Origin of the sequence: Citrobacter sp. Cpo221 (genome assembly GCF_030332345.1) — a bacterium.
Taxonomy (GTDB): domain Bacteria; phylum Pseudomonadota; class Gammaproteobacteria; order Enterobacterales; family Enterobacteriaceae; genus Citrobacter; species Citrobacter portucalensis.
In genome coordinates this window covers 1-53,844 of record NZ_JAOWIA010000047.1, presented here as the reverse complement: position 1 = coordinate 53,844, position 53,844 = coordinate 1, and the positions used below count along the sequence as shown (strand labels likewise).

The window sequence follows — 53,844 nt, the reverse complement described above, 5'->3', positions numbered from 1 at the left end:
TTGTCATGCAGCTCCACCGATTTTGAGAACGACAGCGACTTCCGTCCCAGCCGTGCCAGGTGCTGCCTCAGATTCAGGTTATGCCGCTCAATTCGCTGCGTATATCGCTTGCTGATTACGTGCAGCTTTCCCTTCAGGCGGGATTCATACAGCGGCCAGCCATCCGTCATCCATATCACCACGTCAAAGGGTGACAGCAGGCTCATAAGACGCCCCAGCGTCGCCATAGTGCGTTCACCGAATACGTGCGCAACAACCGTCTTCCGGAGCCTGTCATACGCGTAAAACAGCCAGCGCTGGCGCGATTTAGCCCCGACATAGCCCCACTGTTCGTCCATTTCCGCGCAGACGATGACGTCACTGCCCGGCTGTATGCGCGAGGTTACCGACTGCGGCCTGAGTTTTTTAAGTGACGTAAAATCGTGTTGAGGCCAACGCCCATAATGCGGGCGGTTGCCCGGCATCCAACGCCATTCATGGCCATATCAATGATTTTCTGGTGCGTACCGGGTTGAGAAGCGGTGTAAGTGAACTGCAGTTGCCATGTTTTACGGCAGTGAGAGCAGAGATAGCGCTGATGTCCGGCAGTGCTTTTGCCGTTACGCACCACCCCGTCAGTAGCTGAACAGGAGGGACAGCTGATAGAAACAGAAGCCACTGGAGCACCTCAAAAACACCATCATACACTAAATCAGTAAGTTGGCAGCATCACCCGACAGCTGTTAGGTGCGTTATCACAATCTTCACTCAGTAACGTCAACATCCGCTGCTGTTCGGGTATCAACAGGTTTACCGCGTGGGAAAAAACCTGTTCAACCCGTCCCGTTCCCCGGAAAGTGAGAAACGCGCCGTCTGCGGTTAGCGCCCGTACGCATCGCCGTAATGGCGTAGCGATAATGGCGCTCCTGTGTCAGGCTCCGGCCGCAATCAGCAGCTCGGCAATTTCGTGGTACCCTTTCTCTCGCGCCAGTTCCAGCGGGGTTTTACCGTATTTATCCGTCATGTGCGGGTTTGCGCCATGGTCGAGCAGCAGCTTAACGATCTCCTGCTGCTTCGCACCGCCGTCATTCAGCACAATGGCTTCCAGGAGCGGCGTCCAGCCAACAAAATTAGTATGGTTGACATTGATATCGGTACGCAGCAGCAGCTCACGCACGATCTCGACATGGCCTTTTTCGCTGGCTGGCGTAATACCGACGCCGCCAAAACGGCTCAGGCAATTGAGGTCGGGGTTAGCTGGTAATACCGTACGCAACAGCGTTAAATCATTCGTCAGGCAGCTAATCAGGAAGGGGTTAAAACAAGTTTGATCTTGTTTATTAATATCGGCACCCGCAGCAATCAATAAAGAAACACAGTCATAATGTTTATTCAGGCTGGCAATAATAATGGCAGTTCGCCCCTGGCGGTTGGTGGCGTTAATATCCACATTTTTTGCCAGACAGGATTTTAATCCATCGGCATTGCCCTGTTCTGCCGCCAGCAGAAATTCAGTAATGAGTTCTTTCTCTGACATAATCGCTCTCCTGCAGTTTTTTAGACTTTTTAAATATCCGATAACCTGAGAATAGCAACAGAGTGCAGAGAATAACATCCGCTTAAATTTCATTCATCGTTAGCGCATCGATTATTGAATCAATTTTAACAATGAGGACAAAACGTGCTGTAGTGCAATCTTTCCCTTATGGCTGTGGCCCTTTTAGCCACTAATCAGTAGTCCGGGAAATCAGGCGGTATGCTGCACGGATAGCGGCCTGCAATTAAAATACAGAAGTGTGATTGCCTTCAAACCAAATGTAAAACTAGTGTTAAATTCTGTTCAAAACTGATTGCTCTGTATAAGGATTACAAATACATTCAACAATCATCGTGTTGCGGATGCGCATTGTTGCCGGAGGGGAGAAAGATGAATTCAATATTTACCGAGGAAAACCTACTGGCATTTACGATGGCTGCCCGCTATAGCAGTTTCAGCAAGGCGGCGGAGGAGCTTGGCTTAACCACATCGGCAATTAGTTACACCATTAAGCGCATGGAAATGGGTCTCGACGTGGTGCTGTTTACCCGCAGTACTCGCAGCATTGAGCTGACCGAGTCCGGGCGTTACCTGTTTCGCAAGGCGACCGACCTGCTCAACGATTTCCACGCCATCAAGCGCAGCATTGATACCATCGCTCAGGGAATTGAGGCTCGGGTGCGCATCTGCATTAACCAGCTATTGTATACCCCTCAACATACGGCGCGGCTGCTGCAGGTACTCAAGAAACAGTTTCCAACCTGCCAGATAACCGTCACTACAGAGGTGTATAACGGCGTCTGGGATTCGATCATCAATAACCTGGCCAATATCGCCATTGGCGCGCCCGATACATTACTGGACGGCGGCGGAATTGATTACACCGAGATCGGCGCGATCCGTTGGTCATTTGCGATTGCCCCGGATCATCCGCTGGCGTTTATGCCTGAACCCATCTCTGAGAGCCAACTGCGCCTGTACCCGAACATCATGGTGGAAGACACCGCACACACCATCAACAAGAAGGTTGGTTGGCTGTTACACGGTCAAGAGTCGATTCTGGTTCCCGATTTTAATACCAAGTGCCAGTGCCAGATCCTGGGGGAGGGAATCGGTTTTCTGCCAGACTATATGGTGCGCGAGGCGATGGAAAAGTCGTTGCTGGTGACACGGCAGATCCACAACCCACGTCAGGATTCACGAATGCTTTTGGCAACCCAGCATTCGGCAACCGGTCGTGTCACTCAGTGGATTAAAAAAGAGTTTGGCCCACAAGGGATACTGACGGGGATTTATCAGGATTTACTGCATCGGGCGTGATGCACCGGATGGCTGTTATACCTTCCAGTGCATATAAGATAATCAGGCGCGGATATCGTCGTACTCGCGGGTTTTATCACATTCATGTTTGGCAAACGGGCACAGCGGAATAACTTTGCGGTTTTCAGCGCGCATCTTCTCTACCACTTTCGCCACCAGCTGTTTGCCGACGCCCTGACCTTTCAGGCTGGGATCGACATCGGTATGTTCAATGATGCTCAGATGCTCGCCCGTCGGCACGAAAACAATCTCGGCAACTTGGTTGCCCTCAGCATCATTGACATAAAACTTGTTATGGCCTGCAAGAATTTCCATGCTTCCCTCACTCATTTTTGGCGATATTTCAGCGCACCGCTCGGACAGGTATCGATGACCTTGATGACCGTGGCAACGTCCACTTCATCCGGAATAATCCACGGTTTACGTTTCAGGTTAAACAGCTTCGCGCTTCCCCGCACGCAATTGCCCGAATGCTGACACATCGCCGTGTTGAAGTAGACGTCAATCTTCTCGCCGGTATAGGCCCGGTAACCTGCATCCAGTAGTTCCTTATCCACGACATTGCCTCGCATTTTTTTATTGTCTGGGTCTAATCATAGACCTATGCGAGGCTGAAGGAAGTGGCTGAAAGCAGAAATATCATTCAGGCTTTTTCTGTATCGACGGCTGCGGCTCTGGCGGCAAATACTCCAGCATCGCAGGCGTCGGCGGCGGGAGGCGGTTATCGGCAATATCCCTGTCCACATCGATATGACTGATTTCGCCATTCTCATGATGGTGGACCGTCAGCACCCTCGCCTTGTTCAGTTCCGTAACCAGCTCCCGGGTAATACGCAAACTTTCTGCCAGCTCATGGTCTTCAAGCCCGGGTCTGCGACTGCGGCGTTCGACCCGAAAACGAAACTGGTTGTACTTCGCCCAGCCAATCAGCACCAGGCCGTTGACCAGGGCGACAAGGATATAAAACGTGACCGTATCCAGCGTGGTGAAAAAGGGTCGCACCCCCATATACGGTGAATGCGCCAGGGCTGTGATCAGCCCTTTATAGATCAAATAGATAAATCCAACCCATGCGATGGCCGTCAACAACACATCGATGATGCGCGGCAGCAAACGCCGCTCCGTGAAGATCAGTGGCTGGTTCATGATTCGATCCTCCCAATACCGCGGTCAGGACTCACCCAACGCGCTCTGCCGCGTTTGCGTTTGAGCATCACTTTCGGGAACGCGACCAGCGTGGTGAACAGGCTTAGCATCCAGTACACCACCGGGAACCAGATAATCCAGAACAACGAGGCGCCAATGCCTTTTTCATAGCGTCGTTCAATCATCAGGCTCACCGCAAACTGCAGCAAGCACACCACGCCGAGGATAAGTCCGGTAAAGGCTGGCGGGAACAGATGCTGTACATACAGCGAGTCCGGCATCGGGATCATCAGCCCTAACAGGAACAGCACGATACTGATCGCATAGGCAAACGACCAGGCGGTAGAAAAACAGAACTCAAGAAACAGCGGCCACATGCGGCGGAACTCCCACGACCACAGGCGACGCATGTTAACGATAAACACCTCTGCACCACCCTGCGCCCAGCGCAAACGCTGCTTCCATAGCCCTTTTAATGTTTCAGGCATCAGGATCCAGCACAGAGCGCGCGGCTCAAAGAATACCGACCAGTGGCGCAATTGCAGCTTCCAGCTGATATCGATATCTTCGGTGATCATGTCCGGGCTCCAGTAACCGACCTCGGCCAACGCGCGACGACGAAACGCCGCAACTACGCCGGAAACGGTAAAGATCTGCCCATAGACTCGCTGAGTACGCTTAATTAAGCCGATAATGGAAGAGAACTCACCGACCTGCACACGACCGATTAACGTAGAGCGGGTTCGAATACGCGGGTTCCCCGTCACCGCACCAACGCGCGGGAACTGGATCAGCGGAGCCACAATATAGGCAACGGCATCACGATCCAGTAACGCATCGCCATCAATACACACCAGGTAATCACTGCGCGCCGCGGCCGCACCGGTCTTGAGCGCCAGCGCTTTACCCTGGTTTTCAGCCAGATGAATCACCCGTAGGCTGGGGTATTCCACTGCCAGTTGTTCCAGCACGTCGTGAGTGTCATCCGTCGAACCATCGTTGATGGCGATCACTTCGATATTCCTATATCGCTGTGCCAGTGCTGCCTCAATGGTTTCACGCGCGTTGATCCCTTCGTTAAAACAGGGGATCAGAATGGAAACCAGTGGATTCCCCGGCAGAGTTGGTGGTGGCGTGTCATCTCCCCATTTCCAGTGACGTTCACGGTAAAACCAGAAATAGACCCCTCCGCTTATCCACAAAGCAGACATGAACAAAGGCCAGAAGAAGACGAAGTTCAACATCACTTCACCTGTAAAGATGACAGCCACGCCAAACGGCAGGCTGAACATCAGGCAAAGTATCAGGAAAGCAATAATGCGATCGGTCATTTTTGCGGATACCAGTATGAGGAGAACGTCGAGCGAATCTCTGACATCTCAGGTTTGTCGCTGATGAAATCATCCGGGTAATAGCCGTAGTTACCTGCACCGCTTAATTTCAGCTGGCGCATCCATTCGGCTATTTGTTTTCCGCTGATTTCAGCCTGATCCCCGGATTTACGCCAGTCTCGTGCCTGCAGTTCAAACACGGTTTTATCCAGCGCCCCAGGGGTTTGTGCAACGGCATTCACCAGTCGGTCAAGCCATGCGTTGGCATCATTGGCCGGGATTTGTTCCATGAATGGCATCGCCATCGGCGCCGTCCAGTCATAGGTATTGAGGAAATCATTCAGGTTTTGTGCAAACCAGGCTTCACTTTCAGGCTCCAGTACCGGCATGGCGTAAATATTGCGCGCAGTTTGCACCTGTGGACCGCGAATATTACGCACCGTCCGGGTCAGTTGTTTGGTGAAGTCAATAAGCATCTTACTTTTCAGGCGAGTCCAGCGCTCGAACGCCTGAGGATTATTACGTATTTGCTCGATACTGCCCGGAAGCCCTGCGGCACGGTAGGCGGCTAACGCCTCCGGTGACGCATCTTCAAAATCCGTCAGGAAAGCATCGTCATGGAACAAAATACCTTTGAAACTGGCGTGCTTCGCCAGGTCTTCATAGATTTCAGTGATGCGTTTGCGCGCTTCGCTGTCCCAGGGCGAGAGACGAACATAGTTCTCGTGATTGATAGCAGTGCGTCCCGTTTTCGGATCCCATGCGGTTACGCGCGGAATGGACGCATCGAGATCGAAAGCCAGAACCGGCATCCAGGCATACACCGTCACCCCTGCCCGCGTTTGTAACTGCCAGGAGATATAGTTAAAGAGATCGGCACGCATCGGCAGCCAGCGGTTGGGGAAATAGACCTCACGAATATTCCCGTCGCCCTGCGGATCGGCGTACGCCTGCAGGAAGACATGAGAAATACGCATGTCATAAACGCGCTGGATCAGCTTATCGATATTTCGCTTCTGCTGAGCAGGGTCTTTGTCATACACGTAATCCAGATCGACATGCATCACGCGCATCGTCTGTGGTTCACGGACCTGAGCGACCTGACTGGCAAAGCGCTTAAGGGATGGGTTATCAGAGATCAGCACGCGCGGAATATCGTCGAGAAACGCGGCATTCGCCAACCCCTCATTAAGCGTAAAGGCCATCTTATAGCCATGCTCTTTGGCCAAGTTTAACGTTGTACCGTTGGCTGCGCCGTAAGGCCATACCCACGCACGCGGCGATTTTCCGGTCACCGCTTTGATCTTGTTAGTGATCAGAGAGATATCCGTGTTAATACGTCGTGTGTACTGTTCGTCCGTTTCGTAAGTGCCAGTTTTCTTATCATACAGGCGGTTCGCCACAGCGGGCTCTTTACTCCCCTGCGGGTTGGCCTCAGCGCCAAAGTGCGAGTTCCAGGTGTGCGCACCGACTTCCACCAACGGCGATTTCCCCATTTCTTCGACCATTTTCCAGGTGGCGAATTTGTCTCGCGCGGTCATTAAGCCACCAAAATCGACTTTTTTGTTGGCTGGCGCATCAACCCAACTGCCTACTGGCGCCCAGAGCGCAGGCCAGTTGTAGGCTTTCAGCAATGGCCAGACGCGGGTATAAAAACTGCTATACCCGTCGTCAAAGGTGAGTAATACCGCTTTTTCCGGCAGTACAATTTTACCGTCATGGGCGTCCAGAATTTGCTGCACGCTGATCGGCTGATAGCCATTATCACGCAGCCAGGCCATTTGGTCGCTCAACGCGCTGGTACGCACAGAGAGGTAGCGCTGGTCGGCTGCACCATCCTCCACATCATGGTAGCCGAGCACCAGAAAGCTATTTTTCGGCCACGGATGATCCGCCGTCAGCGGTGTTCTCTCCCAGGGAGGAACATAGCGAGGCGTTGTATTGTGCGCGCTGCTGCACGCGGTAATCATCAACCAGCCAGCGATTAATGCGCTAAGCCACAGGCATCTTTTCAGCATGAACAATCCTTAAAACCTGACATTTAAATCGAAAGCGAGGGAGATATTCCGCTCACGTTTACCGTCATAGGGGCGTTTATCCCAAATCAGCATCACCCCGCCGTCTACGACGTTGTTCCATTTAAGCCGTTGCCCGTATCCCACCTGGACGATAGCGCCTGCATCTTCACCTTGCTGCCAGTAGCCACCTACGCCAGCCAGACCTTGCTGCGTCCAGACGGTATCATAGTGGCGGTAAAGAACCTGCTCTGCGCTCAGGCCAGGGACAACCGAAAAATCACTCTTCGGGTTGTAATACGGCACATTTTCTTTGGTGTTGGTGCTCCCGCCAATGCCCGGCGTAAAGTCCAGCGTGAAGCGTGGCGTGGTCCACATGCGCTCTTTTCCGCTGAGTCCGTATTCGATGCGATCGTTACCGTCCGAGAAATGTGATGCGGCAAACGACAGTTGATATTCACGTCGTTCGTTTTGATACCAGCGAACAAACATATCGCCGCCGTTGGCATACACGCCACTACGCAGCGCGCGCAACGGGGTATTGCGAGAGAGGCGCTCGGCCGAACCACCAACGCGCCAGTTGTCATTGAAGTCATGCCAACCGGATAGACGCCCGCCAATCTTCTGACCATCGCCATAATTTCGGCCAGACACTTCCATTTCCGCCCAGTAATCGCGGGAAGTCCATTCTGCACCCGCCGCCAGATCGCGGCTGATGCCCTTCCCTTCCTCAAATTCACCGGTAGCAAAGTTGAATCCGGTAAACAGTCGCCAGTTGTCATTAATCGGCGGACTGTAAATAGCCGTGTTGATGTTGAAGTCATTCTTACCGCTGACCGGGCTATCGGACGAGATCCCCTGCGTTCCACTAATACGCACTTCCGACATTTTGTGGACATCACGAATACGCGCGAGGCGCAGCGTCGCTTCATCATCCGGGCTACGGGCAATAACGTCATCCGTCAGTTCATCTGCCTGTTTCCACTCCTGAAGATCCAGTGCAACGTAAGCCTGCTGACGTTCCAGCTCCAGGTTGCTTGGCTCAATTACTTCCGCCAGCTTAAGCTCTTTCTCCGCCGCATGCGGCAATCCACGCGCTTCAAGCACAGAGGCATAAGATATGCGCAATCCCTGGTTACCAGAGCCTGTTCGTGCCAGATGCTCTGCGAGCTTTTCTGCCTCCGGCAGTTCATTGGCAGCGATATGATATTGCGTCAGTAGCGACTGTCCGAGCAGCCAGTTATCGTTAGGCTGCGGCGTTGGCGAGCCATAGATACGCCGCAGATACGGACTCTCTTTGATCAAATCATCGACTTGTTTTTTGGCAGCATCGAAGTTTTCATTATCAATGTGCGCGTAGAACAGATCTTGTTGATCCTCAGGACTGAGCGGCGTCACCGGGATAGGTCCATTCGGGTAGAAGATGCTCGCCAGCATCGCTTCGGTTTTTTCCGGCTGACGTTCGCTTAACCATGCTGATGCCACCCAGCGTTTTGCATAGTTTGGTACTTCACCGCTTGCAGAAAGGGAGTCATACTCATCAATCACTTCGGCAGTACGCTTACGCACCAACAGGGCACCCATACGGTCAATTCTCGCCCGACGGACATCATTCTGCGCAGACGGCTCATCTTTCCAGGCCGCCAATAGTTGGTCATAACGGGCCAACGCTTTATCCGCTACGATAAAACGTTCTTCTTCATTACGTGCGGACGTATAAGAGGATCGGACCATTTCGGCCGCCGCATCAAGCTCAAGACGGCGCTTCACTGGATCAGCCGTGGGAACGACCTCCGCCATATTTAAAGCGGGTCCGGAAACGCGGTTCGCCGACAGCGCAGATAGCAGCGTGGATTTTGCATTTTTATTGCCTGGATCAACATCATCCGCCTGGCTGGCAACCAACAGCGCATCCCAGTTTTTCCCCTGAGAATGATATACGTAGGCAAGTAGCGCGTCGGAATCTGCGCCCGGATGTGCCTGAGCCCATTTATTCGCTTCAGTAAGGGCTTGTTGGTTGTAGCGCGCATCCGCCAACGTCATTATCCAGCCGGTGCGTACATCCACGTTATCAGGCTCTTCCTGTAAAACGCTTTCCCACACCGCCAATGAATCATTCCAGTTTTTCTGGTTACGGTACGCACGTGCAGCGGCGACTTTGCCGCGCGCAGGCACATCCATCTGCCCACGATACCGCTGCCAGATTTCAATGGTAGTTTTATCGTTGTTCTCAACCCAACCAGAAACTTGCAGCCAGTCGGCAACCTGATTTGGCGTTAGCGCACTTTTCTTTCCCTGATCCTCAAGGTAGTGCAATAGCGGCGCACTATTACCACCTCGCGCTTCAATAACCAAAGCGTCATAATCTGATACTGCTGCTGAGATTTGCATAGGGAAAAGAACGCTTGCCGTAAATAAACAGCTTACAGACTTAAAACGTTTAATGAAGTTGGCATGTCGACGCATACTGAACATATCTGCCCTTATATCTTACATCAGAGTAAAAATAAGCGTTTTCAATAAGTTACGGTCAATCCCTGACAGTTGCCGACCATGTAAGATGCACTACCGCTTATTTCGTAATAGGGTTATGAAGCTATTAATTCTTTCGTCTTATTGACTACCTGTGCCTCGTCCTCTAATCGTTGGATAGGAGGCATAAACTTGTGAATTTTATCACTCTGCGTAGTTCGTGGCTACGTAATAAGAAAAGCCTTAGGCAAAAAAGCATTTTAGACTAGATTATCCTAATACTCTTGGGATTGAATTCTGGATTTAAACAAAGTTTGCCCGATGACGCCATGTGACGATGCTGACTATTGCTGGTTAGCATAGCCACACCGCGCAACTGTTTGCATGGTAACTATTTTGAGAGGTGAGCAGAGAAAAATCTGATAATAGGCACTCTGCTAACAACAAAATATAACTTAATTTTTAGGGCTCAAACAGGGCCAATGAAATTAAAATAAGGGTACAGACGCAAGAAGAATTAGATACAGTAACAATGCGTTGAAATCAAACAACTTTATTTATCATTTTTCGAAACCTACCATAATTGGTATTTGGAAAATCAATCAAATACGTGCGTGAATAATTGTGTATTACTTTACCTGTTAATATATTTACCAACCTTGCGTACTATTGACAATATCAACCACAATCAATTATTTCCCCTTACAATATGCAAGCCTATTTGCATTACAAGCAACTGATAGAAGCATAATTTTTTGCACTTACCTTCCCCTCAGTCTTTCAGGTAATCTGGGCAAAGACGCCAACAGGGACTGAACAATGAAAATCGTTAACGCAGAAGAAGAGCACATCCACGCCATACGCGATATCTACGCCCACCATGTTATTCACGGTACCGGCAGCTTTGAAACTGACCCGCCGGATACCCGAGAGATGCTGGCACGTCTGGAAAAAATCCGCAGTCTGGGACTGCCGTGGGTTGTTGCACTGCAGGAAGATAAGGTCATAGGGTATTGTTATCTCACTCGCTATCGCGAGCGTTATGCCTACCGCTATACCCTCGAAGATTCGATTTACATTGACCCGACGGCACAGCGTCAGGGGGCGGGAAAAGCGTTGCTCCGCCATGTCATTGACTGGGCCGAAATGCACGGTTATCGGCAGTTGATCGCCATCGTGGGCGACAGCAATAATCAGGGATCGCTGAAGGTCCATCAACAGGCCGGATTTACGCAAATCGGCACGCTAAAGAACATTGGCTTTAAACATGGACTCTGGCTTGATACGGTATTGCTACAACGTAATCTGGGTGAAGGTAACGGCACGCTACCACCGGATTCCGGTGTCGCTATCTAACGTTTTTAAGGATTAACTACAGGGAGAGAATTTTGGAGCGGGCGAAGGGATTAGAACAAACAAACTATTTAATTGAATAAAAACAATTTTTTAAGTTATAAGTGAATTTATACCCCCACACATACCCCCAAAGCAAGGATGCTTGAAATACCACCTATTCCCTCGTATTGATAAATCAGCAGATAGCGTGATGATAGCAAAATGCTTTCATACTCAAAGGTAGAAATGCAATTGCTCTAGATTAGCTACGGTTAATGATACCAAGATAGCGGCGAGCCTTCATGATATCAACAATCGTAAGGTAAGGCGCTTGCTCCTGCCAGCTAAATCCCCTGCGGTCGATACGGGCCAATTCGCACTTCTCCACCAGAAAATTAACAGCATCGACAAGCGTGATGCCAGCTTCGATATGACCTTTAATAACAGCTTCATCGCTGAACGGCGTGTCGTTTAACGTCAGGCCATAGTGCTGCTCAAGTAGTCGAGCAAGCAGCATTTGCCAGACAACCACGGGCGATGAGCATGACTGAGCAGCCCGCTGGTTTATTGCAGGTAAAGTATTCATGAGTTGTTCTCGTAAAAATGAGTTCTAAGGTCGATTAGCGTGAGTGGGGTAAATGGCAATATAGACGTAGCCACAGGTGCCCTGCGTATCAGCTTCGCAGGTCAGCCCCTTTGCATAGAGCGTGACGCAATGCTGGTGTCGGGGATTCAGTTCACCGCTGGTAAGCATGAGCTCTGCCTGCTTCAACAGGACCGGGAATGCCTGATCAAGATGGAGTAAATCCGCTTCATTGAACTGACCTGTTATGCTGGCGCGGTCAGCCAGATAATGTAGGCGGTTACCTTCCTGGACCAGACGTGCACCAAAACAAGGGATGACGTTACGACTCAAGCCCCACCAGAGCTCAGCAGTATCATCATTCACTGTCAGTGTCTTATTCGACATCTTAAGCTCCTTTTATAAGGTTAATTGAGAGTGACGCTGCGCAGACAGACATAAGGTCCGTTCCGATCCTGGCGTCGTTCGGCAAAGACGGCCAGAACACCTTTGATATCCTGAACTTCATGACCGTAGTAATGGCAGACGCTCCCGGACCAGCGATATTTCCCAGTACAGAAGCGAAACAATCGGGATTCAGGATGCAGACGATAAATTGCCATCGCCTGACTCTTACTGATGATTCTCATTAGTCCTTCCTCTTCTTATAGCCATCCATGCTCAGCAAACGACAAAGCGTCCCCATCACCAATGATGAAATGATCCAGTAGCCGGACATCGACCAGACTCAGCGCCTCTATAATCCTGGACGTAATGGCTCTGTCAGCTTTACTGGCATCGGTAATGCCAGATGGGTGGTTATGAGAGACGATCACCGCAGCAGCATTATGGCGCAGTGCAGATTTCACAATTTCGCGAGGATGGATTTCAGTATGGTTAATCGTGCCGAGGAAGAGCGTTTCATGCTCCAGCAGACGATGTTGATTATCGAGATAGATAACAACGAAGACTTCGCGCTCCTGCTTTGCCAAATAGAGCTGTAACCAATTTCTCGCGAAGCTAGCGGCAAGGAACGACTCACTGGGTTGCCGCTGATATTTCTCCAGTAATCGCAGGGCACGACGGATGGTACGTTGCTCATTCATCGGGAAGACCGAAGGCAAATTCAGTTCGGACATGATGGCTCCTTAAAAAAAGCCCCGTAACTACCAGCTACAGAGCTATAAACACACACAGGGATGTCATTCATGAGGCGAGTTGCAGCATATTTTCAGCCATTACCCACAGCGCGCGATTCAGCTTCACATCACCATCAATACCTTTAATTGCGCGGGTATGTGTGCGTCCTCCTTTTGCATTGCGACCATACAAACCGCCTTTGATCAGGTTCTCCTGAATACGCTGATAAGTTGTCCACAGATCCCCGGACTCATCCTGCCAGCGACGGGGGGCTAGTAGCTGTGATTCCGTCACGGGCTGATGCTCCTCGCCAAAGCAATATGTCAGTGCAGCTTTCGCTAGCGCCTGCTGAGCCGGTGGCGGAAGCATAAGTGATTGCATGGCATCCCGCTTTTCTTCCACACGGTCAAAAATCCCCAGAACCTCGTAAGCCCCTTCGATAACCCTCTCCACCACGTTGCCTTTATGCGGTACCCGCACTTCGCCAAACGATTCACCGCAGACCAGACCATTGCTACAGACAGCCCGAAACAATCCCGGCAACATCTGATAAGAACTAGAACCATCATGGCTGTTTAGCAGGATAATTTCCGGCACCTGTTTGCCGGTGATTTGTCCCTCCCGGCGCAGGCGGAGCATGTGTTTTGTATACTCACGTTTGCTTTCATCGCGAACGCGGGTCTGACAGGCAAAGAATGGGCGAAATCCCTCACGCTGGAGGTTATCCAGCAGGGTAATAGTGGGAATGTAGGTGTAGCGTTCACTTCTGGATTCGTGCTTATCTTCACTAAAGATGCTGGGCACGAATTGCATCAGTTCTTCATGGGTTAACGGGCGGTCACGACGGACCTGATTTATGCGGCCAAAGCGGCTGGCTAGTTTCATGGGCAATTCCTTCTAAGCGGTATAAAAGCAAAAGGCCATGCGTCCCGAGGGAGGCATGGCCCGAATGAAAGTGGTTGGTTGACTATGTGAAGACGTTAGAGAGAGCTAGCGACCAGCATAGATAATTTCAGCGCCAGCTACACCACCATCGACATTAACTAAAACATGAATACGCTGAAAAGCACCGTTAGCAGGGTCCATCACGGTATATTCAAGTACATGGAGTTTATTACCGGGTATAACCGGGTCACTGATATCTTTTAACTGTTTCGGTGTTTCCCAACGGGCGTCCGCTGCTGCACCACTCCCCAGTATGGCATCATAGATTTTCTCAGCAGTTTCCAGTGCTGACAGCTGATCCTGCTGGTTAAGAGCTGCATGCACAGTTGCCGATGCAAGGATCGCCATTGCCAGCGCCATACCTGTAACCATTTTATATTTCATTTATATTCCCCGGTTTTCCTACTGTGTCGCCGTCAGGCTGCGTTTATGCCATTGACCATCAGGCCCCTGCTCATATCCCATCCGTTTCATATCCCGCTTTAATGTCTCCTGCGGGTCATTTTCTGCGACCTGTTGTCCGATAATGGAAGCACAGACTTTAGAAAAATCCGCCGTATTTACTGAAAAAGCACCGCCAAAGGTGTTCACAGAAACAGAGTCAGATTTACTGAATGATTTAATGATCGACCGGATGTCTTTGGTCGCCATCGTCGTTTGCACTGTGTAGAACTGCGTCTGGGCATTGCACATCACGCTGGAGGGATACACTGTATCGTTAACACCAAAATTGCTGCCGGTCAGCCCAAAAGCACCGCGCCCATTGCATTGGGGCTTCATTTCAATCAAACCGACGGTCGAGGGTTTAACCCGGACAATCACACGCCCGTCTTCACTGTTCGTCTGGCAGAACGTACCGTTTACCGTCCAGGCTGCAGAGGCATTGAAAGCAGCGAGACTGATTACGACTGCAATCAGTGTTTTCTTTTTTGAAAAGCATTTATTCATTCGTGTTTCTCCTTAACGTAAGTATTGAACGGAAAGCGGGCATACTTTCCTGGCAGATTTACTGCCGAAAGGTATTGATGACATCGTTAATAAACGGGAAATGCGGTAGCGCAGTGATAAAGCCCTCACCGGAGATCAGGCTGCTGATATCATCCCTTTGAATGAACTTTTCTGAAGCCACTGTGACTGCACCGATAGTAGTCAGTGCAAACACACGGATTTCACTGGACTGGCATGCAACCAGATACCACTCTTCTCCGTAATAAATGAGTCGGTAAGGCTCCAGTGAGAGATACCGATGTCCTTCAGCAAGCACTGTGATTTGCTGGCTTTGACAAATTGCCTGAACCAGACGGATGAAAAACTCGGGAAACGTGACATGAGGTTTCAAAGGGGCATGCCAGATAAGGCAAGGAGATACCCTGCTCTCGTCAATCAGCATATTCACCAACTGCTTATCCTGGATGGGGAGTATCCGGGCGATACCTGATGCCCGGATAAATGAAAGCGCACCGGGAGAACGATCTCGCAGCCTGCTCTCACTTAGCCGGTAAACACCATCATCATTGCGTATATCAAGATGTATCAGGCGCTGATGTAGATCCCTGCGAAGAGTGCGCTCAGAGACACCAAACTCCTCTGACAAAGATTTCAGTACCAGCGCCTCACCACTCAACAAACGACTGATAATGACTGAAAGTCTGACTGCCATCCGATCATGACGCGAGTCTGATGTTGGCGATTCCATACAGTCTCCGCTGGGGATAAATAGATTGATATTTCATGAGGTTATTATGCCGGAGGGGTTGGACAGGTTATGTCCAGAAGAAACCGGTGAAGTGAAATAATCTTCTAGGCTTAATTCATTGTTTATAAATGAGTAAGCCTGTTATAGACAAAATGTTCCCCCTGTCGATGACACATCCTGTCCAGGTGAACGCATTCAACCAAAGATCCTGTCCCAAAGCCGCTCAGCGAGACGGACTAATTTCCGACGAAGCCGCCTGAGTAAAACAGCCCAGCCAGAAGAATACGCATCGGGGTTAAATACCGTATCGAATGCCGTCCCGGCAACATTCCCAAAAGCCTGACGGACAGCGGCTTCAGCCTCTTCTGTCTTATGTTTTAACTTTAACTGACGATAAACAGCACTACTGGCCTGTCCCGGCAAGGCATGCACCATCAGCTCAACAAGTGCTGGCAGGTTGTAGCCGGTGTGCGATGAAACAGCCATTATCGGAAATGAAGAGGGAAATTGCCCTGCCGTCTGCGAGCTAAGTATCGCCAGTGATAGCACCTGCTCTGGTGAAGGCAATGGCTTGCTGGTGGCAGGTAGCGGAGGGACACGATCAGATTGCGTCAAAACAAACAGAAAACGAGATGGCTCAGCCCCATATTCAATCAATGCACGATATGTATCGATATCTGTGGTTCTCGCACGATCATCGGCACGCAGCACCCAGATAATGAGATCCAGTTCGTTCAGTAAGCTTCGATAGAGGGACTGGTATTCTTCATCGTATTCAGGTGTTTCACCTACACCAGGTAAATCAACCAGTGTCATACCACATTCACCCACTTTCAGTACAAGGCGCTGCGGTTCACGAGTGCAGGCGGTTAAGTCATGAGTCAGGCAAACAGGCTGCTGAAACAGCGCATTGCAGAGAGAGCTCTTGCCTGAGCCGGTCTTACCCATAATGCCTATCACGGGCTGGTAGTGAATAGCTTTACTAAGGTGAGAGAGGATTCGTTTTGTTGCTTGCGGCGGAAGCTGGCTAAGGCAGGTATACAGGGTATCGCGAGTATCCTGCCATGACTCGTAATTTTCAGACATCATGTACTCCAGTGAAAATGCCTGCCGGGAAACGATTCCCCAGCGATTCACATGAGTAATATAGATGCAAAATTTTCTGGAATATTAATAAGGTGGCTTACAATGGTTGTTAATCAGAGTCTCTATGACTTCAGTGATAGTACTGTTTGTTTTCACACAATAGCTTTCCAGCTTCTTCTTCGTCGCGCTATCTACATAACAGTTAATGGGTTTTTTGTCCTTACGAGAGCGTCTGAGGCTATACTGACTCCATGAACGACTCATTTTATTAACAAATAATTCGCGTGCGTCGTCTCCCCCCTCCCATAACTCAAATGCGGCTTGAACGGCCAAGACATACTCACCCAAGTCAGATTCATCAGGGCGATAATTACTTGTGAAACTCCCACCAGTAACGCTTGTCGAAGGATTATCCTTATTTCTTTTTATTGAATATTTCCTTTGATAATCAGATATATAATCCCATGCCCATTTACATGCGCCTTCATCTTTTGCAACTAACCATGCTGGAGATAACCTGATCCGCCTCTCATTAATAAACTCATTTTTTAGCCTGCCCAGTAGTTCCCCTTTTGTGTACACGTGATCTGAATGAACGATAATCAAACTGTCCAGATAGTCAATAACCCACTTAAGGCGCTCAGGCTGGCTGGTACATGCCATATCGAATAATTTGTGTTCGTCCTCCCTAGTGAGTCTGCGGAGGAAACTATCCTCATCTCCCCATCGAAGTTTTGGATCACGGAAAAATATCGCATGTTTTTGCACCTTGAGCCGCCACCATAGATAAAGGGTCGCAACAGGATTTCTGCTAAGCCAGTCCATGTCAGCGTCGGAAAGAATATTTTCTTTCACAGCAACCTCCAACTCCTGGAGTTTGTCCTCCAACCTTATGCCCTGAGTCCCTGCAGCAGGTAACGAACTCAGCATCTCATTAATCTGCCGATTCAGAGTTTCGAGGTTGTTTCCGGTTTTACCTGGAAGAGATAATTTTTCAATTTTACTCAACCAGCTCAATGCAAACTGACACTCTCTTTCGCTCTCAAAACTAACCAGTCTCCGCACTGCAGAATCCATATCTCCCCCTTCCTTTGTGTTTAAAATTTCACCAAACCGAGTCCGTTATTGAATAGCCAGTATGATTAATAAATGAAGATTTAAACATAAAATATCGTCTTAAACGTGATGATAAACACATTAAATATTGCATTAAAAAAGTCGATTTAAAGAGTCTTCATTGACAGAAAAATGAGTAAATGTTGAAGCTAAACAACAAAACAATCTCAATGCAACCTTATGAAATAATGAAACATTAAATCAAATAAATGCTTGATAAGCACTAAATAAACAAATGATAAAACACAACAAATTAAATCCCTACAAACTTGCAGGCGATTAGAGTTCTATTCAACGTTATTATTTACGAATTGGGTCCAATCCTCTGGGACTGTGCTTCATGAAACTGTGCAGTGCCCATACCAAAATTAACAATTCAGGGTCACTTCCGGTTAGACGGTAGTGGATGTGTAAATGCATTACGGCTTCGTAGGGGAGAGTTGAGAGCGGCAATCCTGTTCCATTCTCTATGGGTAGGCATGGCCTCAGAACAGAATCTACTTGTTAGCGAATATCTATCACCTTTCTTACGTGGAGCTCTAACCATGCAATATGTAACAACTATAAGTCATGCCGTCAGTAGCTACGGCGAACTGGTAAATACTCGAACGCCCGGCCTACAGGATGGTGAATTTTTTCTATGCGCAGCCTGTAGCAGCACCCTAAAGCTCATCACTAACCACAATGGGATCAAGCAATTTGTGCATACCCTTCATAACAACGTAGCCATTATTAAGGCTATCGACTGCCCCTGGAGACCCCGAGAGCACAAACGGCAGATGAAGCAAGCCACTGTGGCTGGAATATGGTTCTGCGTTTTATGTAACCGTCGTTATAAGGGCAACAAACAATGTCCTTCCTGTGAAGACTGGACTTGTTCTCGGTTGATTGAAGAGTTACCAGAACATGAGAGCAAAAACGGGTTTGAATCTTTTCCCGGTGCCAGTGAGGAACCAGTCTGGAGTCTTTTTTAACATCGCTCCCTATCCTGTGAAGGAGATGACCGTTCCTCTATACAGAGCAACAGAACTCAACTCCTGACTAATCAACATAACAGGAGAAATGACATGCTAGATAACACATCTGTACTCCCGGATCTGATGAGTGACATGCTTGTGGACATGGTTTTCATTACCACTTTACTGAAGGTGACAGATAAATGGATTTATCAGCTAATCAAAACTAATCGATTCCCTGCACCCATTAAACTGGGCAGGTGCTCCCGGTGGCGTAAGAGCGAGGTTGAGGCATGGTTACAAGAGAAAATTGATGCCTCAGGAAGAGGATAATTCCAGAATCATTTTCCGCCACAGATAACGTGAAAGTGGTTTCATTTCGCCCACTGTAGCAAGGAGGTTTAAAGGATTTGATGTCGGTATAGATTTATTAGTATTCAATAAGTTAATTCAATCACTACATTCATATCTCATTCAATCAGTAGTAACTCACACAACTAATCCCCTGATCGTATACTCCTGCTACATTAGCCATGGCGGGTACTCTTACGTCTGGCATCGGGGGATTCACTTTACCTGGAGAAGGATTAAAACATGTCTTCCCGATACACATATAACTCTCACTACGAAGAACGTATTCAACAGACCATTGAATCAGCATTACTCAGACACCCCAGATTATCCTGTATTTTCACCGTGCTGCATTTTCCCGTCCGAGGAGATTCAAGACAGGATGCCGCAGTGATATCCCGATTTTTTGAGGCGCTGAAATATCAAATCAGGTCCTGGATGGTGGGAAAGTCTGCTCTAGGGAAACGAGTCCACCCTACTACGCTCCAATATGTCTGGGTACGCGAATTCGGAGGTATCACGGGTAACAAGCACTATCATGTTCTTTTGCTGCTCAATAAAGACACGTTTCACACTTTGGGACAATACTCCGCTCTACAGGAAGGCACTCTGTCTCTAGCAAACCTCATTCAAAAAGCATGGTGTAGTGCCCTAAATCTTCCCTGGTATCCACAAAATGCTTCCCTTGTTGCCTTTCCCCCTCGGCTGCCCTGTATGCATATCGACAAGCACACAAACGAACAGGATCAGCATCAGATATGTCAACGAGCTCGCTACATGGCCAAAGAGTCAACTAAGTACTCCGGTGATGGCGAACGTTCCTTCGGATGCAGCCGTCCAGACCCTGTATTGATTACCCCTGACGTTTAACTCCCCCCTTATAAAGTAAAAATCACCTGATGTTTATGGAGAATTAGATGCAACATTTTATTAGTCTCAACTCAAGGTATCAGCCATCCTACCCTCCGTATCTGGACAAAATGAGCTCAGTCATCAGACAGGCATTGAAAGCTCATTCACGATTGCTGGTGGTCAGAATGGAGTTGTGGTCTGACATTGATACGCTGGTTAACCGACGCCGAAACCTGTCCAGCAGTTTCATCGAATCATTGGGAACATCATTATCGGAAAAGACATGGGGTGCGAATACACCACCGGTAAAACCAGACTTTCTGTGGACAAGCGATGAACTCAGGCCTTTTTATCATGCGGTCGTCTTTCTGGACCAAGACATGGTCTGGAATAGCCTACCTATGCATACAAGGATTCCTGTACTGGACTCCTTACTTCGCGGGGCATGGAGTAAAACGCTTGGATTATCAGACACACCAATAACTGCCCCAGTTTATGAAAGAACACGTGACGGAATCTTTCTTCTGGACGAGTCCGATACCTTCATTCAGGAGGAGATCAACAGGCTGACATGGCATTTAAGTGACATGGTCCGTGACCGGCGTGGCGTAGCTTCCCCTGAAGCGCGAGCGTTGGAAAGCAGTGCCTGGTAGTTCCATTCAGAAAACCAGCAGTATCCTGTGAACGCGAAGCACAAGTTCTCCCCGAACTTTCTCTGCGCTTAAGCGTTATCACTTTAACACCTTGTAATATCAGGCGGATATGTATCAACGGGGATCTCCCCTTGTCGGCCTCTGTCCGCCATTATTGCTCTTTTCAGGACAACATAATGGATTTCACCACTGCACAACGAACTCTTCAGGCTGCTATTGACCAGTATCCCAGACTTATTGCACTGAACTTCAGTCTTAGCTCAGATACCAATGATTTAGAAGCATCCCATTCAAGATTTCAGGCCGCATTCAGACCACTATTGGAAGCATTCATAAACGAAAGAATTGATGCCGGAAAGACAGCGCCTCCTACACAGCTGCGCTATATATGGCTTCCGACCCAATCAACACTTCACGGCGTATTGCTATTGAACCAAAACAGCATCTGGCAAACCGGCAAAGATGGTGAGCTCTCGGACACCATTAGCTCAATAATTCATCTTCTTTCCCAAGCGTGGAAGCCCACGACAGTAAATCACTCTGTGAAGTGGCCGGTATCCTCTTACCTACAGTTGGATCGCACCGACTCAGAGTTATTTAATTGCAGTTACAGATTACTGTGGCAATACGTATCTAATCTGAAACTAACGCCCACTGAATCGCCACTGTTCTAATAGATATGTCAGAATCCATATGGATGGATTTACCGTGCTAGCTCACAGTTAACACTAACTTCCGAGCCTCGCTCTTAGCAGACCACACGCCTCTGCTAGCGGTCCGCTTTGTGCCAATACCGGACATTGCCAACATTTGTCTGTATCAATCTCAGAGAGTAGGTCCCCCGTTTGGCTGTTGGGTTACCGAGGCAGGTCTGAAGTATAGGGAGAACCTGACTGCCCTAAGCAATCCGCTAGTTACTTAGCCACGTTTCGTTGCGATTAGCTCATTAAATTTATCTAAAAATTAATAAGTTAACATTTTATACCCACCAATAACCACCAAAAAGATTGACGCAGTAGTTATGGTGGGTATAGTTAAGTCACCTTTGAAATCCGGGAGAATTTATTTGATGAAATATAACCATGAAAAATTTAGGCTCCAAAGAAGTCATTAATATGCTGAAAGAACGTGGATGGTGTTTTGTCAGAGCTAAAGGTAGCCACCACACTTTCATCAAGGAAGGGGTTCCGTACCACATCACAGTTCCTCATCCTGATAAGGATCTTGCCAAAGGTACGTTAAACAAGATCTTAAAGCTTATGTAATTCAGAAGGCACCACTTGGCAGTGGTGCGTTCGTCAAATTGAGTGAAAAAGTGGAATACTACATATGAAATTTCCGATCTATCTCCATCAGGCTGATAGCGGCAGTTTCTCCGGCTTCGTGCCGGACATCACAGGTGTGTTCTTTGCCGGTGATACAATCGACGATGCGATTAACGACGCTTACAGCGCGATTGATGCTCATCTCGATTTCGTAACTGAGTATGGTGGACCAGTTCCTGAAGCTAAGGAGATCACTGCGCATCTACATGATGAAGACTGTCAAAATGGGTTTTGGGCATTTATCGATATAGACCTGAGCAAGTATGACGGTAAGGCTGTTAAGCTGAACATCACACTACCTCAGAATCTGTTAGTAAAAATTGACCAATACGTGGAATCACATCGTGAATATGGTTCCAGGAGCGGTTTTCTTGCTGACCTGGCTCGACGCGAGCTACAGAAAAGCGTCTAAGTTGAATCAAAGTTACTTGTTAGAGTAGTTACTACCAATGGCCTGCATAACGCAGGCCATTGTCCTATATGACCGAATTTATGGCATATAAAAGCTGACCTGCCGCTATCACGGCTTGGCACTTTTACGAAAAGCTTGCCGCTGTCGTAATCATTGCTGGCCTGCTTGGTGCCGTATGGATCATGTTCATGATAGAAACCTTCACGCCTGATCTGTAACGCGAAAAGCCGCCATTATTAGTTGAAAGATTTCTGAGCGCTGCCGATACTCATTACAGTGGATGCGGGTGAGCCGGATAAGCCCACACCAGGCAGAACGCACCGCTTTCCCTGCGGTATTTCAATATTGCTGAACAGGCCGCCGCCAGGCGGTTTTTTACGCCCTTCTCCGGGCATTCGGTAAAACGCCTATTCTGCCGAATCAGACATAAAAAAGACCGTCCCAACGGGACGGCCTGAACGTGAAGCTGAACACGGTTTTTCAGCAGAAAGAACCTATAAAAGATGATTATACTATTCAACTTTTGAATTACTTAAGTACTCTCTCATACCCTCATCAATTGAATCCTTGTGAAAATGGGTATTCATTTCATTATGAACGGCTGTCAATATTGTATCGACTTGTAGTGACAATTTCAGCAGCTCATCCTTTTTTTCGTCGGTGTCAAATATCATTCTGGTACCATCAGGTACTTCCAACTTCTTTGCTTCGTCAAAGTTATGCCATAACCAGTCAAGCCAGCGCTGAGTTTCACCCAGTATTGCAAGCTCGTAGAAGTAACCTCTTGAGAGGTTTCCCATGTCAGCATGATACATAATAGAAGCAATATCAAAACTGCTGAGATTTATTTCTACGCCTTCCTCATGTGCATCTGCTTTAATATTTTTTAGTAATCTTATTGATTTCCTTAATCCACCCATCGTTGTGTTGCAGCGGCTCTCAATATAATTAATATGAAGAAATGGCGTATTATAAATGCGCTGGTTATCCTTTATGCTCAGAATTGCCACGCCTCTGTCAACTTCATTGCCAGTATCCTGATATCTGGCATTATTCCACCAAACAGCCGGGACTACATCCACATCTCTGGCTAAAGAGCCGCCTGTTATTTTCACTGCCTTGGAGTTTTCAGTGTGAACCGTTGCAGCCGGGAACGCAGCCCTGAGACTATCTTCAATTTCTTCCCGTAAGATCTGAAGCACATCAACAGCCTGTTTCTCGGATATAATATAACTGCTTGCTTTACTTCCTTCTCTTGAAAAAATAAATAGCTGTTCATCAATAGTAAGAATGTCTACATCGCTAACGCCTTTGATATGGATGTTAAGCGGCACAGAACCCTGCAAACGAAATGAAGCTGCAATTTCCTTTTTTTCCAGTCGGTTAGCAAGCTGATTTTCTATTCTCTTCCCTGTTTCGATGCTGACCCTCGTATAAACCGGATCAACTTCCTGCATGGCACCTAATGCATATTTTGTCGCTGATTTCCCGGATGCCCTGCTTTCCCAGGCTTCTTGTTGTCGGGATTTCTCCAGTAAGATCTCCCTGCTTTCAAGTCCGCTGTCCATTGCAAATATTTCATTTATCCCTCTTCTTCGTGTTCTCAACCTTTCGATTCGCGATGAAAAGTTATCGGCCATGTTATAATTTCCTCAGTTTCATTGTCCCAAAGGTATTCCGACCTCTGCCATTAAAATACTCACCATCAGCAGCTGTCAGGCTCTTATCAAAAGTTAATTCTGCAAACCCCATGTGCGGACTTAACTCTTTTTCATTTATTTTCGGATCATTTCTGTAGTTGTAAACTAAACGATAACCTATTTCGCCATCATTTATAATAGAAGCAGCTATGCTGTCAGAACCAGACTGTGAGGTTTGCAATCTTATATGAACTTTATCCCATGACTGGAATATGTTAATTTTAGCTTTCCATGAAAAAACGTCTCCTTCCTTGTTTTCTCCGCGCCCTTCACAATCCCACTCTCCAGATAGATCCGGGACGTTAATAATTTTTGATATTAACCTCCACTTCCATAACCTTGAATCAAAAATCCAGTAGAGAACCAGATACATTGTACCTGCACTTACAAGTGAAGATACTGTTGGGGTCATTACAGATTTCGCTTCAATATAAGAATGGCTTTCAAGGTAAGTGAGAATAAAAAAGACCAGAAGCCCTGATATCAGAGAAGCTAAGGATCCAATTATTTTACCTACCTTGCTCCTGTTAAAACCGCTTATAACAATATATTCATGGCTTTTCATATAATTCCCGAAAGTATGAGAGTGATAAATGCGCCGCTAAATTTCCTCAGAAATTTATAACATTATCTTATAGGAATCATCCCAATGCTACAGGCTTGTAGAATTTTCGTTAAAATCCTTGGTCTGCTTTTAGTTGCATCAGATCTACTTGCCGATTTACCGACAGATTTGGAAATTCGGTAAAACGCCAATTCTGCCGAATCGCCCCGCTGCGGCACGCAATACTACAAGCGCCGGGCCAGGCTACGCCGGTTCCCCGGCTGCGCGATTCGGTAAAACTCCGGTACAGGCGGATTTCCCCGAATGCGATTTACCGCCAGCGGAGTTTTTCTTCTTGATTTTTACAGCGTTCAGAATCGCGAGTTAGAAAATGTCATTCTTACATTAAGCCTATGTCCGCTCCTCGCTCGTAGCAGACCTGGAATCTCACTGGCTTGGCTGTTTGGTGCCAAAAGCGGACATAAATGAAGAAAGTCACTGCATCTGCTATCACGCCTCAAGGAAGAGTGAAATGATTGTCTCAGGCATTCACATTGCTGATGTGTTTTACCCGGCTTCCGACCTGAACGCTGCGCAGCTTTTCATAATTTCATGACGCAGCCACTGATGTGCCGGATCGGTATTTTTTCTGCTGTGCCAGGCCTGCTCATAGTTAAAGCCGGACAGAGGTAGCGGAGGCTCAAACCGGCACAGTGCTTCATGGTAACGCTCAGGTGTGACCGAGCGACTGGCAACAGTAAGCACGAGATCGGTTCCCGGAAGGAGGCTTACTGCCGCACTCCAGTGAGGCAGTGCCACGCAAATATGCCGTTTCAGTCCCCTGGCAATCAGTGCTTTTTCAATCTCATCGACGGCATCGGGTAACAGACCCAGCATCACATGTGGCTTCGCCAGCCACTCTTCCAGTGACAGCCTGCCGTTCTCCGGCATAAAACGCCGGTCGGCGAGGCAAATGAACTGTTCAGGAAAGAGTTTTTCTTTCTGTATGTCACCTGCCGCACCGGGAAAGATGCCGAGCGCCAGGTCGACTTCCCCGTCTTCCAGCTGCGCCAGCATCATTTCTCTGCTGGCCTGACTGATGGCCAGATCAAACCCTGGGGCGTTCTCCCGCAAATAAATAAGCAAAGGCGGCAGCACAATCCTTGCCGCATAGTCGGACATGGCGATACGAAAGCGTCGCTTCGCGGTTGAGGGGCTGAAAACCGGTGACCCTACCAGGTTATTCAGTCCGTATAGCGAGGCTTCAAGCGGAGGAAGCAGTGTCTGGGCTCTGGCTGACAGGGTCATTTTGCCGTTTTTACGGATTAACAGGGGATCGTCAAAGTGTTCCCGAAGCTGCGCCAGGGCATGACTAACCGCAGGCTGGCTGCGATGCAGCCTGAGCGCGGCCCGCGTCACGTGTTTCTCGGTGAGCAGCGCATGCAGTGTCAGCAGCAGATTGAGGTCAATCTTCCTGAGTTCATCCATCTCGTGCATATCCCCTATGCGTACAAACGATTTCAATAAATATAACTGATGATGAAAAATACCTCCATCGAGTCACCCACGTATGAAGAGGTATCGCATGTTGAGTAAGGGGTTAGTTTTAGCGTTCGTCCCGGTTGTCATGGCATTTATGGCCGGTGTGGTGCTGCCTTTTCAGGCTACCAGCAACGGCGCAGTAGGTAAGGCCCTGGGCCATCCGCTCTGGGGGGCCATCGTCTCACTTGCCGTCAGTACCCTGGTGCTGCTGCCTCTGCTGTGGGTGCTCAAGGTGCCGGCTCCCCGCCTGGCTAATGCCCTACAGGGCCCGTGGTGGCTCTGGATTGGTGGTGTACTGGGGGCGGTGTATGTCGCCAGTGCAGCAGCCTTCGCTCCGAAGCTTGGTGCCGGGGGCTTTATCGTCCTGGTGGTGGCCGGTCAGATGATCGCTGCCGTGATCGTGGATCATTTTGGTCTGATGGGACTGACGCCCCGTCCCGTCACGCACGCCAGGTTCGCCGGCGTGGCACTTATTCTGATTGGGGCAGTGCTGATCCAGTACACCGGCAGTGCCGCGACGGAGACCGCATCGATTGCTCCCGGCCAGGCCGGATCCTGATTCAGTCCGCGCAGCCTGTCTGGGCCCGTTTTAAAAAGAAGAAAACCTGAGGAGTACCTGCATGAATATCGTAAAAATTCAGTTCAGCGATGGCCGTCCGGATGTGACCGGTCTGGATGAGGTTAATCACGTCCTGGAAGCCGTTGGCGTTCGCGCAAGCACTATTCCAGTGCCAGCTGAAGCCCGACCGCTGCTGAAAGCTTACCAGAAGCGTGCCATCACCGAGGGCGAAGAGCGTCAGCTGATTTCCATGTTCAACCTGACCCGTCCTGAACTGATGGATCAGATCCGTCTCGCCGGTCGCGTGCCGGTTGTTGAGGATGGCGGTGAATTCACCACAGAAGGCGGTCAGTCTTCTTATCCGAAGGTGTATGACATGAAGGCCATGTCACAGGAGGTTCAGAACTTTGTGCTGAACAAGTACGGACGCCTGCATGTAAATACCTCTGATACCGGCATGGGTATCGATGAAGTGATGACGGTAATTGCCGGCGGACCATTTACCTGGATGTACCTGCTGCCTGATGGCGTCCTGGCACGCCTGACCGTGGCCTTTGTCGGCGAGCATGACGAAGCTGTACGCCTGAGCTACCCGGGGATCCGGATGCACGCCGGGTATATGGATGCCAGAGAAGGGCTGATTGTCGCCTTTGCCCACGGCCCGGATAACTTCGAAATTCGCTATAAGGCCGACATCGGGCACGCTCACCTCCTGGGTGACAACCCGTGGGTGGACTTCAGCGGCGACATGCCATCCCTGCACGACAAGCTGGCCTGACGGCCGCTAAGGCCGGCCCACGGGGCCGGCGCTTCAATTTTTTGTCAGCGCTTCCTGCAAAAGGCGCCGGCTGTTATCGCGCGCCTGCGGGCGGCTTTCTGACATTTGTCAGAAACGCTATAACCAGAGAATCTATGATGAAGCCTGCAACTGAAATCAAAACATCACATCCCTCCCGTCTGCGCTCCGTACTGGCCATTGCGCTTTTTGCTTGTTCTCCACTGCTGGCACAGGCGAAAGACGGTGGATATCTGAATCATGAGGCCGAGGCGCAGAAGGGCGACTTATACGCCGGGCATTTCCTGAAAAAGGAATATGCCCAGTCGCGTATCGTAAATCTCAGGGATTACAGCAATAACACCTGGATAACACTTGAAGGCAACATCATCAGCCAGACCAAGAACAAGGAGTTTGTGTTCCGTGATACCACCGGGAGCATCCCGATCGTCGTTGAAGACAGCGCGTGGCATGGCCATGAGGTGGACGCTATTGAGGTCGTTCGCGTTCACGGCCTTCTGACACGCGAGAACGTTAAGCCGGTGATGTATGTAAGTGATCTGACGCTTCCTTAATCACGAGCCACACAGGCCATGCCCGCAGCAACTACGGGCATGGCCTGAACCTGCCTGATGTGAATCCACCTGCAGGTTCCGGACGTCCGCGGCTTATTCATCACCACCAGTAAATTAGTAAATTGCTTTATCGTTATTTCAGTAAATATTTCTTTCACGGAAAATACCGTCAGTTAATTCTTTTTCGTAGCCTGTGCAGACTGTCCGGGGGATCTATGGCACACCTTAAATACCACCTGTTGCTGGTTTTCAGCACCATCATTATCGCGGGTTCGTTTATCTCGGCGCAGGCGCTCTCTGCAGACGTTGCGCCGGCGTCGCTTGCGCTGATGCGCTTCTGCCTGGCTGCTCTGGTTCTGGCACCCTTTATCCTTTTTAACACAGACAGACGCCGTACCTTTATCCGCATCCTGCCTAAAGGGTTAATAATCAGTTTCTTCTATGCTGCCTTTTTTATGATTATGTTTAAGGCACTGAAAACGACCACCACGCTCAACACCGGCACGCTTTATACCCTGGTGCCGTTTCTGACCGCCGTGGTCAGTATTTTCCTTTTCAGGGATAAAATCCGGGCTGGTACGCTTCTGGTTTACATCATCAGCACAATTGGTACGGTCTGGGTAATCAGCCGGAGTGAGGTTGATGTTCTCCTGCATCTGCAGCTTAACCAGGGTGATGCGCTATTCCTGATTGGGTGTCTTTCTATGGTGGGATTTTCGGTGTCGATGAAGCTGCTCTACAAAGGCGAGGAGATGCTGGTCTTTGTATTCACCACGCTGGTTTCTGGCGCGGCATGGATGGGCGGTGCCCTTATCCTCTCCGGTGAAGTTCCCGATTACTCAGGCATGAATTTTGAGCAGTTTCTGCATATGGCTTACCTGGCCATCTTTGCCACGCTGCTGACCTCCTGGGTCATGCAGATTGCGACCGTGAAGCTGAGTCCGCGCCAGGTCTCCGCTTATATTTACCTGAATCCGGTCTTTGTTGCCTTCATTGCCATGCTGACCAGCGGGCAGGCGCTGCCCGTCAGCGTCTATCCGGGTATTGCGCTGTCGATTCTGGCCACAGTCCTGCTACAGGTGCAGGCGGCAAGGGAACGTCGCCCCGTCACGGCGGGACGATGAGTCATGCCTGTTCCCGAAACGCAGACGTCACAAAATCGATAAACAGCCGGACCTTTTGCGACTGCTCCTTATGGTAAGGGTATACCGCATACAGTGAGTGGGTGTCCGGCACCCATTCCGGCATGACCTCAACCAGTTCACCTGACGCGAGCTCCGGACGGACAAACTCCTCCGGGATCAGGATAATCCCCAGCCCCTGAACTGCCGCCTGCTTCAGGGCAATGCCGTTATTTACCGAATAACTGGCCGGCATCAGCTCCACGGAAATGTTTTCGTTATCCCGGGTAAAAAACCATTTTCTGGGTGAAGAGGATAAGCTGTAGACCAGGCAGTCGTGTTCTTTCAGCTGTTCAGGATGCACAGCAGGGGCCGCCTGGCTGAGGTATGCCGGTGAAGCACACAGGATCCGGCGGACCGTACAGACCAGCCGCGAACGCATGGAGGAATCGTTCAACGCACCTCCTCCCCTGATGGCGACATCAATGCCTTTGTCTATGAGATCGACATAGGTGTCACTGAGGATCACCTCAGCACTGATATCAGGATAGCGGTGCCTGAACTCGCAGATAATCGGGTTGATTTTGATGAGTCCATACGACATGGGGGCGCTGACCCTCAGCCTGCCTTTTGGTGAAAACGAGGATGCCATGACGGACTGATCGGCTGACTCCAGCGCATCGAGTACGCTGCAAATCTGGCGGTAATAGGCCAGCCCGGATTCCGTTATGCTCATACGCCGTGTGGTACGGTTAATCAGCGCGGTGCCAAGGTGATCCTCGAGCTCGTTTATGTTTTTACTGACAGCTGCCTGTGACAGATGCAGATCGTCAGCCGCGGCCTTAAAGGTACCGAGTTCCACTACCCGACGAAAAACGTTCAGTGCCGTAATTCTGTTCATAACACCACTTTAATTTACTGAGGGTGAATTATCTTATCACCCGGCTTGTCTTTATACACTTTCAGGAAATCCGTATCTTACGGACATGTAATGTCTGACGATGAATACCATGAAAAAAATTCTCATCCTGAATGGCAGTAACAGTGCGCCGGAAGAGTCCATCAACTGGCAACTGGCTTCCTGGGTTGCAACCCGGTTCACACGTCATGAGGTAGTCCTGACCAGCCTCCATGAACATCCGCTGCCAATGTACCCGCTGGGGCATGAAAACGACCTGTTGCCGGAGTCGGTCATCCGACTCGGGGACATCGTAAGAGACTGCTCAGCTCTGGTTATCGTATCACCGGAGCACAACGGCCTGATGCCGGCCTGCCTCAAGAATGTCATCGACTGGTTGTCACGTACACGTGAGCAGGGCGAGTCCTTCTTTGGTGAACAGGGTAAAAAAGTTCTGTTGCTGAGCACCTCACCCGGAAAAAATGGCGGTGCAACCAACCTGAAGTATATGGGGGAACTGATGCCCTGGTGGGGCTGCGTACTGGTAGGGACTTACAGCGTGGGTGAGTTTTATCAGAAATTCCATGATGGCTGCTTTGATACCGAAACCGAAGCCGCATTACAGGAAATGACGAGTTTGCTCGAATCCCAACTCTGATGCACTTTCTTCATCATCATTGTCCCTTCACCAGGGGATTTTCTGAGTGTGTTTTGGCTGCAATTGCAGCCTTTTTTTGCTCTCTCGGTGTGCATATCTGTCATGCCGGTATAGGTCAGACCATACTGTCCTGATGACACCCCCTTTTCTAACCGTAACCTCATGGAGGTCAAAATGGCTGTACTTGAAAGCGGCATCTGGTACGCGAATAAGTCAGCAGATGCCCTGACGCATGAAGATACCTTTACAGGTGAAATTCTGCCGCAGGCCGGGCGTTATCATCTGTATGTCTCCGGTGCCTGCCCCTTTGCGCACCGTCCGTGGCTGGTTATTCAGGCCCTGGGGCTTGATGAAGCAATCTCCGTTTCATCCGTGGCTGCGGTCCGCGGTGATAACGGCTGGAGCTTCAGTAACGAAAACCCTGACCCGGTGAATCACGAAACCTGGCTGCGTTCACTGTACGTACGCACGGCAGCGGACTTTACCGGCCGGGTTTCGGTGCCCGTACTCTGGGATAAACAGGACGGGAAAATCGTCTGTAACGATTCGGCGAAGCTTGCAGCGGCGCTTGCCACCGACTGGAAAAGTCTGGCACGCAATACGACAGAGTTGTTACCGGCACCGTTTGCCTGCGAGATTGCGGAAATGAACGCCTGGCTTCACAGCAACATTAACCGTCGTGTTTATCAGGTCGGTTTTGCGACCCGTCAGGAAGATTACGACAGGGAGGTTGCCGTTCTGTTTGAGGCGCTCAAAACCTTAGACAAAAGGCTGACCACTTCGCTGTACCTGTTCGGTGACGAACTGACTTTATCCGACCTCTTCCTGTTCCCGTCACTGGTGAGATTCGAGACCGTGTATGCCGTACATTTCAGGGCAAACGTCAGGCCACTGCAGTCGTTTGAGGCTCTGTACCGGTACATGCTTAATCTGCTGACCCGGAAAGACTTCCGCCAGACCCTGGACATGCACCACATTCATCAGCATTACTATCTGTCGCATCGTCATATCAATCCGGCAGGCATTATTCCTGCCGGACCCCGCCCTGAATGGGTGAGACGTTATGGCCTGACCGTGTGAGTCACCGAGGGCCCGGGATCCTGTTATTCACCGGGCCCGTTAAAATCTGTGTTCCAGGGCAGCAGAAAGACCAATTGGTTGTCGTGCCGCTCTGGCAATACTCAGGATATGACGAAGTCCCCCCTCAAATCAGGCCTGGTACCAACAATCCGCCGCCTGACCCCGTACTTTCATATTCACCAACTCACAAAATTGCACCGATCTCGGGAAAATATAAGATAGCGTCCGGGACTTTTTCGCCGCTCTCGCTATCATGACTGCATACATTCATAGCAGACAAGGCACTGAAATGACAGTCAATATCAAAACTACAGAGCTCGCTTCGGAAACGTTGTTCTTTGGGCATAAGCCACTTTTGAACGATGACGCAATTCTGGATAAAGCTAACGAAATATTAGAGGAACTTAAACCCCGGTTTCCCAGGTGCCAAGCCAAAACAAAGGTCACTGATTTGAAAAATGGGCGGAGGACAGTGAAGGACATGGTGAGCTTTGGGATAGGCGAACACCAATACCCTGCGCTTGCTAAGACTGAGTCCTTTAAGCATTTAGTGGCACTGGTTAGCGCATTAAACCTGCTCGCCCCAAAATGGAAGCTGCAAATTAAGCCCTACCAGGATGAACGCGATCTGACGCTGGGATTCTATGATTACCTGGATGACAAGTATCACCCCAGTCGACTCGCTGGTGAGATTTTAAAAGGCTATTTTTATTGCCTTGGCCAATTTAACGCATCGGCCGCTGATCGTCTTAGCGCAACTGAAAATCACATCATTGAAATCATGCGTATGAGACCCCGTGTTAAAGGGGACCTTTTTAGCAAGGATTTTGATTACACAACCGGAACAGCAGAAGACCGTGGATGGCTGGACAGTATCATTGACCCTCTGCTCCTGCGTTATCCAGAAACACAGCACGATACGCTGGCAGAAAGTTCAACGCTCGCATTTCACAGACACATCAGCAAGAACATGGTGTTAAATGATTTCATTAATAGTGGCCATTATCACCAGTGGGAAAGCGAGCAACTCACCGACGTCATCCATGCTTTCAATCAATGGACTGAAGCGGAAGAACTGTCTGCAGTGCCGGCAGAGGATGAGGCCGATTCACGCATTGCTGTAACTTTTGCAGCCATCCACGCTGTGGATCGTTCCAGTAGTTTCGACTGGCAGTCGCAAATCCAGAATAATCTTCAGGATAAATACATCAGCCGCTTGCTGAAATTTGTGCGTTACGTTCGGTACGCCAAAAAACAGCAGAACAAAAAGGTTTCCCTGCGACTGATACGTCGCGGCAGCACAAACCGTGACCTGATGCTTTACCCGGCTCTACTGGAGCTCAGTGATAAAATCCACGACCCGGATCATCAGGTGATGTGCAGTAATGTCAGTAACTTACTGACTGAAATGAAAATCAATGCCGAGCTGACAAAGTTCATGGGCAATATTTTTGGCGCACTGTGCTGCTATGAAGGGGATGAAACTGACATCAATGCCCAGAAGTTTTCCTACTGCGAAAATCGTAAAAACTCATGGGAGTACCGGACAACATTTATGCATAAACTCCTGCGACTGGATTATGACCAGATGGAATCCTTCCTGGATGAACTGGACGCAATCCTGATACCCGAACGCGACATTCTTCAGTCGAGGCTTAACCACAAAATTGACCTTTACCAGAGGGGGTATGTATGAATCTTTCAGGAAGCATCACCATTGAAGTGTGTGACAAAAATGGCGAAGAGATTGAGGTCCTTGACATCAGTGCCTCTGAGTTCGGCCTTGAGGAATCAGGAACGCGTAACTATGACGGAGAGCGTGCCTACCGGGGGCTGTACATCTACTTCAACAGCGAGTACGGTTTTGATGTGCTGGCGGAAGCCGAGGAGATGAACCACTCCATTACTGATTTTGATATCAACCTGCGCCAGCACAGCAGCGAGTATCGGCTCAGCATGGATTCAGACGATATTGAAGCCAACCCGACAGACGCTGAGGTTGAATACGACGAAGACGACTGGCGGTGATCCTGATAGTAAATACCCGGCCAGCGTCGTGGCCGGGTATGACTGCCACAGCATCGCGAAGCAGGCGAAAGACATATTTCACCCTTGTGTTGACTGATGCCCGATAAGCACATTGATGTGTTCATCTCCGATGCAGGTTCCAGACTGTACGGGCTTAACATCAGTCTGCCGGCTTGAAGAAGACATACATTCCGACGCCATCCTTTCCCATGTCCTCGACGCGGATGATAGAAAAACCGCATTTATTCACATAGAAGCACACGTTATTGATAAGGCAGGTAGGTGTTCTCAGCGTCCATCCACTTTCACCCGGATGCGTCTTTTCAATTTCCGACCAGGCCTGGTGCCCATAACCTTTCCTCTGTTCATCGGGCAGGATGAACAGCTTTTCCAGAAGATTTGTTCCGTTGGCCACTATGGAAGTGATGGCTCCGCCGATGAGGCGATTGTCCACCCAGAAACCCAGCACACGTTTGTCAGGATGGGCGATTTCAGTCTGAAAGGAAAAAGTATCCTCACCATCATCCTCATCTTCTTCCATATCTGCAGGAAAATAAGGCCCGTTCGATTCAAACGATAATGAGTAGATCCGTTCCAGTTCGTTTGCATCCGACAGACTGGCTGCTTTAATGAGCATAAATTCCCTTATAGTACATATGCAAAAGAGACGGCCCGGGAAGCAGGTGGTGCTTCCCGGGGCCGTCTGGTCATTTATCTGTGGTTGTTTTGCGCCAACAGAAACCGGCGATTATTTTGCTTTATCCAGCACAACCGGATAATTACCGCTGAAGTCAATCCATGGGTTGGTGCCGAGCAGTTCCTGATGCGCAACTTCAGCCTTGTAACGCATGGTGAACTCTTTCGGACCATGGCCGAAGGCCACAATAAGCCCCTGTTTCGGATCCATGATGCCGGCATGCATGCCCAGGCCGTGGTAGCTCACACGAACCGCCTTGTCGTTCAGACCGACTTTCTCAACCTGGAAGCGTGCAACAGAGCCATCTTTCAACGTGAAGCCCCAGCGGAACGGACCGCCGTTAACCACAGTCATCACTTCATCAACGTCAGTGCCATCATCAGCCGAGTTGACGTGCATGCGGCCATATTTTTCCAGTACCGCCTTGTGGGTTTTTTCATCCATCGCCTTCATGTCATACACTTTCGGGTATGGACCAAAGCCGGTTTCTTCCGTTAACACGCCACCGCCTTTAACCGCCGGCGTACGACCCGCCATGGCAACCTGTTCAAGCAGCTGCTCCTGATTCAGGTGAAATTCCTTAATCAGCAGATCCTGTTCGGGTTTGGTCAGCGCACGGCTCTCAGATACCTTCAGGACAGGTTTTGCCGCTTCAGGAATATCAAGGGTGGTCACGTTGATGCCAATAGGATTAAGGACAGCATTGACCGCCTCAACGCCTTTCACATCCGGGCGACCATCGCTGAATTTCAGGGAAACCACGTCGTTCGCAAACGCATTAACAGACGTGACGGATGCCAGAGCGGCGGCCAGTAAAGCAACTTTAGTCAGTTTCATTCTGTACTCCTCGTTTAGGTGTTGAGTCCAGTGTAGAGGCCGAGTATGTTTACTGAAATAGCATTGTAATTAATACATAATTTACTGGAGGTGTTTTATATATCACTCAGAATCTGCTACTTCCACGGGCATCTGTTGACAGGAACCGCAGACTTTTTGCAAACGTCATCAGCCTCAGGGATACCCCCATCCTGAAAGGATGGGGACAATGTCAGAGGTTTGCCCGCAGGTCACCCTCTGTAAACATGTGCGGGAACAGACGCCCACCCGGATCGAGGGGGAAAGACTCTGCCAGCGTACCCAGATCAACCGGCACAAAACCTGAATCCTTTACCAACTGAACTGCAACCTGTTTCGCTTCCGGATTATCGGCGGCGATAGCCATTGCCCAGAATCCGGATTCAGACATCCCGCGGTTCAGAAGAAGTTCATGCGCAACATGGGTAAAGGCCCGGGCCACGTGGCTGTCGGGTAACAGCGATGCCATTCTGCTACCGGCAGTCTCTTCCGTGCCCAGAGCTGAGATAATGCGTCCTTCAGCAGACAGGGCAAAGGGGTTGGTCGCATCCACGATCACCTTAGATGCCGCCCAGGGCGCAATCGCCGGGATGGTGTCCTCAAGTGCAGGATAAGGGACGGCAATAATGATAATGTCACTGGCAGCAGCCGCTTCCCCGATGGTTTTGACTGTCGCCTGGTTATGCTCAATGCCGGGCAGGTTATGTCCATTGGCCGGATTTCTGGAGCCGTACACAATCTCATAGCCTTTTTTGAGCAGCAGTGTGCCGAGGGCTTTGCCGATACTTCCCGTACCGATAATACTGATGCGATCGTTCTTAATACCGTTACTCATAACATCTCCATTTAGATAAAGTTTTCCACAGACAGGCCGTGAAAACGGTTTGCACAAATTGTCAGTCCGGGGACGCTACTGGAGGGCGGGATAATCCGTATAACCACGCGCATCGCCACCGAAGAAAGTGGCTCTGTCGGCTTCATTCATCGGTGCCTGGACGGTGACACGATGGACAAAATCAGGGTTTGCCAGGACCATTGCGCCATACGCCTCGATGTCCGCCAGACCGGATGCGATATCCGCCCCCATCAGTTCACGCGCGCGACCGGGCCGGTTAAGAATCAAGGTCTGATCCCAGCGCTGTCTGAGCTCGGTGAGAAGAGCGTGCTGGCCCCATTCCATAACATCCAGAAAGGCCAGCCCCAGCTTGTTGAGTTCCGTTGCCAGATAACAGTAAAGGTCATAGCCTTCGCTTCCCTCATTCAGCCCCCCGAGCGTTGCGCCCGGTGACACGCGAAAACCGGTCCTTCCAGCACCAATTTCTTCAGCCACGGCCTTCGCCACTTCGATGGCAAAGCGGGCTCTGTTTTCAACTGCCCCCCCGTACATATCGGTACGCATGTTGGCGTTGGGTGCGAAAAACTGCTGGATGAGATAACCATTGGCACCGTGAATTTCCACGCCATCAGCGCCGGCTTCAATGGCGCAGCGGGCTGCGTGACGAAACTCCTCCACAGTTCGCTGAATGTCTTCAGCTGTCATCTCCCGTGGAACCGGTACATGTTTCATGCCGGCAGGAGTGTGTAACTGAACGTCGGGTGCAACGGCTGAAGGTGCAATGGCCTGCAGGCGTCCGTGCACGTTATCAGGGTGTGACATCCGGCCGGCGTGCATTAGCTGGATGAAAATCAGTCCGCCTTTTTTATGCACGGCTGAGGTGATTTTTTTCCAGCTCTGAATATGGGCATCCGTGTAGATGCCCGGTGTGCCCGTGTTGCCCTGACCGGTATCAGAAGGCTGTGTCGCTTCGGTGATGATGAGTCCGGTCTCAGCCCGCTGGCCATAGTATTCCGCCATCATTTCTGTAACCGTACCATCCGGATTAGCCCGACTGCGGGTCATGGGAGCCATAGCCAGACGGTTTCGGGTGCAGTAAATGCCCAGCCGGGCAGGCGTGAGTAAGCGTGTCATGGTAACTGTCCTGAAGAGAAAATTTGACACGCCGATGTTGTGCTATTTAAGCTGATGATGGAAATCAATTACCTGCACACCTACTATTCATCTCATGGATAAACTCCGACAAATTGACCTGAATCTGCTGTTAACACTGAACGTTCTGTTAATCGAGAAACACGTCTCGCGTTCCGCTGAGCGCCTTCATAAAAGCCAGCCGGCCATCAGCCACGCTCTTGCATTGCTGCGCCGTCATTTTGACGATCCTCTGCTGGTTCGTCGCAATGGGCAGATGGTGCTGACGGCAAAAGCCGCGGCCCTGTTGTGCCCTCTTCATGATGCGCTGGCCAGTCTGAACGGACTGATGGGGGGGACGTCCGATTTCGATGCATCGCAGGCGAAGGGAAAATTCAGGATCGCCATGTCTGATTACGCAACACGATTTGTGCTTCCACGGCTTGTCCGGCACGTACGTGAACATGCGCCGGGCCTGGATTTATCCGTCAGTCAGGTAAGCCGGCAGGACATGCTCCTGCGGCTCAGGGACGGCGAACTGGACCTGGCGCTTGGATTATTTCCGGATCCACCGGAACATATCCGCGTGCAGTCACTGTTCCATGAAAATTACGTCAGTGTGGCAGATAAAACATCGCTACCCCGCCAGAGAGAGCTGACGCTAACCGAATGGCTGGAGAGGCCGCACGTGCTTGTTGCCCTTCAACCGGATTCACATGACGAAATTGAAAGGGCACTGGCACTGCAGGGTCTGGAGAGACGCATCGCCGTAGCCATGACGCACTGGGGGGTGGCCCCGGATTTAATTCTCGGTACAGACCTCATTCTGACGGTCGCGCAACGTGCGGTGGAGCCATTCACCCGGTATAAGGGGCTTAAATGCTTCGCGCCTCCGGTCGCCCTGGAGCCTTTTGCTTACCAGCAGGGATGGCACGTGCGTCATGAAATCGACCCGGCTCACAGATGGTTGCGAGAAGCCGTGTGGAACTGCAGTCAGCCTGTGTAACTGCACAGCCTGCAGAGACCGCCACTATAACCAGGCAAAATACGAGCATTCTTAACGGAAAAGAAGGTTTCCATAAATGCGTTCCCGAGTTTCCCCACACTCACAGAGCAACATTTTTGTGTGATTGCTGAAAGAAATATGGTTGTGACCTGCTCTCCGTTGATTGAAACACAGCATAGCTAGCAACATCCATAGCAACTCAATTACGAACGTCAGCTCTTCGCTCATAGCAGACCTTTGGCTCAGTTAGTTTTCCCTTTCTGTATCAACAGTGGATGAAGAGGAGGTATAGAACTTAGCCTGTTCATCACATTAGTCCTATCTATGTGATCGATCGCAGCAGTTAAGTAACCTCTCCTGATTTCAATATCCAACCAGACACATTCAATATTGAAATCGATAAATACTTCCATTATTCTGGAAATATGGAATTATAAATTGTGAGAACGATCATGGAACTGAACTTTGCGGCGACGGTGCTGAAAGAACTTGGACATATGACAAGGCTCGGTATCTACAAAAGACTGATCAAAGCAGGACCTACAGGCATGGCTGTGGGCGAACTACAGAAGCAACTAGAGATCCCAGCTTCCACACTGAGTCATCACCTTTCATCGCTGATATCTGTATCTCTGGTTCGTCAGGAACGGCACGGTAGAACACTTTACTGCCACGCTTGCTATGAAAATCTTGGTGCGTTGATTTCCTTTCTAACAGAAGAGTGCTGCTCGGAAGCATGTGAACCAGGCGATACTGATACCGATGTCGGAGAATAAGATGTCCATTGAACTTAAGAATGTTGATGCAAGCCTGCTAGACACCTCAATCACAGAGGCAAGATTCGGCGTTCCTGCCGTTCCCCATCCTCCTCGTATCCTGATGCTGTACGGATCTGTGCGCGAACGTTCCTACAGCCGACTGGCCACTGAGGAAGCTGCAAGGTTGCTGACTGCCATGGGCGCAGAGGTGCGGATCTTCAATCCTTCTGGCCTACCGCTTCCTGATGATGCGCCTGACTCGCATCCTAAAGTTATGGAACTGCGCGAGCTGGTTCGTTGGTCCGAAGGCATGGTGTGGTGCTCACCTGAACGCCATGGTGCGATGACCAGCATCATGAAGGCCCAGATTGACTGGATACCACTTTCTGAAGGCGCTGTTCGTCCTTCTCAGGGTAAGACACTGGCCGTTATGCAGGTCTGCGGTGGCTCTCAGTCTTTCAATGCCGTAAACCAGATGCGCATTCTTGGCCGCTGGATGCGGATGATCACCATCCCGAATCAGTCCTCTGTGGCAAAAGCCTGGCAGGAGTTTGATGAAGATGGACGAATGAAGCCGTCGTCTTATTACGACCGGATCGTGGATGTGATGGAAGAACTGGTGAAATTTACTCTGCTGACCCGAGGTAACTCAGCCTATCTCGTTGATCGCTACAGCGAACGAAAAGAGTCTGCAGAAGAACTTTCCCGGCGGGTTAATCAGAGCAAAATTTGAGGGCTGGTATGAGTGATGTAACGCCATTCAACAACTGCATGAGCGTGTTCTGGCGGCAACATGAAGTCGAACTATCTCGCTTTTTGACATCGAAGACAGGTGATAGCGAAAAAGCAGCAGACCTTCTACAGGAGCTATTCCTGCGTGCCCGCGCTCATTCAGACAGTTTCTGCGAGATGGAGAATCCGCGAGCCTGGCTGTATCGGGCGGCGAGGAATCTGCTGATTGATGAGTACCGCACCACCAGGGAGTTCGTTGAGCTGGAAGAAGATGCCCCATTCACAGACGCATCCCCTGATGCCATCTCAACGCTGGGTATTTGCCTGCCTGAAACATTACAGGCATTACCTGAAGATGAGCGGTGGTTGATTGAAGAATCCGACCTTAACCGGCGTCCCCAGCAGTCCCTGGCCGATGAACTGGGAATCACACTTACGGCGTTTAAATCCCGTCTGCGTCGGGCCAGAAAACACCTGAAAGAGACGATGACAGAACTTTGTCAGATTGAGGCGGATGACACGTCTCCCGTCTGCTGCCACAAAAAAATGAATTAATCGCGCATCTTTTTCCCATCACCTTCGTTTACCTCAGTGTAAAGCCAATTGACTAAACACTGAGGTAAACAGTCCATGTCAAAAATTGAGATCTTTGAAGCAGCAGGCTGCTGCGCAACCAGTAGCGTTGTGGTCAGCGACGAAGCCATCAAATGGAACGCCAGCGCCGAATGGGCGAAAAAAAATGGCGTTGATATTCAGCGCTACAGCCTTGCGAAGAACCCGCAGCAGTTCCTGAATACCCCTGTCATCAAAGAGTTCCTGAACACATCAGGAATGGAGTCCCTCCCCGTCACCTTGCTCGATGGGAAGCTCGTGATGGCAGGCAAACTCCCGACGCGTGAAGATATCGCCCGTTGGTCAGGTATTGCGCTTACTCAGGACTGGAGTGAAGACAGCGCCCAACCACGCTGCTGCAGCATTCCACGTATGCCTTAATTCCAGAGGAGCTAACACTGATGAATATGCCATTTTTAAAAGACATTCCCCCATTCATCTTCTTCACTGGCAAAGGTGGCGTGGGTAAAACATCTCTGGCCTGTGCTACTGCAGTATGGCTGGCCGATCAGGGCAAGAGAACGCTTCTGGTGAGTACCGATCCGGCTTCCAATGTCGGCCAGGTCTTTAGCCAGACTATCGGCCACCGAATCACAGATATCAGCACCGTTGAAAATCTTGCTGCGATGGAAGTTGATCCGATGGCTGCAGCGCAAGCCTATCGTGACCGTGTGCTTGACCCTGTTCGCGGGCTGATGCCAGCCGATGTGGTCAGCAGTATTGAAGAGCAGCTCTCCGGCTCATGCACCACGGAAATCGCTGCGTTTGATGAGTTTACTGGTCTGCTGACCAATCATGAGCTGCGGGAAAAATATGACCATATCGTATTTGATACCGCGCCAACCGGTCACACCATCCGCATGCTTGAATTGCCGGGAGCCTGGAGCGGTTATCTCGAAGCGAACCCTGATGCCGCTGCAAACCTTGGACCTCTGGTAGGGCTTGAGAAACAACAGCACCAGTACTCCGATGCGGTTAAAGCGCTGTCCGACGCAGCTCTCACACGCTTAGTGCTGGTTGCCCGAGCTCAGGCTTCAACGCTGAAAGAAGTATCTCATACGCACGATGAGCTGTCTGCTATCGGTTTGCAGCATCAGCACCTTGCCATCAATGGTGTGCTGCCACCGTTTGCAGGTGAGGATGATCCACTGGCGCAAAGTATTCTGGCTCGGGAAGAAAAAGCATTACAGGCAATGCCTGATAATCTGGCTAATCTTCCCCGCTCACAGCTATATCTGAAGCCATTTAACCTGGTCGGTCTGGAAGCATTGCGGGAGTTATTTACAGAGAGCAAAGCCACACCGGCTCTCCCTGCTACCACGCTGAATACTCTGGATTTGCCGAAGCTATCCTCACTGGTGGATGAACTCAGCCAGACAGGTAAAGGGCTGGTCATGACGATGGGTAAAGGCGGAGTGGGCAAAACGACCGTTGCGGCATCAGTCGCGGTATCGCTGGCGAAACGTGGCCACAAAGTCCATCTGACCACATCCGATCCGGCAGCACATCTGTCTTACACGCTGGATGGATCGCTGCCCAATCTTCAGGTCAGCCGTATCGACCCTAAGGTAGAGACAGAACGTTATCGCCGCTTTGTCCTGGAAAATCAGGGCAAAGGATTAGATGCAGAAGGGCTGGCGGTGCTTGAGGAAGACCTCCGCTCACCATGCACTGAAGAGATTGCCGTCTTCCAGGCATTCTCTCGGATCATCAAAGAGGCAGACGACCATTTTGTCATTATGGACACCGCGCCAACAGGTCACACACTTCTGCTACTGGATGCGACGGGAGCCTATCATCGGGAAATGGTGCGCCAGATGGGGCAAACACATGACCATGTGATGACGCCAATGATGCAATTGCAGGACCCGGAGAAGACGAAGGTGATTATCGTGACGCTTGCCGAAACGACACCTGTACTGGAAGCAGCAAACCTGCAGCAGGATTTGCGTCGCGCTGGCATTGAGCCGTGGGCATGGGTTGTGAATAACAGCCTGGCGGCAGCTGAACCGTCTTCACCTTTCCTGAAGACCAGGGCGAACCGCGAGTTGCCTCTCATCTCTGATGTGGCAGAGCAGTATGCAAAGCGTATTGCATTAACAGCGCTACAGAGCGAAGAGCCGGTTGGTATTGACCTGCTGGAAGAAATGGCGAAGTAACAATGAAGGGGGCATTAGCCCCCTTCATGCATTGCTGTCGCTCTATTTTCCCGATGGATAACAAAGGTCTCTGTCATTTTCCAAAAAGAATCTTTTCAAGTTCGATTAACTGTTGCTGAGATTGCTCATTGAGGTGAGCCTCGGCCTGGTCATACCAGGTCAATAGGCTACGCCCCAATGGCGTCAGAACTGTCCCACCACCTTTGTTACCACCAGTGGAAGTAATTACAACTGGCTGACCAATTCCCTTATTCAAAGTGTCAATTAAGAGCCATGCTCTTTTATAAGGTATCCCCAAATCTTTAGCTGCCGCAGAAAGAGAGTGAAATCCATCAATCGCCCTTAAAAGGTCAACCTTCCCCGGCCCTAGCGAGATGTTGTCGTTAATATAGATCCTCGGTCTGACTAAGATTAAGTTTGATTTAAGGGGCTTACTTTTCATTCTGATACCTTTTTCAAAATCATTTTCTCTGTGATGCGGAATAGTCCAAAGCGTAAACCACCATCATCTTTGCCGGGTATGCTTAAAGGTTTTGATTGCGGAAATAAGCAGTACCACGCCCAACAGAGTCATAAGTACTCTTACCGGGAACATACCGAGCATAAGGCCCCCAATAGCGGCACCTATAACGGAACCGATGACCATCCACACAAAAAGTTTTTTCTCTTTTCTCAGGATCTGGAAAGCATCTGCATTAGTGTAGCGAGAGAACCCCACAATCATCGTCGGTAAACTGATCATGAGTGACAAACTGCCAGCCAGTTTTATGTCAGCCCCAAAAAGGATAACGATGGTTGGTATAAGGAGCTCTCCCCCTGCAACACCCAACAGAGCTGCAACATTCCCGATAAAGAAACCAGCAATAACCCCCGCAATAATGGTGGCGACTCCAGGCTGGAATAATCCAGCGGAGTTATCATGCAAAGGCATCCATGCTTCTGAAAGCATGACGAAAGACAGGATAACAAGCAGGATCAGAATGATTCTGTCCAGCCAAATACGTGACATTTTTATAGCTCTTCCTGCAGCCCACCATGCTCCGATAAGGCTCCCGGCAAGCAAATTGATAACAATATCAAGATGTGCTAACAGCTGGTCAACTGCAATCGACTTTGTGCGGAATATCAAAGCAACGGCAACGACAGTAAGGCTCATTGCTTTGTTAAAAATAACCGCTTCCAGCGTGGGCATTTTGAAACTACCAATCAGGACCGGAAGGCGGAATTCAGCACCACCAAGACCAATCAATCCGCCTAAAGCACCTATTAACGTGCCTGATAAAAAACCTTTTCCGTTCCGTTTCGATTCTGATGACATGTATTTACCTTTCCCGTTATGTCAAAAATGACACAACGGGAAAGGTAGCATAAAAAATGTGGACTCTGGAAGCGTATATTTAACTTTCTGGAGGGATGATGAAAAAAGAGGATATGAAAGGGCCGGGAAATTAGCCCTTTCATTGGCTGAAATTACTTGCTGTCTATTCGTTTTCCACTAGCGTCCACGACCTTCTCACCATCTTCCTTGGTGAAAGCCGCTTTCTGGGCATCCGGAAGGATATCCAGAACCACCTCGGACGGACGGCACAGTTTAGTGCCCAATGGCGTCACTACGATCGGACGATTAATCAGAATCGGATGTTGCAGCATAAAGTCGATGAGCTGGTCGTCAGTAAATTTATCTTCTGCAAGACCCAGTTCCTCATACGGCTCGACGTTCTTACGCAGCAAAGCCCGGACGGAAATGCCCATATCCGCAATGAGTTTGACCAGCTCATCGCGTGAAGGTGGAGTCTCAAGGTAAAGAATAACGGTCGGCTCATTACCGCTGTTGCGGATCATCTCCAGCGTGTTACGCGACGTGCCGCAGGCCGGATTGTGATAAATAGTAATGTTGCTCATTTCAGTATCTCATTACAAAGTGAAAGAGAGACGTAGCGCCAGCGCGGCCAGCGTTACAAACAGCACAGGCAGAGTCATGACGATCCCGGTGCGGAAATAGTATCCCCAGGTGATGGTCATGTTCTTCTGTGAAAGGACATGCAGCCAGAGCAGCGTTGCCAGGCTACCAATAGGTGTAATTTTCGGTCCCAGATCGCAGCCAATCACGTTGGCATAAATCATCGCCTCTTTGATAACGCCTGTTGCGGTGCTGCCATCAATAGAGAGAGCGCCAACCAGCACGGTAGGCATATTGTTCATGATGGAAGACAGGAAAGCCGTCAGGAAGCCAGTACCAAACGTCGCGACCCAAAGTCCTTTATCTGCCAGCACGTTCAGTACACCAGAGAGATATTCTGTTAGACCGGCGTTGCGCAGGCCATAGACCACCAGATACATCCCCAGAGAGAAGATGACGATCTGCCATGGCGCACCGCGAAGCACCTTACCAGTGTTAATGGCATGGCCTCGTTTTGCCACCGCAAACAGGATTACAGCGCCAACAGCCGCAATCGCGCTAACGGGAATACCGAGTGGCTCGAGGACAAAGAACCCAACCAGCAGAAGAACTAAAACAATCCAGCCGGTTCTGAAGGTTGCCAGATCTTTAATCGCTTTCGCCGGTTCTTTCAGGAGAGCCAGGTCGTAAGTCGGCGGAATATCTTTGCGGAAGAACAGATGCAGCATCACCAGCGTGGCGATAATTGCGGCAATATCCACCGGTACCATTACCGACGCATACTCAGTGAAACCCAGCCCAAAGAAGTCTGCAGAAACGATGTTAACCAGGTTCGACACGATGAGCGGCAGACTGGCCGTATCAGCAATAAATCCGGCGGCCATGACAAATGCTAGTGTCGTGCCTTTGCTGAACCCTAATGCTAATAGCATTGCGATGACTATCGGCGTCAGAATCAATGCCGCACCATCGTTGGCAAACAGTGCCGCCACCGCTGCACCGAGCAGAACAATATAGGTAAACAGCAAACGCCCACGACCGTTACCCCAACGTGAAACGTGCAGCGCCGCCCATTCGAAAAAGCCCGATTCATCGAGCAACAGGCTGATAATAATCGCGGCAATAAAGGTCGCCGTCGCATTCCAGACGATATTCCACACAACAGGGATATCACCAAAATGGACTACGCCAGATATCAGCGCCAGTACCGCGCCCAGCGTCGCACTCCAGCCGATCCCTAATCCCTTCGGTTGCCAGATAACCAAAACGATGGTCAGGATAAAAATAGCGCCTGCCAGTAACATAAATCCTCCAGACAGGACGGCAGAGCCGCCCTGTGTATGTCAAAAAATTAAACTGCCAGCTCTCTGAGTTTCTCGATGCCAGTAGGCTCAGAAGCCATTACCGGTACTAATGCTATGCGGCTTGCATGCTGGTTCTTCACCGCCTCGATCTGAGGAAGTTCTTGTCGGGCACGCTGGCAAAGCAGTGGTGAATGGGTCTGTGCAATAGAAAGGCTGTTATTGATAATCCAGCCCCAGGGATGAATTCCCGCACGCTCAAGATCGGACTGCAGGTTTGCTGCTTCCAGTACCGGAGTGGTTTCAGGCAGAGTGACCAGCAGGACTTTGGTGCGTTCCGGGTCCTGAAGCTGCATCATCGGAGTGGTAAAATGACCTTTATCCCCCATCTTCCTGGCAATCTCACGATGATAAGCCCCGGTAGCATCAAGCAGTAATAGCGTATGCCCGGTCGGTGCCGTATCCATGACCACAAACCGTTTACCTGCTTCACGGATTACGCGAGAGAACGCCTGGAAAACCGCAATCTCTTCTGTGCAAGGAGAACGTAAATCCTCTTCGAGCAGTCGTTTTCCGGCCTCATCCAGATCCCGGCCTTTCGTCTCAAGAACATGCTGACGATAGCGTTCGGTTTCATCGTGCGGATTGATTCGGCTAACCTGCAAGTTGTTGAGACTACCGTCCAGAGTTGCACTCAGGTGCGCGGCAGGATCTGAGGTAGTGAGGTGTACATCAAAACCCATATCCGCCAGCCTGATGGCGATAGCAGCAGCCATCGTAGTTTTACCCACACCACCTTTGCCCATCAACATAATCAAACCGTGTTCACTGCGGGCGATATCATTGACCAGGCCAGAGAGCGATAAGTTTTCAGGCGTGTACAGGATGTTCGTTACCGGGAGCGGTAATGCCTCAGAATAGGTATCCAGCAGTCCCTTCAATGCTGAAACACCAACCATATTGACTGGCTGTAGTAATAGGGTATCTGTCGGTAGCTCAGATAAACCGGCAGGAAGATTTGCCAGTACCTCCTGCTCACGTTGCCATATCGCAGCGGCCAGGGCGTCATGTTCAGCTTCGGCTTTAGGCAGCACACCATTAATAACCAGGTACTGGTTTTTCAGGCCAATTGCGGCGAGTTCTTCATGGGTGCGGGCGACTTCCTGCAGCGTAGATTTTTGCAGTCGTGCAACCAGAACCAGGCGGGTACGTTCAGGATCGGATAACGCCTCTACCGCATGAGCATACTGCTCACGCTGCTTTTCCAGCCCGGCCATTGGGCCAAGACAGGAAGCACCATCTGGATTACTTTCAATGAAGCTACTCCAGGCACCGGGAAGCTGGAGAAGGCGAATCGTGTGGCCCGTTGGCGCTGTATCAAAAATGATGTGATCGAAACGGGTCAGTAGGGAAGCGTCTGTCAATAAGCCGGTGAACTCATCAAACGCCGCAATCTCAGTGGTACATGCTCCTGAAAGCTGCTCGCTGATACTGTTAACAACGTCATCAGGCAGAAGACCTTTGATAGGATCAACGATTCTGGCGCGGTATTGCTGGGCGGCTTCCTGCGGGTCAATCTCCAGAGCAGAAAGTCCAGGAACTGCCGTCACAGGGCGAATGGTATTACCGATAGCCTGATCGAATACCTGGCCGACATTGGAAGCCGGATCGGTACTGACCAGCAAAACCCGCTTACCCTGTTCAGCAAGGCGGATTGCCGTCGCGCAGGAAATAGACGTTTTTCCTACACCTCCCTTACCGGTAAAAAACAGGTAAGGCGGGATATTCTGTAAGAATTTCATATGTCCTCCTGACATATTCAGCAACAGGAAGTATTACCACCACAGCAGCCGGTGGGAGCTAACCCTACCTTCTCCAGCGGAATACCGAACCAGCGAGCCAGCTCAGCACGTTTTGGGTATCGCCCTGCCATCACCGTTTCACCGTCCAACAGCAGTAGCGGAAGCCCTTCTGCTCCAGATGCTTCGAGGAATGCTTTCGCTTTCTCATTCTGAACAAAGCTCATGGGCTGCTGCGCCAGGTTGTAACGTTCAACCTGTACACCACGTCCTTTCAGCCACTGCACATCAGCAGAAAAATCAACCAGAACCTGATCGACATCTGAGCCACATACGCCGGTACTGCAGCACATTGCCGGGTCAAACACCGTTAACGTCTTCATTCTGAATACCTCACATTCGAAAAATCATATATGTTCAGGCAAATTTTTTAGATGCAAACAGCCTTACCGCTACCAGAGCAGTTTGCCGATGCCAGCTTACGGGCGATGGCCTGTACATCGTCCTGTTGGCTTAACCAGGCCTGCTCAATCACCTGAGCGGCCCAGGAAGGAATATGCGGGGATAAGCGGTAGTGAACCCACTTGCCCTGTTTGCGATCCAGCAAAAGTCCACTTTCCCGGAGCATTGCCAGATGGCGTGAAATCTTGGGCTGAGACTGTTCTAGCGCAGCGCAAAGGTCGCACACGCACAGCTCTCCCATCTCTCTGAGCAGCAACACAATGCCCAAGCGGGTTTCATCGGAGAGGTTTTTGAAGAGTTGTAAAGATGAGAGCGACATTATGACTCCTTTGCTGTAAAAACGTAGGGTACTCTTCACCCAAAAAAAATCAACCACACATCCGAAAAAACGAATGTGAACTCTCGGTGGAACAATCAATACTGTGTACTTCATTAATCAAACAACGATATGACCATCATTGATGTACGGAAATATCTACCGCCCAAAGCAAAGACGCCAATTTCATTCAACTTCATGAAGGGTTAGAAAACATCAGTTATCTGGTTCTTCCACTGATCCTCAGAGAGATATCGTGGCTTCCATTCCAGACCTTCCCAGCCACAAACTAAAAAGGAAATTGCAAATCGCTCATCATAATTTCCGATTAAGTTGGTTCCAACGTCAACCTTAACCACCAAACCAAGAGACTGAAGATACCCAATTGCTATCATTACTTCCTGGTAATTTATTGATAGTCTTGTTTTTATTGTTTTTAATGTTACAGAGGAATGCGAGCATCCGCGGGAACGCACCATGAGTAGGTACAAAAATAACCTCAGCGCATTAAGTTCGTGAAGGCTGCGGTTAGTCATAGACTCAAAGGCCGTGATTCTATTTTTTTCATCAATGACTCCTTTAAACGGTAGCTTACACCAGTGTCCATTGGCAGAGCTAAACCTGGCAACCCTTCGGACCCCATCTTTCCGTTCACAATTCAGCAAAATATACTTCTTCTTCCGATCACCAGAAACCTCAATAGCTTCAGAGTGTTCCAAGAAACGCAATCCATCGCTAACCAACTTTCTGCTCAATGAACAGAGTTGCGAAATCTGATCATAGGTGAGGTTAGCACTGTAAATACCATTTTCATCAATCTCAGATTTTAAGCAAATCAACATGAAGATTTTCAACGCCGATATACCTTGAGATATTTGGTTTTTTTTTAATTGTTTTAAGAGACCGCAATCTCTCATGATGTAGTAAGGCATTGGTTTCCATAGAAAATTCATATCACTTACCTACAACTATTGAGTAGACAAAAAGAAGGATGGCTATTGAGAGAGCCAACTTAGTGAGATCGTCAGAAATCACTGCTAACCTTTCAAGTAGTTTTACCATATTTTCCAATGACATATACACACCTCGCATCGAAATATTATCGCGTTTTTTCGAAGTATGCGCCGTTACTTAAAAGACTAAAAGTCTTTTAAGTAACATCTTTCTAGAAGAAAGCATAGAAATAAAAATATATTAATCAATTAGATAGTTCATTTTTATAGTTCACGAAGATACCATTACAGTTCATAAAGTACTGCTTTTTATAAATTGAGAATGATTCTACGGTAACTTGCCGGGGTATATTGCATCAGCTTCGAAGGTAGTGCGGAAACCCTTCATGAGGCAGCACCCTCTCTATGTGCGGATCTTTCCTTGAGCACAATCACAAACACATTTGTAATGGCATTGCACACATGGCAAAAAAACAATCTTCCTTTAGAAGGTTGCATCTGGATGATGAGAAATTGACGCCTCTATCTCATTCTGATTTGAAAATGCTTTTAAAAATTCATAAAACCATTACTATCAATAGGTTATTGAACAAACTTGGTGGTGTTATGTACCTGAAAATTTTGAAAGTATGGAATTTCCGAAAGTATGGCTCTTCGGAGGAGATTGATCTAAACAAACCAAATTTATGTTTGCACCTTAAAAAAGGCCTTAATGTTTTAATAGGTGAAAATGACTCAGGGAAGACAGCGATAATAGATGCTATTAAACTGGTTTTAAAAACACATAGTTTTGAATGGATCAAAGTTGACGAAAATGACTTTTATAAAAATACAGACCGACTTAGAATTGAATTAGTTTTTGACGACATGGAAAAAGAAGCCCATCATTTTAATGAATGGGTAGAATACCATCGTGACGGCGATAGGATACATCCTTCTTTGACGTTATCTTACGAAGTATATAAAAAGAATGGAAGGATAATACAATCAGATATAAATGCGGGAAGTTACAACCAAGGGAAAGCACTTAAAGCTGAAGCAAAAGAGTATTTAAAAACAACATATTTAAAACCACTTCGCGATGCTAACTTTGATTTAACTCCTAAACAAAATTCTAGACTATCACAAATACTTAAAACTCATGCAGCCTTTAACAACAAGGACAAAAACCATAGACTCCTTGATCTTTTTATAGAGTTCAACACTAACGTATCCCTTTATTTTGAAGGGAAAGATTCTCAAGGTAATATCATTCCAGATGACAGCAAAGGTAAGGAATTAAAAGATAAAATTGAGGGGTTCGCCAGGGATTTTATTGATGAATCTATATCGACTAATTTTGAAGTAACCCCAGCCAACATCAAATCGATTTTAGAAAAGTTAGCTCTGAAGATACAAGATGGCATTAACCCTGGCCTTGGGACATTAAACAAATTATTTATGGCTGCAGAGTTACTTCATTTAGAGGAGAGTGATTGGTCTGGATTAAAACTATGTTTAATTGAAGAACTAGAAGCACACTTACATCCCCAAGCTCAAATGAAAGTTATTGAATCATTACAAAAACATAATGACATACAAATATTAATTACATCACACAGTCCAAATCTCACATCTAAAGTTCACTTAGAAAACTTAATTCTTTGCCATTCTGGAAATGTTTTCCCTTTAGGGAAAGAGTATACAAAGCTAGATGTAGAAAATGGAGATTACCTGTATTTAGAGCGTTTTCTTGATGTCACAAAATCAAATTTATTCTTTGCCAAAGGGATATTAATGGTGGAAGGTTGGTCTGAAGAAATCCTCTTGCCAGCGATAGCAAAACTTCTAAAAAAACAAGGGGTAATTACGAAAGATTTTACTGATGCGGGCATAGCTGTTGTCAATGTTGCCAGCGCAGAATTCATACGTTTTAGTAAGATATTCATTAGGAATAAGGAACCGCTGATTCCAATACCCGTTGCAATAATCACAGATGTTGATGTTCGAGCCTTCGAAAGAAAAGTAATTAATGAGGATAAAGAAGATAAAGCAAAAAAAAATGAATATGATTATATAAAAATAGATGAGAAAATAATTGAAGAAGAATCAACAAGGAAAGTAATTGAAAAAGAGAATGAGTTCAATAGTCAAAATGTCAGAGTATTTGTAACAAAGCACTGGACTTTAGAATACAGTCTCCTAAAATCTCCAATTTTAGGCGAATACTCAAAACAAGTCCTTTGCGATATGCACAAAAATATCAACAAAGATGATATTGAAAAAGAATTAGCAATAAAATTATTCAATAAAAGCCTATGTAAGACAGACTTTGCATATAAACTAGCTCAAATAATTGATCCATCCTCTGAAAAACACGATCATAGAATAGTCTTACAAGAAGATGACAGATATATCTCTTCGCTGATTGAAGGAGTAAAATATGTCTGTAATTAACATAAGTGATAATGATATTTTATATGCTGAATCCATTCTATTAAAAAATGGAGATCGTTTTGATCAAGAACGTAAAGATTTCATCAAAAATTTGCAAACGATAGATTTACAAGCAGTACCGGGCAGTGGGAAATCCACAGCGTTACTAGCAAAACTTCTTATACTAGAAAGATATATGCCATTTTCAGATGGCCGGGGTATTCTGGTAATTTCCCATACAAACGCTGCAATTGATGAACTTAAAAGTAGAATTGGAAAGTATTGTCCAAAACTTTTCACCTATCCTAATTTCATTGGAACTATACAAAGCTTCACCAATACTTATCTAGCAGGTCATTACCTGAAACTTAGATTTAATACTCAATTAAGAATAGTTGATGATCAACAATTCATTGACTCATTAATTAAATATTACACGAGAATCAAATGGGATGACAATTATGGAAAGTTAGCAAAGTTTTTTTACGGTAGAAATATCAAAGAAGCTAAACGACTCGGGAAAATCCTTGGTAATGAAGACAGTAAAAGTATAAATAAAATATGTGAGCTTTTAATTGAAGAAAACATTAAAAAATTACACTTTGACTTTATAGAGAGAAAATTTCAAGTTTCAGGTGAATCAACCATTCTATTAAGTGACGAAAAAAACTTAAAATTCAATGGATTAGAAATGTTATTCACTGATACATTCAAAAATGGAATTCTGTCTTACAGATACGCTTATCTCTTCGCCAATGAATTTATCACTACATATCCGAAAATAATTGATACCCTTGGTAATAGATTTCAATATGCATTTGTAGATGAAATGCAAGATATGGACGCATTACAATATTCTCTTTTAGAGAATTGTCTTCATAATGGAAAAACAGTTTATCAACGCATAGGTGATAATAACCAAGCAATTTACAACACAGATAATGAAGAAAGTATAAACTGGGTTGGACGCCCCTCAACCTTAAATATTCAAGGCAGTCATAGACTTAGGGAAGGTGCGAATAAGCAGGTCATTTCTTCCCAAGCTGACTCGCTGATTAAAATTTCGCGGATCTGGGCCGATTTTTTTCCCGCAAACACATCGAATCAGCCTATTTAGGCTATTTTTTCCACCATTTCTGGCGTTATTTCCGGTTTTTACTGAGATCTCTCCCACTGACGTATCATTTGGTCCACCCGAAACAGGTTGGCCAGGGTGAATAACATCGCCAGTTGGTTATCGTTTTTCAGCAGCCCCTTGTATCTGGCTTTCACGAAGCCGAACTGCCGCTTGATGATGCGAAACGGGTGCTCCACCCTGGCACGGATGCTGGCTTTCATGTATTCGATGTTGATGGCCGTTTTGTTCTTGCGCGGATGCTGCTTCAAGGTTTTTACCCTGCCGGGACGCTCGGCGATCAGCCAGTCCACATCCACCTCGGCCAGCTCCTCGCGCTGTGGCGCTCCTTGGTAGCCGGCATCGGCTGAGACAAATTGCTCCTCTCCATGAAGCAGATTACCCAGCTGATTGAGGTCATGCTCGTTGGCCGCGGTGGTGACCAGGCTGTGGGTCAGGCCACTCTTGGCATCGACACCAATGTGGGCCTTCATGCCAAAGTGCCACTGATTGCCTTTCTTGGTCTGATGCATCTCCGGATCGCGTTGCTGCTCTTTGTTCTTGGTAGAGCTGGGTGCCTCAATGATGGTGGCATCCACCAAAGTGCCTTGGGTCATCATGACGCCTGCTTCGGCCAGCCAGCGATTGATGGTCTTGAACAATTGACGGGCCAGTTGATGCTGCTCGAGCAGGTGGCGGAAATTCATGATGGTGGTGCGATCCGGCAGGGCGCTATCCAGGGATAATCGGGCAAACAGGCGCATGGAGGCGATTTCGTACAGGGCATCTTCCATGGCACCGTCGCTCAGGTTGTACCAATGCTGCATGCAGTGAATACGCAGCATGGTCTCCAGCGGATAGGGCCGTCGGCCATTGCCCGCCTTGGGATAAAACGGCTCGATGACAGCGGTCATATTCTGCCATGGCAGAATCTGCTCCATGCGGGAGAGGAAAATCTCTTTTCGGGTCTGACGGCGCTTAGTGCTGAATTCACTATCGGCGAAGGTGAGTTGATGGCTCATGATGTCCCTCTGGGATGCGCTCCGGATGAATATGATGATCTCATATCAGGAACTTGTTCGCACCTTCC

The 53,844-nt window shown here is 48.8% G+C and carries 60 protein-coding genes and 1 pseudogene; 25 read left to right on the top strand and 36 right to left on the bottom strand.

Features of this window, described 5'->3' with window-relative positions; translation table 11 throughout:
- The 3 genes and pseudogenes from OGY72_RS09715 to OGY72_RS09705 form a co-directional block, all read right to left on the bottom strand.
- Positions 1 to 658, bottom strand: a protein-coding gene (locus OGY72_RS09715; protein ID WP_249362192.1) for an IS1-like element IS1A family transposase whose coding sequence is annotated in 2 segments (ribosomal slippage) — positions 1 to 409 and positions 409 to 658 — 659 coding nt annotated over the 2 segments. Because the reading frame shifts where the segments join, the coding sequence is not laid out codon by codon here. This gene is flagged as partial in the annotation.
- Positions 659 to 703: 45 nt separating this feature from the next.
- Positions 704 to 823: pseudogene (locus OGY72_RS24915) on the bottom strand (oxamate carbamoyltransferase subunit AllH family protein); the annotation flags it as partial.
- Positions 824 to 910: 87 nt separating this feature from the next.
- Positions 911 to 1,516, bottom strand: a complete 606-nt coding sequence (locus OGY72_RS09705; RefSeq protein WP_038633392.1) for an ankyrin repeat domain-containing protein — start codon at positions 1,514 to 1,516, stop codon at positions 911 to 913.
- A gap of 390 nt (positions 1,517 to 1,906) precedes the next feature.
- Between OGY72_RS09705 and OGY72_RS09700 the strand changes: the two genes are divergently transcribed.
- A complete protein-coding gene (locus tag OGY72_RS09700) occupies positions 1,907 to 2,836 on the top strand; it encodes a LysR substrate-binding domain-containing protein (protein ID WP_003825551.1) in 930 nt (309 codons plus the stop codon).
- 42 nt (positions 2,837 to 2,878) lie between these two features.
- On the opposite strand, the gene OGY72_RS09695 is transcribed toward OGY72_RS09700, so the two are convergent.
- From OGY72_RS09695 to pgaA, 6 genes are all read right to left on the bottom strand, one after another.
- A complete protein-coding gene (locus OGY72_RS09695) occupies positions 2,879 to 3,151 on the bottom strand; it encodes a GNAT family N-acetyltransferase (RefSeq protein WP_286547681.1) in 273 nt (90 codons plus the stop codon).
- Positions 3,152 to 3,162: 11 nt separating this feature from the next.
- Complete coding sequence (gene yjdI, locus OGY72_RS09690; protein WP_003825544.1) at positions 3,163 to 3,393, bottom strand: 4Fe-4S mono-cluster protein YjdI; 231 nt, start codon at positions 3,391 to 3,393, stop codon at positions 3,163 to 3,165.
- A gap of 82 nt (positions 3,394 to 3,475) precedes the next feature.
- Positions 3,476 to 3,982, bottom strand: a complete 507-nt coding sequence (pgaD, locus tag OGY72_RS09685; protein WP_003825542.1) for a poly-beta-1,6-N-acetyl-D-glucosamine biosynthesis protein PgaD — start codon at positions 3,980 to 3,982, stop codon at positions 3,476 to 3,478.
- The gene (gene pgaC, locus OGY72_RS09680; RefSeq protein ID WP_279275507.1) at positions 3,979 to 5,313 is read right to left on the bottom strand and encodes a poly-beta-1,6-N-acetyl-D-glucosamine synthase; all 1,335 of its coding nucleotides are present in this window, start codon (positions 5,311 to 5,313) and stop codon (positions 3,979 to 3,981) included. Before pgaC ends, pgaD begins: the two co-directional genes overlap by 4 nt.
- Positions 5,310 to 7,331, bottom strand: a complete 2,022-nt coding sequence (gene pgaB, locus OGY72_RS09675) for a poly-beta-1,6-N-acetyl-D-glucosamine N-deacetylase PgaB (protein WP_286547677.1) — start codon at positions 7,329 to 7,331, stop codon at positions 5,310 to 5,312. Before pgaB ends, pgaC begins: the two co-directional genes overlap by 4 nt.
- Before the next feature lie 9 nt (positions 7,332 to 7,340).
- On the bottom strand, positions 7,341 to 9,803 hold the full coding sequence (pgaA, locus tag OGY72_RS09670) for a poly-beta-1,6 N-acetyl-D-glucosamine export porin PgaA (RefSeq protein ID WP_003825533.1): 2,463 nt from the start codon (positions 9,801 to 9,803) through the stop codon (positions 7,341 to 7,343).
- A gap of 816 nt (positions 9,804 to 10,619) precedes the next feature.
- Here pgaA and OGY72_RS09665 point away from each other — a divergent pair.
- Complete coding sequence (locus OGY72_RS09665; RefSeq protein ID WP_126317445.1) at positions 10,620 to 11,156, top strand: GNAT family N-acetyltransferase; 537 nt, start codon at positions 10,620 to 10,622, stop codon at positions 11,154 to 11,156.
- A 241-nt stretch (positions 11,157 to 11,397) separates the two neighbouring features.
- On the opposite strand, the gene OGY72_RS09660 is transcribed toward OGY72_RS09665, so the two are convergent.
- From OGY72_RS09660 to OGY72_RS09615, 10 genes are all read right to left on the bottom strand, one after another.
- A complete protein-coding gene (locus OGY72_RS09660; RefSeq protein ID WP_123267988.1) occupies positions 11,398 to 11,721 on the bottom strand; it encodes a TA system toxin CbtA family protein in 324 nt (107 codons plus the stop codon).
- 24 nt (positions 11,722 to 11,745) lie between these two features.
- Positions 11,746 to 12,105, bottom strand: coding sequence for a type IV toxin-antitoxin system YeeU family antitoxin (locus OGY72_RS09655; protein ID WP_123267987.1), 360 nt, complete (start codon positions 12,103 to 12,105; stop codon positions 11,746 to 11,748).
- A 20-nt stretch (positions 12,106 to 12,125) separates the two neighbouring features.
- Complete coding sequence (locus tag OGY72_RS09650; protein ID WP_286547672.1) at positions 12,126 to 12,347, bottom strand: DUF987 domain-containing protein; 222 nt, start codon at positions 12,345 to 12,347, stop codon at positions 12,126 to 12,128.
- A gap of 15 nt (positions 12,348 to 12,362) precedes the next feature.
- Positions 12,363 to 12,836: a RadC family protein gene (radC, locus tag OGY72_RS09645; RefSeq protein WP_123267985.1), complete on the bottom strand. Its 474-nt coding sequence runs from the start codon at positions 12,834 to 12,836 to the stop codon at positions 12,363 to 12,365.
- Positions 12,837 to 12,903: 67 nt separating this feature from the next.
- Complete coding sequence (locus OGY72_RS09640) at positions 12,904 to 13,722, bottom strand: DUF932 domain-containing protein (protein ID WP_286547671.1); 819 nt, start codon at positions 13,720 to 13,722, stop codon at positions 12,904 to 12,906.
- A gap of 105 nt (positions 13,723 to 13,827) precedes the next feature.
- Complete coding sequence (locus tag OGY72_RS09635) at positions 13,828 to 14,166, bottom strand: hypothetical protein (protein WP_286547669.1); 339 nt, start codon at positions 14,164 to 14,166, stop codon at positions 13,828 to 13,830.
- An 18-nt stretch (positions 14,167 to 14,184) separates the two neighbouring features.
- Complete coding sequence (locus tag OGY72_RS09630; protein WP_125293060.1) at positions 14,185 to 14,730, bottom strand: hypothetical protein; 546 nt, start codon at positions 14,728 to 14,730, stop codon at positions 14,185 to 14,187.
- A gap of 58 nt (positions 14,731 to 14,788) precedes the next feature.
- Positions 14,789 to 15,478, bottom strand: a complete 690-nt coding sequence (locus OGY72_RS09625; RefSeq protein ID WP_125293059.1) for a helix-turn-helix transcriptional regulator — start codon at positions 15,476 to 15,478, stop codon at positions 14,789 to 14,791.
- 195 nt (positions 15,479 to 15,673) lie between these two features.
- Positions 15,674 to 16,564 (bottom strand): GTPase family protein, encoded by an 891-nt coding sequence (locus OGY72_RS09620; protein WP_123267980.1) that lies wholly within the window; start codon positions 16,562 to 16,564, stop codon positions 15,674 to 15,676.
- An 84-nt stretch (positions 16,565 to 16,648) separates the two neighbouring features.
- Positions 16,649 to 17,641, bottom strand: coding sequence for a hypothetical protein (locus OGY72_RS09615; RefSeq protein ID WP_123267979.1), 993 nt, complete (start codon positions 17,639 to 17,641; stop codon positions 16,649 to 16,651).
- 518 nt (positions 17,642 to 18,159) lie between these two features.
- On the opposite strand from OGY72_RS09615, the gene OGY72_RS24775 reads away from it, so the two are divergent.
- From OGY72_RS24775 to OGY72_RS09590, 7 genes are all read left to right on the top strand, one after another.
- On the top strand, positions 18,160 to 18,654 hold the full coding sequence (locus tag OGY72_RS24775; RefSeq protein ID WP_123267978.1) for a putative zinc ribbon protein: 495 nt from the start codon (positions 18,160 to 18,162) through the stop codon (positions 18,652 to 18,654).
- Between the two features lie 93 nt (positions 18,655 to 18,747).
- Positions 18,748 to 18,969: a helix-turn-helix transcriptional regulator gene (locus OGY72_RS09610; RefSeq protein WP_123267977.1), complete on the top strand. Its 222-nt coding sequence runs from the start codon at positions 18,748 to 18,750 to the stop codon at positions 18,967 to 18,969.
- Between the two features lie 261 nt (positions 18,970 to 19,230).
- Complete coding sequence (locus tag OGY72_RS24770; protein WP_123267976.1) at positions 19,231 to 19,857, top strand: inovirus Gp2 family protein; 627 nt, start codon at positions 19,231 to 19,233, stop codon at positions 19,855 to 19,857.
- 47 nt (positions 19,858 to 19,904) lie between these two features.
- A complete protein-coding gene (locus OGY72_RS09605) occupies positions 19,905 to 20,492 on the top strand; it encodes a YagK/YfjJ domain-containing protein (RefSeq protein WP_286547666.1) in 588 nt (195 codons plus the stop codon).
- A 176-nt stretch (positions 20,493 to 20,668) separates the two neighbouring features.
- Complete coding sequence (locus OGY72_RS09600) at positions 20,669 to 21,166, top strand: UCP030791 family putative phage-derived protein (protein WP_123267974.1); 498 nt, start codon at positions 20,669 to 20,671, stop codon at positions 21,164 to 21,166.
- Positions 21,167 to 21,574: 408 nt separating this feature from the next.
- The gene (locus tag OGY72_RS09595) at positions 21,575 to 21,757 is read left to right on the top strand and encodes a type II toxin-antitoxin system HicA family toxin (RefSeq protein ID WP_142879241.1); all 183 of its coding nucleotides are present in this window, start codon (positions 21,575 to 21,577) and stop codon (positions 21,755 to 21,757) included.
- Positions 21,758 to 21,821: 64 nt separating this feature from the next.
- Entirely contained in the window at positions 21,822 to 22,229 is a 408-nt protein-coding gene (locus OGY72_RS09590; protein ID WP_277281800.1) for a type II toxin-antitoxin system HicB family antitoxin, read from the top strand.
- A gap of 512 nt (positions 22,230 to 22,741) precedes the next feature.
- On the opposite strand, the gene OGY72_RS09585 is transcribed toward OGY72_RS09590, so the two are convergent.
- From OGY72_RS09585 to OGY72_RS09575, 3 genes are all read right to left on the bottom strand, one after another.
- Positions 22,742 to 23,869 carry a nucleotidyltransferase-like protein gene (locus OGY72_RS09585; protein ID WP_286547663.1) on the bottom strand — a complete coding sequence of 376 codons (1,128 nt, stop codon included), beginning with the start codon at positions 23,867 to 23,869 and terminating at the stop codon, positions 22,742 to 22,744.
- A gap of 1 nt (position 23,870) precedes the next feature.
- Positions 23,871 to 24,494: a Cap15 family cyclic dinucleotide receptor domain-containing protein gene (locus tag OGY72_RS09580; protein ID WP_286547661.1), complete on the bottom strand. Its 624-nt coding sequence runs from the start codon at positions 24,492 to 24,494 to the stop codon at positions 23,871 to 23,873.
- A 546-nt stretch (positions 24,495 to 25,040) separates the two neighbouring features.
- On the bottom strand, positions 25,041 to 25,961 hold the full coding sequence (locus OGY72_RS09575; protein ID WP_286547660.1) for a LysR family transcriptional regulator: 921 nt from the start codon (positions 25,959 to 25,961) through the stop codon (positions 25,041 to 25,043).
- A 97-nt stretch (positions 25,962 to 26,058) separates the two neighbouring features.
- On the opposite strand from OGY72_RS09575, the gene OGY72_RS09570 reads away from it, so the two are divergent.
- The 4 genes from OGY72_RS09570 to OGY72_RS09555 all read left to right on the top strand — a co-directional run bounded on the left by OGY72_RS09570 (position 26,059) and on the right by OGY72_RS09555 (position 29,048).
- The gene (locus OGY72_RS09570) at positions 26,059 to 26,574 is read left to right on the top strand and encodes a DMT family transporter (protein ID WP_286547659.1); all 516 of its coding nucleotides are present in this window, start codon (positions 26,059 to 26,061) and stop codon (positions 26,572 to 26,574) included.
- A gap of 61 nt (positions 26,575 to 26,635) precedes the next feature.
- On the top strand, positions 26,636 to 27,352 hold the full coding sequence (locus tag OGY72_RS09565) for a hypothetical protein (RefSeq protein WP_286547658.1): 717 nt from the start codon (positions 26,636 to 26,638) through the stop codon (positions 27,350 to 27,352).
- Positions 27,353 to 27,486: 134 nt separating this feature from the next.
- Positions 27,487 to 27,924 (top strand): YgiW/YdeI family stress tolerance OB fold protein, encoded by a 438-nt coding sequence (locus OGY72_RS09560; protein ID WP_286547657.1) that lies wholly within the window; start codon positions 27,487 to 27,489, stop codon positions 27,922 to 27,924.
- Positions 27,925 to 28,139: 215 nt separating this feature from the next.
- Positions 28,140 to 29,048: a DMT family transporter gene (locus OGY72_RS09555; RefSeq protein ID WP_286547655.1), complete on the top strand. Its 909-nt coding sequence runs from the start codon at positions 28,140 to 28,142 to the stop codon at positions 29,046 to 29,048.
- A gap of 1 nt (position 29,049) precedes the next feature.
- On the opposite strand, the gene OGY72_RS09550 is transcribed toward OGY72_RS09555, so the two are convergent.
- Positions 29,050 to 29,946 (bottom strand): LysR family transcriptional regulator, encoded by an 897-nt coding sequence (locus tag OGY72_RS09550; RefSeq protein ID WP_286547654.1) that lies wholly within the window; start codon positions 29,944 to 29,946, stop codon positions 29,050 to 29,052.
- A gap of 109 nt (positions 29,947 to 30,055) precedes the next feature.
- Between OGY72_RS09550 and OGY72_RS09545 the strand changes: the two genes are divergently transcribed.
- From OGY72_RS09545 to OGY72_RS09530, 4 genes are all read left to right on the top strand, one after another.
- Complete coding sequence (locus OGY72_RS09545) at positions 30,056 to 30,601, top strand: NADPH-dependent FMN reductase (protein ID WP_286547653.1); 546 nt, start codon at positions 30,056 to 30,058, stop codon at positions 30,599 to 30,601.
- A gap of 174 nt (positions 30,602 to 30,775) precedes the next feature.
- Positions 30,776 to 31,681 carry a glutathione S-transferase C-terminal domain-containing protein gene (locus OGY72_RS09540; RefSeq protein ID WP_286547651.1) on the top strand — a complete coding sequence of 302 codons (906 nt, stop codon included), beginning with the start codon at positions 30,776 to 30,778 and terminating at the stop codon, positions 31,679 to 31,681.
- 289 nt (positions 31,682 to 31,970) lie between these two features.
- Entirely contained in the window at positions 31,971 to 33,377 is a 1,407-nt protein-coding gene (locus OGY72_RS09535) for a hypothetical protein (protein ID WP_286547648.1), read from the top strand.
- The gene (locus OGY72_RS09530; protein ID WP_286547647.1) at positions 33,374 to 33,709 is read left to right on the top strand and encodes a hypothetical protein; all 336 of its coding nucleotides are present in this window, start codon (positions 33,374 to 33,376) and stop codon (positions 33,707 to 33,709) included. The genes OGY72_RS09535 and OGY72_RS09530 overlap by 4 nt, the downstream gene beginning before the upstream one ends.
- 160 nt (positions 33,710 to 33,869) lie before the next feature.
- Here the strand turns inward: OGY72_RS09530 and OGY72_RS09525 are convergent, their stop codons facing one another.
- The 4 genes from OGY72_RS09525 to OGY72_RS09510 all read right to left on the bottom strand — a co-directional run bounded on the left by OGY72_RS09525 (position 33,870) and on the right by OGY72_RS09510 (position 37,230).
- A complete protein-coding gene (locus OGY72_RS09525; RefSeq protein ID WP_286547646.1) occupies positions 33,870 to 34,346 on the bottom strand; it encodes a GNAT family N-acetyltransferase in 477 nt (158 codons plus the stop codon).
- A 111-nt stretch (positions 34,347 to 34,457) separates the two neighbouring features.
- Positions 34,458 to 35,243 (bottom strand): hypothetical protein, encoded by a 786-nt coding sequence (locus OGY72_RS09520; protein WP_286547645.1) that lies wholly within the window; start codon positions 35,241 to 35,243, stop codon positions 34,458 to 34,460.
- 211 nt (positions 35,244 to 35,454) lie between these two features.
- Complete coding sequence (locus OGY72_RS09515) at positions 35,455 to 36,096, bottom strand: NADPH-dependent F420 reductase (RefSeq protein ID WP_286547643.1); 642 nt, start codon at positions 36,094 to 36,096, stop codon at positions 35,455 to 35,457.
- Between the two features lie 75 nt (positions 36,097 to 36,171).
- Positions 36,172 to 37,230, bottom strand: coding sequence for an alkene reductase (locus OGY72_RS09510; protein ID WP_286547642.1), 1,059 nt, complete (start codon positions 37,228 to 37,230; stop codon positions 36,172 to 36,174).
- Positions 37,231 to 37,324: 94 nt separating this feature from the next.
- Between OGY72_RS09510 and OGY72_RS09505 the strand changes: the two genes are divergently transcribed.
- The 6 genes from OGY72_RS09505 (at position 37,325) to arsA (OGY72_RS09480) (ending at position 42,494) form a co-directional block, all read left to right on the top strand.
- Positions 37,325 to 38,233 (top strand): LysR family transcriptional regulator, encoded by a 909-nt coding sequence (locus tag OGY72_RS09505; protein ID WP_286547641.1) that lies wholly within the window; start codon positions 37,325 to 37,327, stop codon positions 38,231 to 38,233.
- A 452-nt stretch (positions 38,234 to 38,685) separates the two neighbouring features.
- Positions 38,686 to 39,009, top strand: a complete 324-nt coding sequence (locus tag OGY72_RS09500; protein WP_045334541.1) for an ArsR/SmtB family transcription factor — start codon at positions 38,686 to 38,688, stop codon at positions 39,007 to 39,009.
- A gap of 1 nt (position 39,010) precedes the next feature.
- Positions 39,011 to 39,724, top strand: coding sequence for an arsenical resistance protein ArsH (arsH, locus tag OGY72_RS09495; RefSeq protein WP_286547639.1), 714 nt, complete (start codon positions 39,011 to 39,013; stop codon positions 39,722 to 39,724).
- Between the two features lie 8 nt (positions 39,725 to 39,732).
- On the top strand, positions 39,733 to 40,278 hold the full coding sequence (locus tag OGY72_RS09490) for a sigma-70 family RNA polymerase sigma factor (RefSeq protein ID WP_286547638.1): 546 nt from the start codon (positions 39,733 to 39,735) through the stop codon (positions 40,276 to 40,278).
- 75 nt (positions 40,279 to 40,353) lie between these two features.
- A complete protein-coding gene (locus tag OGY72_RS09485) occupies positions 40,354 to 40,716 on the top strand; it encodes an arsenic metallochaperone ArsD family protein (protein WP_123267971.1) in 363 nt (120 codons plus the stop codon).
- Between the two features lie 20 nt (positions 40,717 to 40,736).
- Complete coding sequence (arsA, locus tag OGY72_RS09480; RefSeq protein WP_123267970.1) at positions 40,737 to 42,494, top strand: arsenical pump-driving ATPase; 1,758 nt, start codon at positions 40,737 to 40,739, stop codon at positions 42,492 to 42,494.
- A gap of 73 nt (positions 42,495 to 42,567) precedes the next feature.
- On the opposite strand, the gene OGY72_RS09475 is transcribed toward arsA (OGY72_RS09480), so the two are convergent.
- The 8 genes from OGY72_RS09475 to OGY72_RS09440 form a co-directional block, all read right to left on the bottom strand.
- Positions 42,568 to 42,936: a winged helix-turn-helix domain-containing protein gene (locus tag OGY72_RS09475; protein ID WP_123267969.1), complete on the bottom strand. Its 369-nt coding sequence runs from the start codon at positions 42,934 to 42,936 to the stop codon at positions 42,568 to 42,570.
- Between the two features lie 63 nt (positions 42,937 to 42,999).
- A complete protein-coding gene (locus OGY72_RS09470; protein WP_123267968.1) occupies positions 43,000 to 43,812 on the bottom strand; it encodes a sulfite exporter TauE/SafE family protein in 813 nt (270 codons plus the stop codon).
- Positions 43,813 to 43,964: 152 nt separating this feature from the next.
- On the bottom strand, positions 43,965 to 44,396 hold the full coding sequence (arsC, locus tag OGY72_RS09465) for a glutaredoxin-dependent arsenate reductase (protein WP_123267967.1): 432 nt from the start codon (positions 44,394 to 44,396) through the stop codon (positions 43,965 to 43,967).
- 12 nt (positions 44,397 to 44,408) lie between these two features.
- Positions 44,409 to 45,698, bottom strand: coding sequence for an arsenite efflux transporter membrane subunit ArsB (gene arsB, locus OGY72_RS09460; protein ID WP_286547637.1), 1,290 nt, complete (start codon positions 45,696 to 45,698; stop codon positions 44,409 to 44,411).
- Positions 45,699 to 45,745: 47 nt separating this feature from the next.
- Positions 45,746 to 47,497, bottom strand: a complete 1,752-nt coding sequence (gene arsA, locus OGY72_RS09455; protein ID WP_123267965.1) for an arsenite efflux transporter ATPase subunit ArsA — start codon at positions 47,495 to 47,497, stop codon at positions 45,746 to 45,748.
- 17 nt (positions 47,498 to 47,514) lie between these two features.
- The gene (gene arsD, locus OGY72_RS09450) at positions 47,515 to 47,877 is read right to left on the bottom strand and encodes an arsenite efflux transporter metallochaperone ArsD (protein WP_049606171.1); all 363 of its coding nucleotides are present in this window, start codon (positions 47,875 to 47,877) and stop codon (positions 47,515 to 47,517) included.
- A gap of 47 nt (positions 47,878 to 47,924) precedes the next feature.
- On the bottom strand, positions 47,925 to 48,275 hold the full coding sequence (gene arsR / locus OGY72_RS09445) for an As(III)-sensing metalloregulatory transcriptional repressor ArsR (RefSeq protein WP_123267964.1): 351 nt from the start codon (positions 48,273 to 48,275) through the stop codon (positions 47,925 to 47,927).
- A 203-nt stretch (positions 48,276 to 48,478) separates the two neighbouring features.
- Positions 48,479 to 49,204, bottom strand: a complete 726-nt coding sequence (locus tag OGY72_RS09440) for a hypothetical protein (RefSeq protein WP_123267963.1) — start codon at positions 49,202 to 49,204, stop codon at positions 48,479 to 48,481.
- A 483-nt stretch (positions 49,205 to 49,687) separates the two neighbouring features.
- Between OGY72_RS09440 and OGY72_RS09435 the strand changes: the two genes are divergently transcribed.
- Positions 49,688 to 51,661 carry an ATP-dependent nuclease gene (locus OGY72_RS09435; protein WP_286547635.1) on the top strand — a complete coding sequence of 658 codons (1,974 nt, stop codon included), beginning with the start codon at positions 49,688 to 49,690 and terminating at the stop codon, positions 51,659 to 51,661.
- Positions 51,648 to 52,757 carry a UvrD-helicase domain-containing protein gene (locus OGY72_RS09430; RefSeq protein ID WP_286547634.1) on the top strand — a complete coding sequence of 370 codons (1,110 nt, stop codon included), beginning with the start codon at positions 51,648 to 51,650 and terminating at the stop codon, positions 52,755 to 52,757. The genes OGY72_RS09435 and OGY72_RS09430 overlap by 14 nt, the downstream gene beginning before the upstream one ends.
- A gap of 38 nt (positions 52,758 to 52,795) precedes the next feature.
- Here OGY72_RS09430 and OGY72_RS09425 read toward each other — a convergent pair whose 3' ends face one another.
- Positions 52,796 to 53,776: an IS5-like element ISKpn26 family transposase gene (locus OGY72_RS09425; RefSeq protein ID WP_000019450.1), complete on the bottom strand. Its 981-nt coding sequence runs from the start codon at positions 53,774 to 53,776 to the stop codon at positions 52,796 to 52,798.
- Between the last annotated feature and the right edge of the window lie 68 nt (positions 53,777 to 53,844).

Bases quoted from the DNA above. Each gene is read 5' to 3' on its own strand.
- OGY72_RS09705 (WP_038633392.1), bottom strand. From the start codon at position 1,516: ATGTCAGAGAAAGAACTCATTACTGAATTTCTGCTGGCGGCAGAACAG.
- OGY72_RS09700 (WP_003825551.1), top strand. From the start codon at position 1,907: ATGAATTCAATATTTACCGAGGAAAACCTACTGGCATTTACGATGGCT.
- OGY72_RS09695 (WP_286547681.1), bottom strand. From the start codon at position 3,151: ATGGAAATTCTTGCAGGCCATAACAAGTTTTATGTCAATGATGCTGAG.
- pgaD (WP_003825542.1), bottom strand. From the start codon at position 3,982: ATGAACCAGCCACTGATCTTCACGGAGCGGCGTTTGCTGCCGCGCATC.
- pgaC (WP_279275507.1), bottom strand. From the start codon at position 5,313: ATGACCGATCGCATTATTGCTTTCCTGATACTTTGCCTGATGTTCAGC.
- pgaB (WP_286547677.1), bottom strand. From the start codon at position 7,331: ATGCTGAAAAGATGCCTGTGGCTTAGCGCATTAATCGCTGGCTGGTTG.
- pgaA (WP_003825533.1), bottom strand. From the start codon at position 9,803: ATGTTCAGTATGCGTCGACATGCCAACTTCATTAAACGTTTTAAGTCT.
- OGY72_RS09665 (WP_126317445.1), top strand. From the start codon at position 10,620: ATGAAAATCGTTAACGCAGAAGAAGAGCACATCCACGCCATACGCGAT.
- OGY72_RS09660 (WP_123267988.1), bottom strand. From the start codon at position 11,721: ATGAATACTTTACCTGCAATAAACCAGCGGGCTGCTCAGTCATGCTCA.
- OGY72_RS09655 (WP_123267987.1), bottom strand. From the start codon at position 12,105: ATGTCGAATAAGACACTGACAGTGAATGATGATACTGCTGAGCTCTGG.
- OGY72_RS09650 (WP_286547672.1), bottom strand. From the start codon at position 12,347: ATGAGAATCATCAGTAAGAGTCAGGCGATGGCAATTTATCGTCTGCAT.
- radC (WP_123267985.1), bottom strand. From the start codon at position 12,836: ATGTCCGAACTGAATTTGCCTTCGGTCTTCCCGATGAATGAGCAACGT.
- OGY72_RS09640 (WP_286547671.1), bottom strand. From the start codon at position 13,722: ATGAAACTAGCCAGCCGCTTTGGCCGCATAAATCAGGTCCGTCGTGAC.
- OGY72_RS09635 (WP_286547669.1), bottom strand. From the start codon at position 14,166: ATGAAATATAAAATGGTTACAGGTATGGCGCTGGCAATGGCGATCCTT.
- OGY72_RS09630 (WP_125293060.1), bottom strand. From the start codon at position 14,730: ATGAATAAATGCTTTTCAAAAAAGAAAACACTGATTGCAGTCGTAATC.
- OGY72_RS09625 (WP_125293059.1), bottom strand. From the start codon at position 15,478: ATGGAATCGCCAACATCAGACTCGCGTCATGATCGGATGGCAGTCAGA.
- OGY72_RS09620 (WP_123267980.1), bottom strand. From the start codon at position 16,564: ATGTCTGAAAATTACGAGTCATGGCAGGATACTCGCGATACCCTGTAT.
- OGY72_RS09615 (WP_123267979.1), bottom strand. From the start codon at position 17,641: ATGGATTCTGCAGTGCGGAGACTGGTTAGTTTTGAGAGCGAAAGAGAG.
- OGY72_RS24775 (WP_123267978.1), top strand. From the start codon at position 18,160: ATGGCCTCAGAACAGAATCTACTTGTTAGCGAATATCTATCACCTTTC.
- OGY72_RS09610 (WP_123267977.1), top strand. From the start codon at position 18,748: ATGCTAGATAACACATCTGTACTCCCGGATCTGATGAGTGACATGCTT.
- OGY72_RS24770 (WP_123267976.1), top strand. From the start codon at position 19,231: ATGTCTTCCCGATACACATATAACTCTCACTACGAAGAACGTATTCAA.
- OGY72_RS09605 (WP_286547666.1), top strand. From the start codon at position 19,905: ATGCAACATTTTATTAGTCTCAACTCAAGGTATCAGCCATCCTACCCT.
- OGY72_RS09600 (WP_123267974.1), top strand. From the start codon at position 20,669: ATGGATTTCACCACTGCACAACGAACTCTTCAGGCTGCTATTGACCAG.
- OGY72_RS09595 (WP_142879241.1), top strand. From the start codon at position 21,575: ATGAAAAATTTAGGCTCCAAAGAAGTCATTAATATGCTGAAAGAACGT.
- OGY72_RS09590 (WP_277281800.1), top strand. From the start codon at position 21,822: ATGAAATTTCCGATCTATCTCCATCAGGCTGATAGCGGCAGTTTCTCC.
- OGY72_RS09585 (WP_286547663.1), bottom strand. From the start codon at position 23,869: ATGGCCGATAACTTTTCATCGCGAATCGAAAGGTTGAGAACACGAAGA.
- OGY72_RS09580 (WP_286547661.1), bottom strand. From the start codon at position 24,494: ATGAAAAGCCATGAATATATTGTTATAAGCGGTTTTAACAGGAGCAAG.
- OGY72_RS09575 (WP_286547660.1), bottom strand. From the start codon at position 25,961: ATGGATGAACTCAGGAAGATTGACCTCAATCTGCTGCTGACACTGCAT.
- OGY72_RS09570 (WP_286547659.1), top strand. From the start codon at position 26,059: ATGTTGAGTAAGGGGTTAGTTTTAGCGTTCGTCCCGGTTGTCATGGCA.
- OGY72_RS09565 (WP_286547658.1), top strand. From the start codon at position 26,636: ATGAATATCGTAAAAATTCAGTTCAGCGATGGCCGTCCGGATGTGACC.
- OGY72_RS09560 (WP_286547657.1), top strand. From the start codon at position 27,487: ATGATGAAGCCTGCAACTGAAATCAAAACATCACATCCCTCCCGTCTG.
- OGY72_RS09555 (WP_286547655.1), top strand. From the start codon at position 28,140: ATGGCACACCTTAAATACCACCTGTTGCTGGTTTTCAGCACCATCATT.
- OGY72_RS09550 (WP_286547654.1), bottom strand. From the start codon at position 29,946: ATGAACAGAATTACGGCACTGAACGTTTTTCGTCGGGTAGTGGAACTC.
- OGY72_RS09545 (WP_286547653.1), top strand. From the start codon at position 30,056: ATGAAAAAAATTCTCATCCTGAATGGCAGTAACAGTGCGCCGGAAGAG.
- OGY72_RS09540 (WP_286547651.1), top strand. From the start codon at position 30,776: ATGGCTGTACTTGAAAGCGGCATCTGGTACGCGAATAAGTCAGCAGAT.
- OGY72_RS09535 (WP_286547648.1), top strand. From the start codon at position 31,971: ATGACAGTCAATATCAAAACTACAGAGCTCGCTTCGGAAACGTTGTTC.
- OGY72_RS09530 (WP_286547647.1), top strand. From the start codon at position 33,374: ATGAATCTTTCAGGAAGCATCACCATTGAAGTGTGTGACAAAAATGGC.
- OGY72_RS09525 (WP_286547646.1), bottom strand. From the start codon at position 34,346: ATGCTCATTAAAGCAGCCAGTCTGTCGGATGCAAACGAACTGGAACGG.
- OGY72_RS09520 (WP_286547645.1), bottom strand. From the start codon at position 35,243: ATGAAACTGACTAAAGTTGCTTTACTGGCCGCCGCTCTGGCATCCGTC.
- OGY72_RS09515 (WP_286547643.1), bottom strand. From the start codon at position 36,096: ATGAGTAACGGTATTAAGAACGATCGCATCAGTATTATCGGTACGGGA.
- OGY72_RS09510 (WP_286547642.1), bottom strand. From the start codon at position 37,230: ATGACACGCTTACTCACGCCTGCCCGGCTGGGCATTTACTGCACCCGA.
- OGY72_RS09505 (WP_286547641.1), top strand. From the start codon at position 37,325: ATGGATAAACTCCGACAAATTGACCTGAATCTGCTGTTAACACTGAAC.
- OGY72_RS09500 (WP_045334541.1), top strand. From the start codon at position 38,686: ATGGAACTGAACTTTGCGGCGACGGTGCTGAAAGAACTTGGACATATG.
- arsH (WP_286547639.1), top strand. From the start codon at position 39,011: ATGTCCATTGAACTTAAGAATGTTGATGCAAGCCTGCTAGACACCTCA.
- OGY72_RS09490 (WP_286547638.1), top strand. From the start codon at position 39,733: ATGAGTGATGTAACGCCATTCAACAACTGCATGAGCGTGTTCTGGCGG.
- OGY72_RS09485 (WP_123267971.1), top strand. From the start codon at position 40,354: ATGTCAAAAATTGAGATCTTTGAAGCAGCAGGCTGCTGCGCAACCAGT.
- arsA (WP_123267970.1), top strand. From the start codon at position 40,737: ATGAATATGCCATTTTTAAAAGACATTCCCCCATTCATCTTCTTCACT.
- OGY72_RS09475 (WP_123267969.1), bottom strand. From the start codon at position 42,936: ATGAAAAGTAAGCCCCTTAAATCAAACTTAATCTTAGTCAGACCGAGG.
- OGY72_RS09470 (WP_123267968.1), bottom strand. From the start codon at position 43,812: ATGTCATCAGAATCGAAACGGAACGGAAAAGGTTTTTTATCAGGCACG.
- arsC (WP_123267967.1), bottom strand. From the start codon at position 44,396: ATGAGCAACATTACTATTTATCACAATCCGGCCTGCGGCACGTCGCGT.
- arsB (WP_286547637.1), bottom strand. From the start codon at position 45,698: ATGTTACTGGCAGGCGCTATTTTTATCCTGACCATCGTTTTGGTTATC.
- arsA (WP_123267965.1), bottom strand. From the start codon at position 47,497: ATGAAATTCTTACAGAATATCCCGCCTTACCTGTTTTTTACCGGTAAG.
- arsD (WP_049606171.1), bottom strand. From the start codon at position 47,877: ATGAAGACGTTAACGGTGTTTGACCCGGCAATGTGCTGCAGTACCGGC.
- arsR (WP_123267964.1), bottom strand. From the start codon at position 48,275: ATGTCGCTCTCATCTTTACAACTCTTCAAAAACCTCTCCGATGAAACC.
- OGY72_RS09440 (WP_123267963.1), bottom strand. From the start codon at position 49,204: ATGCCTTACTACATCATGAGAGATTGCGGTCTCTTAAAACAATTAAAA.
- OGY72_RS09435 (WP_286547635.1), top strand. From the start codon at position 49,688: ATGGCAAAAAAACAATCTTCCTTTAGAAGGTTGCATCTGGATGATGAG.
- OGY72_RS09430 (WP_286547634.1), top strand. From the start codon at position 51,648: ATGTCTGTAATTAACATAAGTGATAATGATATTTTATATGCTGAATCC.
- OGY72_RS09425 (WP_000019450.1), bottom strand. From the start codon at position 53,776: ATGAGCCATCAACTCACCTTCGCCGATAGTGAATTCAGCACTAAGCGC.